This is a genomic window from Burkholderia humptydooensis (assembly GCF_001513745.1).
GTDB lineage: Bacteria > Pseudomonadota > Gammaproteobacteria > Burkholderiales > Burkholderiaceae > Burkholderia > Burkholderia humptydooensis.
On the sequence record NZ_CP013382.1, the window covers coordinates 402,431 to 459,249 of the forward strand.

The 56,819-nt window shown below is 69.8% G+C and carries 47 protein-coding genes and 6 pseudogenes (1 of these 53 cut by a window edge); 32 read left to right on the forward strand and 21 right to left on the reverse strand.

The genetic code is table 11. The annotated features are described in order from the left end of the window. Positions 1-73: 73 nt before the first annotated feature. The gene (gene ceoR / locus AQ610_RS21095) at positions 74-1,078 is read right to left on the reverse strand and encodes a putative multidrug efflux transcriptional regulator CeoR (RefSeq protein ID WP_006029017.1); all 1,005 of its coding nucleotides are present in this window, start codon (positions 1,076-1,078) and stop codon (positions 74-76) included. A gap of 188 nt (positions 1,079-1,266) precedes the next feature. On the opposite strand from ceoR, the gene AQ610_RS21100 reads away from it, so the two are divergent. From AQ610_RS21100 to AQ610_RS21115, 4 genes are all read left to right on the forward strand, one after another. Then, complete coding sequence (locus tag AQ610_RS21100) at positions 1,267-2,121, forward strand: alpha/beta hydrolase (RefSeq protein ID WP_006029016.1); 855 nt, start codon at positions 1,267-1,269, stop codon at positions 2,119-2,121. 50 nt (positions 2,122-2,171) lie between these two features. Beyond that, complete coding sequence (locus tag AQ610_RS21105; protein WP_009914257.1) at positions 2,172-3,401, forward strand: efflux RND transporter periplasmic adaptor subunit; 1,230 nt, start codon at positions 2,172-2,174, stop codon at positions 3,399-3,401. 61 nt (positions 3,402-3,462) lie between these two features. Continuing rightward, positions 3,463-6,648: a multidrug efflux RND transporter permease subunit CeoB gene (gene ceoB / locus AQ610_RS21110; protein WP_006029014.1), complete on the forward strand. Its 3,186-nt coding sequence runs from the start codon at positions 3,463-3,465 to the stop codon at positions 6,646-6,648. A gap of 10 nt (positions 6,649-6,658) precedes the next feature. Continuing rightward, a complete protein-coding gene (locus tag AQ610_RS21115; RefSeq protein WP_006029013.1) occupies positions 6,659-8,191 on the forward strand; it encodes an efflux transporter outer membrane subunit in 1,533 nt (510 codons plus the stop codon). 619 nt (positions 8,192-8,810) lie between these two features. Here the strand turns inward: AQ610_RS21115 and AQ610_RS21120 are convergent. Beyond that, on the reverse strand, positions 8,811-10,052 hold the full coding sequence (locus AQ610_RS21120) for a dicarboxylate/amino acid:cation symporter (RefSeq protein WP_006029012.1): 1,242 nt from the start codon (positions 10,050-10,052) through the stop codon (positions 8,811-8,813). Continuing rightward, the gene (locus tag AQ610_RS21125; RefSeq protein WP_006029011.1) at positions 10,036-10,695 is read right to left on the reverse strand and encodes a GntR family transcriptional regulator; all 660 of its coding nucleotides are present in this window, start codon (positions 10,693-10,695) and stop codon (positions 10,036-10,038) included. The genes AQ610_RS21120 and AQ610_RS21125 overlap by 17 nt, the downstream gene beginning before the upstream one ends. 155 nt (positions 10,696-10,850) lie before the next feature. Between AQ610_RS21125 and AQ610_RS21130 the strand changes: the two genes are divergently transcribed. Beyond that, positions 10,851-11,321, forward strand: a complete 471-nt coding sequence (locus AQ610_RS21130) for a GNAT family N-acetyltransferase (RefSeq protein WP_009914260.1) — start codon at positions 10,851-10,853, stop codon at positions 11,319-11,321. A gap of 168 nt (positions 11,322-11,489) precedes the next feature. Here AQ610_RS21130 and AQ610_RS21135 read toward each other — a convergent pair. The 5 genes and pseudogenes from AQ610_RS21135 to AQ610_RS37540 all read right to left on the reverse strand — a co-directional run. Beyond that, positions 11,490-12,301: pseudogene (locus AQ610_RS21135) on the reverse strand (AEC family transporter). A 298-nt stretch (positions 12,302-12,599) separates the two neighbouring features. Further along, a pseudogene (locus AQ610_RS21140) lies at positions 12,600-12,932 on the reverse strand (fatty acyl-AMP ligase); the annotation flags it as partial. Further along, a pseudogene (locus AQ610_RS21145) lies at positions 12,920-13,192 on the reverse strand (acyl carrier protein); the annotation flags it as partial. The pseudogenes AQ610_RS21145 and AQ610_RS21140, both read right to left, overlap by 13 nt. A gap of 30 nt (positions 13,193-13,222) precedes the next feature. Then, positions 13,223-14,293 (reverse strand): FkbH domain protein, encoded by a 1,071-nt coding sequence (locus AQ610_RS21150; protein WP_006029006.1) that lies wholly within the window; start codon positions 14,291-14,293, stop codon positions 13,223-13,225. Then, a pseudogene (locus tag AQ610_RS37540) lies at positions 14,290-14,609 on the reverse strand (NAD(P)-binding domain-containing protein); the annotation flags it as partial. The gene AQ610_RS21150 and the pseudogene AQ610_RS37540, both read right to left, overlap by 4 nt. On the opposite strand from AQ610_RS37540, the pseudogene malR reads away from it, so the two are divergent. The 6 genes and pseudogenes from malR to AQ610_RS21180 all read left to right on the forward strand — a co-directional run. After that, positions 14,538-14,963: pseudogene (malR, locus tag AQ610_RS21155) on the forward strand (LuxR family transcriptional regulator MalR); the annotation flags it as partial. The pseudogenes AQ610_RS37540 and malR sit on opposite strands and share 72 nt — an antisense overlap. 253 nt (positions 14,964-15,216) lie before the next feature. After that, entirely contained in the window at positions 15,217-16,047 is an 831-nt protein-coding gene (locus tag AQ610_RS21160) for a MetQ/NlpA family ABC transporter substrate-binding protein (protein ID WP_006029004.1), read from the forward strand. 17 nt (positions 16,048-16,064) lie between these two features. After that, a complete protein-coding gene (locus AQ610_RS21165) occupies positions 16,065-17,459 on the forward strand; it encodes an LLM class flavin-dependent oxidoreductase (protein WP_009914269.1) in 1,395 nt (464 codons plus the stop codon). Between the two features lie 20 nt (positions 17,460-17,479). After that, complete coding sequence (locus tag AQ610_RS21170; protein ID WP_009914270.1) at positions 17,480-18,664, forward strand: methionine ABC transporter ATP-binding protein; 1,185 nt, start codon at positions 17,480-17,482, stop codon at positions 18,662-18,664. Then, the gene (locus AQ610_RS21175) at positions 18,657-19,313 is read left to right on the forward strand and encodes a methionine ABC transporter permease (protein ID WP_006029001.1); all 657 of its coding nucleotides are present in this window, start codon (positions 18,657-18,659) and stop codon (positions 19,311-19,313) included. The genes AQ610_RS21170 and AQ610_RS21175 overlap by 8 nt, the downstream gene beginning before the upstream one ends. A gap of 321 nt (positions 19,314-19,634) precedes the next feature. Continuing rightward, a complete protein-coding gene (locus tag AQ610_RS21180; RefSeq protein ID WP_006029000.1) occupies positions 19,635-20,810 on the forward strand; it encodes an acyl-CoA dehydrogenase family protein in 1,176 nt (391 codons plus the stop codon). Positions 20,811-20,889: 79 nt separating this feature from the next. Here AQ610_RS21180 and AQ610_RS21185 read toward each other — a convergent pair whose 3' ends face one another. The 3 genes from AQ610_RS21185 to AQ610_RS21195 form a co-directional block, all read right to left on the reverse strand. Further along, on the reverse strand, positions 20,890-21,717 hold the full coding sequence (locus tag AQ610_RS21185; protein ID WP_043283198.1) for a hypothetical protein: 828 nt from the start codon (positions 21,715-21,717) through the stop codon (positions 20,890-20,892). Positions 21,718-21,897: 180 nt separating this feature from the next. Further along, positions 21,898-22,467: a hypothetical protein gene (locus AQ610_RS21190; protein WP_006028998.1), complete on the reverse strand. Its 570-nt coding sequence runs from the start codon at positions 22,465-22,467 to the stop codon at positions 21,898-21,900. A 64-nt stretch (positions 22,468-22,531) separates the two neighbouring features. Beyond that, positions 22,532-23,251, reverse strand: a complete 720-nt coding sequence (locus tag AQ610_RS21195) for a FadR/GntR family transcriptional regulator (protein ID WP_009914283.1) — start codon at positions 23,249-23,251, stop codon at positions 22,532-22,534. A gap of 393 nt (positions 23,252-23,644) precedes the next feature. Between AQ610_RS21195 and AQ610_RS21200 the strand changes: the two genes are divergently transcribed. From AQ610_RS21200 to AQ610_RS21220, 5 genes are all read left to right on the forward strand, one after another. Next, the gene (locus AQ610_RS21200) at positions 23,645-24,451 is read left to right on the forward strand and encodes a (Fe-S)-binding protein (protein WP_006028996.1); all 807 of its coding nucleotides are present in this window, start codon (positions 23,645-23,647) and stop codon (positions 24,449-24,451) included. A gap of 11 nt (positions 24,452-24,462) precedes the next feature. Continuing rightward, entirely contained in the window at positions 24,463-25,899 is a 1,437-nt protein-coding gene (locus AQ610_RS21205; protein WP_006028995.1) for a LutB/LldF family L-lactate oxidation iron-sulfur protein, read from the forward strand. Further along, positions 25,896-26,636 (forward strand): LutC/YkgG family protein, encoded by a 741-nt coding sequence (locus AQ610_RS21210; RefSeq protein ID WP_043283217.1) that lies wholly within the window; start codon positions 25,896-25,898, stop codon positions 26,634-26,636. Before AQ610_RS21205 ends, AQ610_RS21210 begins: the two co-directional genes overlap by 4 nt. Before the next feature lie 313 nt (positions 26,637-26,949). Continuing rightward, positions 26,950-28,668, forward strand: coding sequence for a lactate permease LctP family transporter (locus AQ610_RS21215; RefSeq protein ID WP_006028993.1), 1,719 nt, complete (start codon positions 26,950-26,952; stop codon positions 28,666-28,668). A 264-nt stretch (positions 28,669-28,932) separates the two neighbouring features. Continuing rightward, entirely contained in the window at positions 28,933-29,370 is a 438-nt protein-coding gene (locus AQ610_RS21220) for a DoxX family protein (RefSeq protein WP_006028991.1), read from the forward strand. A gap of 79 nt (positions 29,371-29,449) precedes the next feature. On the opposite strand, the gene AQ610_RS21225 is transcribed toward AQ610_RS21220, so the two are convergent. The 7 genes and pseudogenes from AQ610_RS21225 to AQ610_RS34410 all read right to left on the reverse strand — a co-directional run bounded on the left by AQ610_RS21225 (position 29,450) and on the right by AQ610_RS34410 (position 38,303). Beyond that, positions 29,450-30,871 (reverse strand): MFS transporter, encoded by a 1,422-nt coding sequence (locus AQ610_RS21225; protein WP_006028990.1) that lies wholly within the window; start codon positions 30,869-30,871, stop codon positions 29,450-29,452. Between the two features lie 104 nt (positions 30,872-30,975). Next, entirely contained in the window at positions 30,976-32,268 is a 1,293-nt protein-coding gene (locus AQ610_RS21230; protein ID WP_006028989.1) for an MFS transporter, read from the reverse strand. 330 nt (positions 32,269-32,598) lie between these two features. Beyond that, positions 32,599-33,633, reverse strand: coding sequence for an Ldh family oxidoreductase (locus tag AQ610_RS21235; RefSeq protein ID WP_006028988.1), 1,035 nt, complete (start codon positions 33,631-33,633; stop codon positions 32,599-32,601). Continuing rightward, entirely contained in the window at positions 33,626-35,218 is a 1,593-nt protein-coding gene (locus AQ610_RS21240; RefSeq protein WP_009914293.1) for an aldehyde dehydrogenase (NADP(+)), read from the reverse strand. The genes AQ610_RS21235 and AQ610_RS21240 overlap by 8 nt, the downstream gene beginning before the upstream one ends. 75 nt (positions 35,219-35,293) lie before the next feature. After that, a complete protein-coding gene (locus AQ610_RS21245) occupies positions 35,294-36,919 on the reverse strand; it encodes an APC family permease (protein ID WP_009914294.1) in 1,626 nt (541 codons plus the stop codon). Between the two features lie 268 nt (positions 36,920-37,187). After that, entirely contained in the window at positions 37,188-38,108 is a 921-nt protein-coding gene (locus AQ610_RS21250) for a dihydrodipicolinate synthase family protein (RefSeq protein WP_006028985.1), read from the reverse strand. 10 nt (positions 38,109-38,118) lie between these two features. After that, positions 38,119-38,303: pseudogene (locus AQ610_RS34410) on the reverse strand (hypothetical protein). A gap of 57 nt (positions 38,304-38,360) precedes the next feature. Between AQ610_RS34410 and AQ610_RS21255 the strand changes: the two are divergent. From AQ610_RS21255 to AQ610_RS21275, 5 genes are read left to right on the forward strand one after another with little or no spacing between them, the layout of a single operon-like run. Continuing rightward, complete coding sequence (locus AQ610_RS21255; RefSeq protein WP_006028984.1) at positions 38,361-39,293, forward strand: 4-hydroxyproline epimerase; 933 nt, start codon at positions 38,361-38,363, stop codon at positions 39,291-39,293. Next, the gene (locus AQ610_RS21260) at positions 39,290-40,423 is read left to right on the forward strand and encodes an NAD(P)/FAD-dependent oxidoreductase (protein WP_006028983.1); all 1,134 of its coding nucleotides are present in this window, start codon (positions 39,290-39,292) and stop codon (positions 40,421-40,423) included. The genes AQ610_RS21255 and AQ610_RS21260 overlap by 4 nt, the downstream gene beginning before the upstream one ends. Then, the gene (locus AQ610_RS21265) at positions 40,420-40,653 is read left to right on the forward strand and encodes a 2Fe-2S iron-sulfur cluster-binding protein (protein WP_006028982.1); all 234 of its coding nucleotides are present in this window, start codon (positions 40,420-40,422) and stop codon (positions 40,651-40,653) included. The genes AQ610_RS21260 and AQ610_RS21265 overlap by 4 nt, the downstream gene beginning before the upstream one ends. After that, on the forward strand, positions 40,650-41,942 hold the full coding sequence (locus AQ610_RS21270) for an FAD-dependent oxidoreductase (protein WP_043283195.1): 1,293 nt from the start codon (positions 40,650-40,652) through the stop codon (positions 41,940-41,942). Before AQ610_RS21265 ends, AQ610_RS21270 begins: the two co-directional genes overlap by 4 nt. A gap of 35 nt (positions 41,943-41,977) precedes the next feature. Beyond that, positions 41,978-42,856 carry an AraC family transcriptional regulator gene (locus tag AQ610_RS21275; RefSeq protein ID WP_006028980.1) on the forward strand — a complete coding sequence of 293 codons (879 nt, stop codon included), beginning with the start codon at positions 41,978-41,980 and terminating at the stop codon, positions 42,854-42,856. Positions 42,857-42,898: 42 nt separating this feature from the next. On the opposite strand, the gene AQ610_RS21280 is transcribed toward AQ610_RS21275, so the two are convergent. Further along, positions 42,899-43,105: a hypothetical protein gene (locus AQ610_RS21280; protein ID WP_009914306.1), complete on the reverse strand. Its 207-nt coding sequence runs from the start codon at positions 43,103-43,105 to the stop codon at positions 42,899-42,901. On the opposite strand from AQ610_RS21280, the gene AQ610_RS38420 reads away from it, so the two are divergent. The 3 genes from AQ610_RS38420 to AQ610_RS21290 all read left to right on the forward strand — a co-directional run bounded on the left by AQ610_RS38420 (position 43,104) and on the right by AQ610_RS21290 (position 45,325). Continuing rightward, on the forward strand, positions 43,104-43,220 hold the full coding sequence (locus AQ610_RS38420) for a hypothetical protein (protein ID WP_009914307.1): 117 nt from the start codon (positions 43,104-43,106) through the stop codon (positions 43,218-43,220). The genes AQ610_RS21280 and AQ610_RS38420 overlap by 2 nt on opposite strands. A gap of 230 nt (positions 43,221-43,450) precedes the next feature. Then, complete coding sequence (locus AQ610_RS21285; protein ID WP_006028978.1) at positions 43,451-43,606, forward strand: hypothetical protein; 156 nt, start codon at positions 43,451-43,453, stop codon at positions 43,604-43,606. Between the two features lie 69 nt (positions 43,607-43,675). Continuing rightward, positions 43,676-45,325, forward strand: a complete 1,650-nt coding sequence (locus AQ610_RS21290) for an L-lactate permease (RefSeq protein ID WP_006028977.1) — start codon at positions 43,676-43,678, stop codon at positions 45,323-45,325. Between the two features lie 20 nt (positions 45,326-45,345). Here the strand turns inward: AQ610_RS21290 and AQ610_RS21295 are convergent, their stop codons facing one another. Beyond that, the gene (locus tag AQ610_RS21295) at positions 45,346-47,352 is read right to left on the reverse strand and encodes a bifunctional sugar phosphate isomerase/epimerase/4-hydroxyphenylpyruvate dioxygenase family protein (protein ID WP_043283194.1); all 2,007 of its coding nucleotides are present in this window, start codon (positions 47,350-47,352) and stop codon (positions 45,346-45,348) included. 263 nt (positions 47,353-47,615) lie between these two features. On the opposite strand from AQ610_RS21295, the gene aroQ reads away from it, so the two are divergent. Genes aroQ through AQ610_RS21315 form a run of 3 tightly spaced genes read left to right on the forward strand, consistent with a single transcriptional unit; the run spans position 47,616 to position 50,318 of the window. Beyond that, positions 47,616-48,071, forward strand: coding sequence for a type II 3-dehydroquinate dehydratase (aroQ, locus tag AQ610_RS21305; RefSeq protein ID WP_009914313.1), 456 nt, complete (start codon positions 47,616-47,618; stop codon positions 48,069-48,071). After that, positions 48,068-48,922 carry a shikimate dehydrogenase gene (locus AQ610_RS21310; protein WP_006028974.1) on the forward strand — a complete coding sequence of 285 codons (855 nt, stop codon included), beginning with the start codon at positions 48,068-48,070 and terminating at the stop codon, positions 48,920-48,922. The genes aroQ and AQ610_RS21310 overlap by 4 nt, the downstream gene beginning before the upstream one ends. 49 nt (positions 48,923-48,971) lie before the next feature. Then, positions 48,972-50,318, forward strand: a complete 1,347-nt coding sequence (locus tag AQ610_RS21315; RefSeq protein ID WP_006028973.1) for an MFS transporter — start codon at positions 48,972-48,974, stop codon at positions 50,316-50,318. A 92-nt stretch (positions 50,319-50,410) separates the two neighbouring features. Here AQ610_RS21315 and AQ610_RS21320 read toward each other — a convergent pair whose 3' ends face one another. After that, positions 50,411-51,520: a 2-aminoethylphosphonate--pyruvate transaminase gene (locus AQ610_RS21320; protein WP_006028972.1), complete on the reverse strand. Its 1,110-nt coding sequence runs from the start codon at positions 51,518-51,520 to the stop codon at positions 50,411-50,413. 240 nt (positions 51,521-51,760) lie between these two features. Between AQ610_RS21320 and phnS the strand changes: the two genes are divergently transcribed. The 5 genes in view from phnS to phnA are tightly spaced (at most 56 nt apart) and all read left to right on the forward strand, a layout consistent with a single transcriptional unit that may run on beyond the window. After that, complete coding sequence (gene phnS / locus AQ610_RS21325) at positions 51,761-52,843, forward strand: 2-aminoethylphosphonate ABC transporter substrate-binding protein (RefSeq protein ID WP_006028971.1); 1,083 nt, start codon at positions 51,761-51,763, stop codon at positions 52,841-52,843. Positions 52,844-52,899: 56 nt separating this feature from the next. Beyond that, on the forward strand, positions 52,900-53,997 hold the full coding sequence (gene phnT / locus AQ610_RS21330; RefSeq protein ID WP_006028970.1) for a 2-aminoethylphosphonate ABC transport system ATP-binding subunit PhnT: 1,098 nt from the start codon (positions 52,900-52,902) through the stop codon (positions 53,995-53,997). Next, the gene (phnU, locus tag AQ610_RS21335) at positions 53,975-54,922 is read left to right on the forward strand and encodes a 2-aminoethylphosphonate ABC transporter permease subunit (protein WP_006028969.1); all 948 of its coding nucleotides are present in this window, start codon (positions 53,975-53,977) and stop codon (positions 54,920-54,922) included. The genes phnT and phnU overlap by 23 nt, the downstream gene beginning before the upstream one ends. Continuing rightward, a complete protein-coding gene (phnV, locus tag AQ610_RS21340) occupies positions 54,912-55,766 on the forward strand; it encodes a 2-aminoethylphosphonate ABC transport system, membrane component PhnV (RefSeq protein ID WP_006028968.1) in 855 nt (284 codons plus the stop codon). Before phnU ends, phnV begins: the two co-directional genes overlap by 11 nt. A gap of 31 nt (positions 55,767-55,797) precedes the next feature. Continuing rightward, on the forward strand, positions 55,798-56,819 hold the 5' portion of the coding sequence (gene phnA, locus AQ610_RS21345; RefSeq protein WP_009914324.1) for a phosphonoacetate hydrolase. Its footprint extends 250 nt past the window's final position; 1,022 of the gene's 1,272 nt are visible here — the first part of the coding sequence; its start codon is at positions 55,798-55,800; the stop codon falls past the right edge of the window.

The window sequence follows — 56,819 nt, forward strand, 5'->3', positions numbered from 1 at the left end:
GCCACGCAAACATATGATGAATTGACGAGCGCGCGCGGTGCCGGCGCGCGCATTCGCCCACGCGACTCGCCGCTCAAGCCACCCACTCGTTCAACACCGGCGTGTCGAGCGACGGCGCGCGCTCGGCTTCCTCGAACGTGCGCTTGCTGCACGCCGCATCGAGCCCCTTGCGGCCGCTCAGCAGCGGGCAGCGCTCGAAGATCTCGGCGACCCAGTCGACGAACACGCGCACCTTCGGCGACAGATGCCGGCTGTGCGGATAGACGACCGAAATCGGCATCGGCAGCGGCTTGTGGCCCGGCAGCACCTCTTTCAGCGTGCCGTTGCGCAGGTGCGGCAGCACCATGAAGAGCGGCGGCTGGATCAGCCCGAAGCCTTCGATCCCGCAAGTCACGTATGCATCCGCGTCGTTGACCGATACGAGGCCGTTCATCTTCACCTCGACTTCCTTGCCGTCGATCAGGAACGCCCAGTCGATCGTGCGCCCGGTGCGGCTCGAGAAGTAGTTGACGGCCTTGTGCTGCGCGAGCGCCTCGATCGTCTGCGGCTCGCCGTACTTCTCGAGATACGCGGGCGACGCGACCGTCGTGCCCTCGAACAGCCCGACCCGGCGCGCGACGAGCGACGAATCCTGCAGCGCGCCGACGCGGATCACGCAGTCGACGCCTTCCTGCAGCAGATCGACCGGCCGGTCCGTCAGGCCGATCTGCAGGTCGATATCCGGGTAGCGCGAATGGAATTCGCACAGAGAAGGGATCACGATCAGGCGTCCGATCGAGCCCGGCATGTCGACCCGCAGCTTGCCGTGCGGCTTTCGGTTGTTGACCTGGAAGCTCGCCTCGGTTTCCTCGACGTCCGCGAGAATCCGCACGCAGCGCTCGTAGTACGCGGCGCCGTCGGGCGTGAGCGACAGCCGGCGCGTCGTCCGGTGCATCAGCCGCACGCCGAGGAAAGCCTCTAGATTCTGGATGATCGTCGTCACCGACGCGCGCGGCAGCCCGAGCGTCTCGGCCGCTTTGGTAAAGCTGTTCGTATCGACGACGCGCGTAAACACCTGCATGGCCTGCAGCCGGTCCATTACTCTACCTCCGCGATATTTGCACCCCGAACAGATGCAGGCCGCGACACCGATGAAGGCGACGCAGCCGATGATTGTTCAGAGGACGTGAATTGTGTTGCCGGATTATAGGCATTTATCCCGATGTCTGCCGGACCCAGAATGCGATCCATCTCGCAATGGACGCGCGACGCTGCGCAATACACGTCATGGATGCATTCGATTTCCGCCGCCAAATCACGGGCACGAGCGCCGAAAGCGCACGCGTGCGGCCGGCGCTCGCGGTGTCGGACGTCGTGATCGGCGGCTACGCGCAGGACATCGCGCTGCGTCTGTATCGGCGCCCCGACAAGTCCTCGCTGCCGGTCGTGCTTTATTTCCACGGCGGCGGCTTCGTGCGCGGCGCGCTCGACGACGCCGATCGCGCCGCGCGCCATCTCGCCGAGCACGTGCCGGCGCTCGTCGTGTCGGTCGATTATTCGCTCGCGCCGCGGCATCCGTTTCCGGCCGCGCCGGAAGACGCGTATTGCGCGGCGCGCTGGGCCGAGGCGCGCGCGCGCGCGTTCGGCGGCAATCCGCGCAAGATCGGCGTGGCGGGGCACGACGCAGGCGGCCAGCTCGCGAACTGCCTCGCGTTCATCGCGCGCGACCGCGGCGAGATCCGCATTGCCGCGCAGGCGCTGATCGGCCCGATGCTCGACCCGAGCCTCACGCGGCTCGCCGACGCGGCGCGTCTCGTGTCGTCCGACACGACCGCGCAGGAGTGCGCCGCGTGCTACCGCGCATACCTGCCGCAGCCGTCGCAGCGGATGCATCCGTACGCGGCGCCGCTCGAATCGGTGCGCCTCGCGGGGCTGCCGCCGACGCTCGTCGCCACCGCGCAGAACGACGTGCTGCATGTCGAGGCCGAGAAATACGCGAGCTGCCTGATCGACGCGGGCGTGCCGACGCAGGTGGTCCGCTACCGGGACGTGTCGCACGCGGCGCTCGCCGACCACGCGAGCGCGCTCGAAGAGGTGGCGCGATTCTTCCAGTTCCGCTTCAGCGCGGGTTTGCCGGGCTGAAGCCGTTTTCATCCGAATCCAGAACAACCGACAACTTGGGGGTTTTTTTCATGGCTATCTTGCGTACTTCCCGTTCGCGGATCGCGGCCGCGGCGCTCGCGGTCGTCGTCATCGCGGGCCTCGGCACGTTCGGCGCGATCCGCGTGAACGCGAGCGCGCCGGAGAAATCGGCGGCGCCGCTGCCGGAGGTCGACGTCGCGACTGTGCTGTCGAAGACGATCACCGACTGGCAGTCCTACTCGGGACGCCTCGAGGCGGTCGAGAAGGTCGACGTGCGTCCGCTCGTGTCCGGCACGATCGTGTCGGTGAACTTCAAGGACGGCGCGCTCGTGAAGAAGGGCGACGTGCTGTTCGTGATCGATCCGCGTCCGTATCAGGCCGAAGTCGATCGCGCGGCCGCGCAGCTCGCCGCCGCGCAGGCCCGCAACGGCTACGCGCAGAGCGACTGGCAGCGCGCGCAGCGCCTGATCGGCGACAACGCGATCGCCAAGCGCGACTACGACGAGAAGCAGAACGCCGCGCGCGAGGCGTCGGCGAACCTGAAGGCGGCCGACGCCGCGCTCGAGACCGCGCGGATCAACCTCGGCTACACGCGGATCACGGCCCCCGTGTCGGGCCGCGTGTCGCGCGCGGAGATCACGCTCGGCAACGTCGTGTCGGCGGGCGCGTCGGCCGCGCCGCTCACGACGCTCGTGTCGGTGTCGCCGATCTACGCGTCGTTCGACGCGGACGAGCAGACCTACCTGCAATACATCGGCGGCGCGAAGGACGGCCGCAAGGTGCCTGTCGAGCTCGGCCTCGCGAACGAGAGCGGCTATTCGCGGCAGGGCGTGATCGATTCGGTCGACAACCGGCTCGACACGTCGTCCGGCACGATCCGCGTGCGCGCGCGCTTCGACAATCAGGACGGCGCGCTCGTCCCCGGCCTCTACGCGCGCGTGAAGGTGGGCGGCAGCGCGCCGCATCCGGCGCTCCTCATCGACGACGCGGCGATCAACACCGACCAGGACAAGAAGTTCGTGTTCGTCGTCGACCAGCAGGGCCGCGTGTCGTATCGCGAAGTGCAGCTCGGCGCGCAGCACGGCAACCAGCGCGTGATCGCGGGCGGCCTGGCGGCGGGCGACCGGATCGTCGTGAACGGCACGCAGCGCGTGCGGCCGGGCGAGCAGGTGAAGCCGCATCTCGTGCCGATGACGGGCGGCGACGACGCTGCCGCCGCGACGCCTGTCGCGGGCGGCGTGCAGCGTGCGCAGGCCGCTCAAGGCAACGCGCGCGCGTGACGCCCGGACGCTTCCTCGGAGCGCCCGCCGCGCCAGCGCGCCCAATCAGATAGAGCCTTCCATGAACATATCGAAATTCTTCATCGATCGACCGATCTTCGCAGGGGTGCTGTCGGTCGTCATCCTGCTCGCCGGGATGATCGCGATGTTCCTGCTGCCGATTTCCGAGTATCCGGAAGTCGTGCCGCCGTCCGTGATCGTCAAGGCGCAGTACCCTGGCGCGAACCCGAAGGTGATCGCCGAGACGGTCGCGTCGCCGCTCGAGGAGCAGATCAACGGCGTCGAGGACATGCTGTACATGCAGTCGCAGGCGAACAGCGACGGCAACATGACGATCACCGTCACGTTCAAGCTCGGCACCGATCCGGACAAGGCCACGCAACTCGTGCAGAACCGCGTGAACCAGGCGCTGCCGCGCCTGCCGGAAGACGTGCAGCGGCTCGGGATCACGACGGTCAAGAGCTCGCCGACGCTGACGATGGTCGTGCACCTGATCTCGCCGAACGACAGCTACGACATGACGTATCTGCGCAACTACGCGCTCATCAACGTGAAGGATCGCCTGTCGCGCATCCAGGGCGTCGGCCAGGTGCAGCTCTGGGGCGCGGGCGACTACGCGATGCGCGTGTGGCTCGATCCGCAGAAGGTCGCGCAGCGCAACCTGACGGCCGACGACGTCGTGCGCGCGATCCGCGAGCAGAACGTGCAGGTCGCTGCCGGCGTGATCGGCGCGTCGCCGACGCTGCCGGGCACGCCGCTGCAGCTCTCGGTGAATGCGCGCGGGCGCTTGCAGAACGAAGAGGAGTTCGGCGACATCGTCGTGAAGACCGCGCCGGACGGCGGCGTCACGCACCTGCGCGACATCGCGCGGATCGAGCTCGACGCGTCCGAGTACGGGCTGCGCTCGCTGCTCGACAACAAGCCGGCCGTCGCGATGGCGATCAACCAGTCGCCGGGCGCGAACTCGCTCGCGATCTCCGACGAAGTGCGCAAGACGATGGCCGAGCTCAAGCAGGACTTCCCGGCGGGCGTCGACTACAAGATCGTCTATGACCCGACGCAGTTCGTGCGCTCGTCGATCAAGGCAGTCGTGCACACGCTGCTCGAGGCGATCGCGCTCGTCGTGATCGTCGTGATCGTGTTCCTGCAGACGTGGCGCGCATCGATCATTCCGCTGATCGCGGTGCCGGTGTCGATCGTCGGCACGTTCTCGCTGCTGCTGCTGTTCGGCTATTCGATCAATGCGCTGTCGCTGTTCGGGATGGTGCTTGCGATCGGGATCGTCGTCGACGATGCGATCGTCGTCGTCGAGAACGTCGAGCGGAACATCGAGAACGGACTCACCGCGCAGGCCGCCACCTACAAGGCGATGCAGGAAGTGAGCGGGCCGATCATCGCGATCGCGCTCACGCTCGTCGCCGTGTTCGTGCCGCTCGCGTTCATGTCGGGCTTGACGGGCCAGTTCTACAAGCAGTTCGCGATGACGATCGCGATCTCGACGGTGATCTCGGCGTTCAACTCGCTGACGCTGTCGCCCGCGCTGTCCGCGATCCTGCTCAAGGGCCACGGCGACAAGGAGGATTGGCTCACGCGCGCGATGAATCGCGTGCTCGGCGGATTCTTCCGCGGCTTCAACAAGGTGTTCCACCGCGGCGCGGAGAACTATGGGCGCGGCGTGCGCGGCGTGCTGTCGAGAAAGGCGGTGATGCTCGGCGTGTATCTCGTGCTCGTCGGCGCGACCGTGATGGTGTCGCGGATCGTGCCGGGCGGCTTCGTGCCCGCGCAGGACAAGGAGTATCTGATCGCGTTCGCGCAACTGCCGAACGGCGCGTCGCTCGACCGCACCGAGAAGGTGATCCGCGACATGGGCGCGATCGCGCTGAAGCAGCCGGGCGTCGAGAGCGCGGTCGCGTTCCCGGGGCTGTCGGTGAACGGCTTCACGAACAGCTCGAGCGCGGGCATCGTGTTCGTCACGTTGAAGCCGTTCGATCAGCGTCACGGCAAGGCATTGTCGGCGGGCGCGATCGCGGGCGCGCTGAACCAGCAGTACGCGGCGATCAAGGATTCGTTCGTCGCGGTGTTCCCGCCGCCGCCCGTGCTGGGCCTCGGCACGCTGGGCGGCTTCAAGATGCAGATCGAGGATCGCGGCGCGGTTGGCTACGCGCGGCTCGCGGACGCGACGAACGACTTCATCAAGCGCGCGCAGCAGGCGCCCGAGCTCGGGCCGCTGTTCACGAGCTACCAGATCAACGTGCCTCAGTTGAACGTCGATCTCGACCGCGTGAAGGCGAAGCAGCTCGGCGTGAACGTGACCGACGTGTTCGACACGATGCAGATCTATCTCGGCTCGCTGTACGTGAACGACTTCAACCGCTTCGGCCGCGTGTACCAGGTGCGCGTGCAGGCGGATGCGCCGTTCCGCCAGCGCGCGGACGACATCCTGCAGTTGAAGACGCGCAACGCGGCGGGCGAGATGGTGCCGTTGTCGTCGCTCGTCACGGTGTCGCCGACGTTCGGCCCCGAGATGGTCGTGCGCTACAACGCGTACACGGCGGCCGACGTGAACGGCGGGCCCGCGCCCGGCTTCTCGTCGGGCCAGGCGCAGGCGGCCGTCGAGCGGATCGCGGCGCAGACGCTGCCGCGCGGCGTGAAGTTCGAATGGACCGACCTGACGTATCAGCAGATCCTCGCGGGCGATTCGGCGTTCTGGGTGTTCCCGATCAGCGTGCTGCTCGTGTTCCTCGTGCTCGCCGCGCTGTACGAGAGCCTCACGCTGCCGCTCGCGGTGATCCTGATCGTGCCGATGAGCATTCTGTCGGCGCTCACGGGCGTGTGGCTCACGCAGGGCGACAACAACATCTTCACGCAGATCGGCCTGATGGTGCTGGTGGGGCTGTCCGCGAAGAACGCGATCCTGATCGTCGAGTTCGCGCGCGAGCTCGAGCATGACGGCAAGACGCCGTTCGAGGCGGCCGTCGAGGCGAGCCGGCTGCGGCTGCGCCCGATCCTGATGACGTCGATCGCGTTCATCATGGGCGTCGTGCCGCTCGTGCTGTCGACCGGCGCGGGCGCGGAGATGCGGCATGCGATGGGCGTCGCGGTGTTCTTCGGGATGCTGGGCGTGACGCTGTTCGGCCTGATGCTGACGCCGGTGTTCTATGTGGTGCTGCGCACGCTCGCGGGCGGCAAGATTCACGTCGCGCAGAAGGATTCGGCGGGCTACGGCGTGCCGGCTCCGGACGCTTGAGGATAGAAAGATGAACGAGACCAACATCAACGAACGCATCGCGCGCGTCGCGAAGATCGCGGCGGCGAGCGGGCTGCTCGTCGCGCTGCTCGCCGCGTGCGCGGTCGGGCCCGACTACAAGCGGCCGGACGTCGCGACGCCCGCCGCGTTCAAGGAAGCGCCGGCGCTCTCGCCGGGCGAGCAGGCCGGCACCTGGAAGGCGGCCGAGCCCGCCGACGAAGCGCATCGCGGCGAATGGTGGCGGGTATTCGGCGACCCCGCGCTCGACGCGCTCGAGGAACAGGCGCTCGCCGCGAACCAGAACCTGAAGGCCGCGGCGGCGCGCGTCGAGCAGGCGCGCGCGGCGACCCGCGCCGCGCGCTCGCAGTGGTTCCCGCAAGTGGGCGCGGGCTTCGGGCCGACGCGCGAGGGCCTGTCGTCCGCGTCGCAGTTTCAGCCCCAGGGCAGCGGCCCGACCACGGCGACGCTCTGGCGCGCGCAGGGCACCGTGTCGTACGAGGCGGACCTGTTCGGGCGCGTCGGCCGCAACGTCGAAGCGTCGCGCGCGGACGAAGCGCAGAGCCAGGCGCTGTTCCGCTCGGTGCAGCTCGCCTTGCAGGCGGACGTCGCGCAGAACTATTTCGAGCTGCGCCGGCTCGATTCGGACCAGGATCTGTACCGCCGCACCGTCGAGTTGCGCGGGGAAGCGCTGAAGCTCGTGCAGCGCCGCTTCAGCGAAGGCGACATCAGCGAGCTCGACGTGTCGCGCGCGAAGAACGAACTCGCGACCGCGCAGGCGGATGCGGTCGGCGTCGCGCGGCGGCGCGCCGCGTCCGAGCATGCGCTAGCGATCCTGCTTGGCAAGGCGCCCGCGGATTTCGCGTTCAAGGAGACGCCGATCGTGCCGGTCGCGGTGCGCGTGCCGGCGGGGCTGCCGTCGGCATTGCTCGAACGGCGGCCGGACATCGCGGCGGCCGAGCGCGCGATGATGGCCGCGAACGCGCGCGTCGGCCTGGCGAAGTCCGCGTACTTCCCGAAGCTCGACATCACGGGTTCGTTCGGCTATGAAGCAGCGACGCTCGGCAATCTGTTCCTGTGGTCGAGCCGCACGTTCCTGCTCGGGCCGTTCGCGGGCACGGCGCTCACGCTGCCGATCTTCGACGGCGGGCGCCGCAGCGCGGGCGTCGCGCAGGCGCGCGCGAAGTATGACGAGGAAGTCGCGAACTATCGGCAGCAGGTGCTCGTCGCGTTCCGCGAAGTCGAGGACAACCTCGCCGATCTGCGTCTGCTCGACGATCAGATCCGTGCGCAGAGCGACGCGGTCAACGCGTCGCGGCGCGCGGCGACGCTGTCGCGCACGCAGTATCAGGAAGGCGCGGTCAGCTATCTCGACGTGATCGACAGCGAGCGCTCGGTGCTCGAATCGCAATTGCAATCGAACCAGTTGACGGGCACGCAGGCGGTGTCGACGGTCAACCTGATTCGGGCGCTCGGCGGCGGCTGGGGGAGCGACGTGGCGCTCGGCTCGCGCGATTCGCGCAAGCAGGACGTCGCGGCGCGTTGAGCATGCGGCGTGCCTTCGGGCATGCCGACGGCGTACGCGAGCGAGCCCCGGGTGTCGGCGGAATCGCGTGCGCTAGCGCGAGGACGTTCGAGAGCCGGCGAGCCGGGGAATGAGAGAATCGGAGCCTGAGAGCCTGAGAGCCTGAGAGCCTGAGAGCCGCGCGGACGCGACGGGCGCACGCATGCAGCGCCCGTCGCGTGACGGGCGGCATTCGCGATGGATGCGCGGGGCACGCGGCCGCCGCTTCGCATCGGCGACGCGCAGGCGGCATGCGTGCCGGAATCGGCCTGGAGTACATGCTATCGCGCGATTTTTGTTTCGTGCGCAGCGGCCTCGACTTACACTTGGCAGCGGCGCATGAGATGGCGCACCACCGTCTCGTTGCGCCGCTGGTCGACAATAAAAAGCGCAGTCCCAGCGTAGGGCGACAGGGACTGCGTAACCGCCTGCATCCGAGGGCCAGAAATACTCGCAGACGGAACTACAATCGCGCGAGCGGTGTCATGCGAGGCGGCACGCCGTGCGTGCTTCTGCACGCACGGCGTGCCGCACCTCCCGAACCGCCGAGCGTCACGCTCGCAAAAAAATCTTCCTGCAAAAAACTGTTGTCAAACGCACGTCAAACGCGCGACGCGTGCGCCGTCACGGCATCCGCGACTTCGGGCGCGACGCCGGACACGCGGCTCGCGAGCGTCGTCGCGACAGTGCTCGCGTAGACGTTCAGCGCGGTGCGGCCCATGTCGAAGAACGCGTCGACGCCGAGAATCAGCAGCACCGCATCGGCAGGCAGCCCGATCGCGGCGAGGATCACCGTGATCGCGACGACCGCGCCCGACGGCACGTTCGCGGCGCCGTCGATCGTGATGATCGTCAGGACTGCGATCGTGATCATCAGCGGCCAGCTCCACGCGAGCTGATAGGCGTCGGCGAGATAGCAGACCGCGAGCACCGTATAGAGCACCGCGCCTTCGCGATTGAAGATGTACGACAGCGGCAGCACGGTCGACGCAACCGACGACGGCACGCCCATCTCCGTGAGCTTCTTCAGATGCACGGGGAACGTGATTTCGGACGAGCGCGTCGTGAAGCCGAGGATCAGCGGCTCGCTCACCTTGCGCACGACCGCGCGCGGCGATTGGCCGGCGAGCTTGACGATCAGCGTGAGCCACGCGGCGAGGACCGCCATGCCGAGATACGCAATGCCGAGCAGCTTCGCGAGCGGCGTCATTGCGGCAAGCCCCTTCGACGACAGCAATACTGCAATCGCAGCAAAGATCGCAATGGGAGACAGCGACACGACCCACTCGGTCATCTTGAAGAACGCGGCGAGCATCGATTCGCAGACGGCGACGAACGGCGCCGCGCGGTTTTCGACCGCGGCGAGCGCGCAGCCGAGCAGCACGCCGAACACGAGCACCGGCAGCGAATTGCCGGCCGCGAGCGCGCCGACGATGTTCGACGGGATCATGTCGGTCAGGAACTTCATCCAGTCGATGCCGCTTGCGAGATTCGCCGGCATCGCGGCCGTTTGCGCGTGGCTCGCGCCGATGCCGGGCCTGAACAGCCAGTTGAGCGCGAGGCCGAGCGACGCGGCGATCACCGTCATCAGCACGAAGAACACGAGGCTGAACGCGGCCGTCTTGCCGAGCCGGCCGCGCTGCGTGCCCGCGCGGAATGCGCCGAGCGTAACCGACAGCAGGATCAGCGGCAGCACGACCATCTTGATCGCGTGGCCGAACAGCGTCGAAATGAAGGCCAGGTCGCGGCTCGCGGCGGGCGCGAGCAGGCCGAAAACCACGCCGAGCGCGAGGCCGAGGATCATCTGTAGCGGCAACGGGATTTTTTTATTGGCCAGTGTCATATTGAGCTCGAATTAATCGGATTCTGTCCGGAGTACCGTCGATCACGTGATTCCACATCCGGCGTCGCGCCGTTTCCGCGTCCCGTGCGTCGATGGCCGCGTAAATCTCCAAATGTTCGAGCGTGCCGCGCCTGACCGTCGCGAAATCGCTGCGCGGCAGTTCATTCAGCGCGTGCGTTTGCGCGCGCAGCAGCTTGTATGTCGTAAATAGCCGGTCGTTGCGCGCCGCCTTGAATATTTCGTCATGAAAGACCCAGCCGATTTTCTGCTCGGTCATGATGTCGGCGATGTTTTCGTCGACGAGCCTGCGCATCTGCGTGTGCGAGCGCGACAGGCGCTCCGTTGCGCCGCCGCGCGCCGCGAGATACGCGGCGGTGCTTTCGAGCGCGAGCCGCAACTCGTAGATTTCGCGCAGATCGTCGCGCGTCGGCTCGTTGACGAAGGTGCCGCTCTTGTCGACGATGTTGACGAGCCCTTCCGACGCGAGCAATTGCAGCGCGCTGCGCACCGGCATCTGCCCGACGCCCAGTTCGTGCGCGAGGCCCCGGTGAGAGATTTTCTGCCCGGGCGACAACCGGCCGTCGAAGATCCGCGAGCGGATCTCGTCATAGGCGCTTCCCGTATCGGACGAGATTTTCTCCATTATCTGTGATCGCAGATTGCTTGCTTGAATTTAATGACGCGAGCAGCATTTATTTAGATTAACCGTATTGGCGGGGGCGAACAACAAATATTTTTTCGCGATCGAAATCTTTCACGGATTTAGAATGAGTCAATCAATTTTTTCGTAAACAGCCGATGTGCGTCGATCAACAGTCGTATTCCATCGTGACCGTCCCGGTTGCGTCCGTGTTGCCGCTCAGGGCCCGAATCCTGCTGGATGGGGACGAGAATGCAAGCCGCTTTCCGTGCGACGACCACGACGCGACGCTTCATCTCGCGGCCCGGACGTTGGACGGGATCGTCGCTGTCGCGACGATCTGCCGGCAGCCGTTCCGCGATTTTCCGGCGGACGGCGCATGGCGGCTGCGCGGCGTGGCCGTCGAGCCGTTCATGCAAGGGCAGGGCGTCGGCACGCGGCTGATGCATGCGTGCATCGAGCACGCGCAGCGGCAGAACGGAAAGGTCGTCTGGTGCACCGCGCGCGATTCGGCGCGCGGCTTCTACGAATCGCTCGGCTTCGCCACGTTCGGCGTGCCGCTGGCGATCGCGGCGCGCGCCGACATGGTGTTCTATGAAATGCATCGCCTGTTGCCCGACAACGCATGACGGTTGCGCGAGCGCCGGCGCGCCGCGCATTTGGATGTTCGTATTTGGGCGTTCGATCGACGGGGCGATGCATCCTTCGCTCCGGTTGCGGCGCGTAGAAATAGTTCGTGTTGCGAAACAAATAAAACGGCCGTTTCGTGCCGTCCTTCAATAAGGCAGCACGCCGCGCTATAGCCACGCGGCGGCGATCGACGCCGGCACGCCCAGCGTCATCAGCGCGCCCGCGAGCGGCGGATCGAGTTTCTTGTCGATCGCGATGAGCCCCGCGATGATCATCGGCGGCATCGTCGCCTGCACGAGCGCGACGGTGAGCGGCACGCCCCGCTGCGAGAACACGTAGAGCCCGCACGCGAGCACGATTGCCGGCACGACGAGCAGCTTGAAGCCGATGCCGACCAGAAAATTGCGCGCGCGGCGTCGCGCGCGTGGCGCACGCAGAAGCTCGCGCCCACCGAGATCATCGCGATCGGCGTGAGGGTTGCGCCGAGCGCGGCCAGCACATCCTCGACGACGGTCGGAAATGGCACCGGCCGCAGCAGCAGCGCAAGCGCCATCGCCTGAATCGGCCGGTAGCCGGCAAGCTGCCGCGCGACGCCGCGCCAGCTCGTCGCGCTGCCCGCATACACGTCGGCGGCGACGAGGCCCGCCGTGCACATCACGATGAAGTTCGCCTGGTCGACGACGAGCGCGTGGCCGACCGCGGCGCTCCCGATCAGCGCCTGCACGACCGGCACGCCGACGATCGACGTGTTGCTCGTGCCGCAGACGAGCGTGAGGCAGCCGACCGTCGCCTTGTCGAGACGCAGCAGCACGTCCGCGCCGAACGCAATCTTGTGCAGGTGCTGCAGCACGAGCGCGGGCAATGAAATCTGGATCACGAAGTAATTGAGGCTGGCCGGGAAGTTGTCCGGCAGGCGCTTGCTCCGCGCGAGCGCGGCGCCCGTGACGAGGCAGGCGAGAACGAGAATCAACGAAGCCATCGATCGGTGTTTGAACGCATCGGATGCAGAGCGGCCCGGCGGGCCGCCCGTGCGGATTGATGTCGAAAATCGGCGCGGGACCGGGACGGATGCGACGCACCGTGCGCGCACAGCGTGCGTTCGCGTGGCGTGCGCCCCGCCGGACTATAAACCGGCAGGGCGCGCGATGCGAGGAGGCGGGTGAGGCTCGGCTGCGATTGGCGGTGCGGTGTGCGGCATAAAGTGCGGCATGATTTGCCGTGCCGACGTCCGTGCGTCGTTCGCCCGACGGCGCGTCGCACCAAGCCACCCCGCACGCTCAGGCAACCGCCCGAGTGTCTCCCGACGGCTCGCGGCAGGCTCTCTCGCACCGTTCGACCACCGGCGCGAGCCACGCTTGCGCGGCGTCGTGCAGAGACGCGTCCTCGATCGTGAACGCGCCGTCCGCGAGCATCTTCGCGCAGGTCGCGCGCTGGATCTTGCCGCTCGATATCGTATGAATCTCGCCTTTCTTCACGCGGATCACGCCGCTCAGCGTCAACTGGCACGCGTCCCACGCTTCGCGGCCGATTTCCGGCGCGAGCGCCGCGAGATCGAACCGGCCGATCGCCTCGAGCACGACGCCGCCGCCCGCCTGCTCGCCGCGCTCGACGTTGCGGATGCGGCCGGCGCGCCGCCGCCCGGCCAGCGCTGCCGCTCGATGTACTGCAGCAGCCGCTCGAAGCTGTCGAGCCGATAGGCTTCTTCGATGTCGATGTCGACGCCGAGTCCGGCGGCGACCCTGCCGAGCAACTGGACATGCGCGAGCGACGACCATTCGGCGAGATTCTGCATCGACACGCCGGGGCCGAACGGCGCGCTCGTAAAGATCCGGCTGCCGAGAGCGCTCAATTGTCGTGAAAGCGAGGACACGCTGGGGGCTCCTTGTCGTTGAGGTTGGGATCAGTGCGGCGCGGCGCCGAACAGCGCGAGCTCGCGGAACTGCCCACGCAGGCAGTGGTTCGAGCTCATCGACGACGCATAGCCGCCCGCGTTCAGCAGCGCGACGAAGTCGCCGGGCTCGACGGGCGGCAGGCTCACGTCCTTGCTCCACAGATCGAGCGCCTGCGCGGCCGCCGCGAGCGCTTGCGGCGCTTTCGCACATGCGAGCACGGCCTCGGCGAGCGCTTGCGGCGCGATGCGCAGCCGCGCGCGCGGGCCGCTTCGGTCGATGGCGACGCCTGCCTGCGCGGCGATCGCGTCGACGAAGTCGACGGCCGGCTGGTTGACGTCGTTGCGTGCGTAGTCGAGCGCGACGGCCGGCAACGCGGCGCGTTGCGCCGCCTGAGCGAGCGCGAGCAGCACGCCGTGCTCGACCTGCTTGCCGAGCACCGTGCAGCTCAGCACGAAATCGGCGAGGATGGGCAGCCCGGCATCGACGCGCACGAGCGCGAAGCCGCTGCAGCCGTATTGGCCGAAGCGGTCGGCGACGGTCAGCGCGAGCCCCGCCGCGTCGTGCGAAGTCGCGTCGAGCAGATCGGCTTCGAGAAGCGGGCGACCGCTCAGATGGAACGTCGCGGCCGTGTGGCTCAGGCGTGCGCTTTTCGCGAGGGCGGTTTTGTCGTCGAACGGGATGCTTGCGATGCGCAGTTGCAGGCGCTCGAAGAAGCGGGCGAGCGCCGCGCCGCGCGCGTCGAGCGCGGGCGACGGCAGCACGACGACGCGCGGCGGCGTCGAGCGGCCGGCGGCGAACGACGCGAGCGCGTCGAGCCACGCCTGCGCGCGTTGCGCAAGCAGCGCGGCGAGCGCGTCTAGCGATTGCGTGCGGTCGCTTGCTTCGTGCCGCACGAAATCGGCGAGCCGCACGAGCAGCAGCGCTGCGTCGTCCACGTGCTGCGGATCGGGCGCGAGCAGCGCTTGCAGCAACTGGTTGTAGCGCGTGAACGCGACGTCGCCGAAGCCCCGCGCGCGCAGCAGCGGGTCGAGCGGCGATGCGGTGAACGTCGCGCCGACGTAGAGACGCCCGGCGCTCATCGCGCGGCCTCCGGCTCGGCGTCGGCGGCTGCGGGCGGCGCCTCGTAGAGCCCGCCCGCGGCCTCGGTTGGGAACCGGAACGCCGCGCGCACGTGCGCATGCGCGACGTTGTGCGGGCGCTTCAGCGCCGCGCGGCGCGCTTCGTCGAGCGATGCGTAGCGTTCGCCGCATGCGCCTTCAGATACGCGGAGAAGTCGCCGCTGTCGATCTGATCGAGCACGCGCGCGGCGAGCTCGCGCATGGCCGCGCGAAGCTCATGCGCGACGAAGCGAAGTCGTACGGCCTCGTCTACGGGCTCAGTTGCCCCGTTCATGATCGCAGCGGCGCGATCAGCATGCTCAGCATGGCAACCGACGATCCCTTCGAGCACGACGCGAGCGACATACTGCGGCTGCTGAGCCTGTCGCAACTGCTCGCGGGCTTCGTGCACGCGGCGATGCAGGAACTGCTCGACTGCCGGCTGAGACGGCAGGGCTCGTGCGACCTGACCGCGCGCGAGCGCGAATCGCTGCAATGGGCGGGGCGCGGCAAGACGGCCTGGGAAATCTCGAAGATTCTCGGCATTTCGGAGCGCACGATCGTGTTCCATCTGTCGAACGCCGCGCGCAAGATCGGCGCGAACAACCGGGCGCAGGCGGTCGTCATGGCATCGGCGCGCGGCTTGATCTGAGCGCGCGCCCGCTGAGCGCATGCGCGCGGCATCGCGCTGTTGCGCCATCCAGTCGCTGCGCAGCGCGCTCCGCGCTATATCGCCCCGCGCGATTTACTTTGCGAAATCGCTTCGTAGACCACCCCTGCCGGCCAGCCCTATCATCGATCGCAGTTCATTTCGAAACGAAGCAGCCGCGCCGTCGCGCAAGCGCAGGCGGCTTCGCCCGCCCGCCGGCCGTGTTCGTTCCGGCATCCTGAAGAGAGTTTCTCCTATGTCGTCTCGCCTTTTTCTCGCGCGTGTCGTCAGGCACGCTTCGCGCGTTGCGGCCGCCGCATTCGCGAGCGCCGCGCTCGCCGCGCCGCTCGCGCATGCCGATTCCGGGCCGCTGAAGGTCGGCATCGCGACGAGCCCGCAGATCGACGCGCTGAAGGTGGCCGCGAAGGAGGCGAAGGCGCAGGGCCTCGACGTGAAGATCATCGAGTTCACCGACTGGAACACGCCGAACGCGGCCCTCGCGAACAAGGACATCGACGTCAATTATTTTCAGCACATCCCGTTCCTCGAGAACGCGAAGAAGCAGGGACACTATGATTTCGTCGCGATCGCGCCGGGCACGATCATGAAGATCGGCCTCTATTCGAAGAAGGTCAAAAGCTTCGATCAACTGAAGGACGGCGCGACGGTCGCGATCGCGAACGATCCCGTCAACGGCGGGCGCGGTCTGTTGCTGCTGCAGCGCGCGGGCTTGATCAAGCTGAAGCCGGGCGCCGATTACCGCGCGACGACGCGCGACATCGTGTCGAATCCAAAGCATCTGAAGATCCTGCCGCTCGAGGCATCGCAACTCGCGCGCTCGCTCGACGACGTCGATCTCGCGCAAGGCTATCCGAGCTTCATCAAGCTCGCCGGCACGGCCGACCCGAACGGCGCGCTGCTGTTCGACGGGCTCGAGAACAAGCTGTTCGCACTGCAATGGGTCGTGAGGCCGGAGCGCGTGAACGATCCGCGCATCCGCCGGTTCATTGCGATCTATCAGCATTCGCCGGCGGTCAGGAAAGCGCTCGACAACGCGTTCGGCTCGCTGTACGCGGTCGCCTGGTGAGGCAGGAGGCGCGCGCGATGGCGAAGAAAAAGATCCTGCTGAACGCGTTCAACATGAATTGCGTCGGCCATATCAATCATGGCTTGTGGACGCATCCGCGCGACCGCTCCGCGCAGTACACCGATCTCGACTACTGGGCCGATCTCGCGCGCACGCTCGAGCGCGGCAAGTTCGACGGGATCTTTCTCGCCGACATCGTCGGCGTCTACGACGTGTACGGCGGCGGCCCCGATGTCGCGCTGCGCGAATCGGTGCAGGTGCCCGTCAACGATCCGCTGCTGCTTGTGCCGGCGATGGCGCAGGTGACGCGGCATCTCGGCTTCGGCGTGACCGCGAACCTCACGTACGAGCCGCCGTATCTGTTCGCGCGACGGATGTCGACGCTCGATCACCTGACGAAAGGCCGCGTCGGCTGGAACATCGTGACCGGCTACCTCGACAGCGCCGCGCGCGGCATGGGCCTCGCGAAGCAGATCGAGCACGACGACCGCTACGCGCGCGCGGACGACTACATGGACGTCGTCTACAAGCTGTGGGAACGGAGCTGGGACGACGACGCGGTGATCCGCGACCGCGATGCGCGCGTGTTCGCGCGGCCCGACAAGGTGCGCCGCGTGCGCCACGACGGCCCGTATTACTCGATCGACGCGATTCATCTGAGCGAGCCTTCGCCGCAGCGCACGCCGGTGCTGTATCAGGCCGGATCGTCGGCGCGCGGCGTCGAGTTCGCCGCGAAGCACGCCGAATGCGTGTTCGTGAATGGCCAGAGCAAGGCCGCCGCGCGCCTGGCGGTGGCCGACGTTCGCGCGGCCGCCGCGCGGATCGGCCGCGATCCGGCGTCGATCAGGATCTTCGCGGGCATCACGGTCGTCACGGACGAGAACGAGCGGGCGGCGCGCGAGAAGTTCGACGAATACCGGCGCCATGCGAACCCGGAAGCGGGGCTCGCGCACTTCGCGAGCTCGACCGGCATCGATTTCTCGCGCTTCGGCCTCGACGAGCCGATCGCGCACGTGAAGACCGATTCGATCCAGTCGGCCGTCGACGCGATCTCGAAGAAGAGCACGTCGGGCGCGTGGACCGTGCGGCGCGTTCTCGACCAGATGTCGATCGGCGGCCGCTATCACCCGGTCGTCGGCTCGCCGTCGCAAGTCGCGGACGAGCTCGCCGCGTGGGTCGACGAAACGGGCGTCGACGGCTTCAACGTGACGCGCACGGTGATGCCCGAATCGTTCGTCGATTTCGTCGACCGGATCGTGCCGGAGTTGCAGAACCGCGGCCTCTACAAGGAGGACTACGATTGCGCGCCGACGCTGCGCGCGAAGCTGTTCGGCGCAGACGGGCGGCTGCCCGGCTGGCATGCGGGCGCTCGGCACCGGTTCGACGGTGCGAGCGAAACCGGGAAAGTGTGACGAAGCGACGAGGCGACGCGATGGCGCAGCTACTCGATTCCCCCAGTTTCATCGAACGCTCGGCCACCGCGCCGCGCGAGACCGCGCCCGCTGCGCGCGACGCGGCGGCCGCCGCTTCGGCGATGGGCGCGGCGGTGTCGTTCGAGCTGGCGAGCAAGGTGTTCGACGGTCCGCGCGGCCCGTCGGCCGCGCTGCGCGAAGTGACGCTCGACATCGCGCGCGGCGGCGTGTTCGGCGTGATCGGCCGCAGCGGCGCGGGCAAGTCGACGCTGTTGCGGCTCGTCAACGGGCTCGAGCGGCCGACGTCGGGCGCGGTGCGCGTGAACGGCGTCGACGTCGGCGCGCTCGACGAGCGCGGGCTCGTCGCGCTGCGGCGCCGGATCGGCATGGTGTTCCAGCATTTCAACCTGCTGTCCGCGAAGACCGTCGCCGACAACATCGCGCTGCCGCTGAAGATCGCCGGCGTGCCGAAGGCCGAGCGTGCGCGCAAGGTCGACGCGCTGCTCGATCTCGTCGGCCTGGCCGCGAAACGCGACGCGTATCCGGCGAGCCTGTCGGGCGGGCAGAAGCAGCGCGTCGGCATCGCGCGCGCGCTCGTCCACGATCCGGATCTGCTGTTGTGCGACGAAGCGACATCCGCGCTCGATCCGCAGACGTCGCAGTCGATCCTCGCGTTGCTCGCCGACATCAATCGGCGGCTCGGGCTCACGATCGTGCTGATCACGCACGAGATGGAAGTGATCCGCGCGGTGTGCGATACGGTGGCCGTCGTCGAGCATGGCGAGGTGGTCGAGACGGGGCCGGTATGGCGCGTGTTCGGCGATCCGAGGCATGGCGCGACGCGCGCGCTGTTGCGCACGCTCGTCCATGATCTGCCGGTCGATCTCGCGACGCGCGTGCGGCCGCTCGACGGCGCCGCCCCGCTGCCGTGCGGCGCGCGACTGCTGCTCGCCGTCCGCTACACGGGCGCGGACGGCGGCGAGCCGGATCTCGGCGCACTGACGAGCGCGCTTGCGCGCAACGTCGGCGATGCGGTGCATTTCGTGCACGGCGGGCTCGACAGGATCCAGGGGCGCGTGCAGGGGCGGCTCGTGATTGCCGCGTCGCTCGCCGCGCGCGGCGCGGCCGGCCCGGACAGGATCGCGGCTGCGCTCGCCGCCGCTCGCCGGCATGCGAATCATGTGGAGGTGCTCGGCTATGTCTGAACTGTGGTTTCCCGAACTCGCGGACGCGATCCGCGACACGCTGTGGATGGTCGGCGCGTCGGCGCTCGTTGCCGCGCTCGTCGGCGTGCCGCTCGCGCTCGTGCTCGTCACGACCGCGCCGGGCGGCATCTACGAGCGGCGCGGCGTGAACGCGGCGCTCGGCGCGATCGTCAATGCGTTCCGCTCGACGCCGTTCATCATCCTGCTTGTTGCGCTGCTGCCGTTCACGCGCTTCGTGATCGGCACGACGATCGGCGTGTGGGCCGCGATCGTGCCGCTGTCGATCGCGGCGATTCCGTTCTTCGCGCGCATTGCCGAGGTGAGCCTGCGCGAGGTCGACAAGGGGCTCGTCGAGGCCGCGCAGGCGATGGGCGCCAAGCGGCGTCACATCGTCCGCCACGTGCTGTTGCCGGAGGCGCTGCCGGGGATCGTCGGCGGCTTCACGATCACGGTCGTCGCGCTGATCGGCTCGACAGCGATGGCGGGCGCGGTCGGCGCGGGCGGGCTCGGCGATCTCGCGATACGCTACGGCTACCAGCGTTTCGATTCGACGGTGATGGCGACGGTGATCGTGATCCTGATCGCGCTCGTCACCGTCGTGCAGTTCACCGGCGACCGCGTCGTGCGGCGGCTCGCGAAGCGCGCGTGAGCGCGGCCTGCGCATGCGCCGCATGCGCCGAGACGCCGCCACCGCGTCGACATGCAGGTATCCGAACGAACCGCCTTTCGTAAGAAATGCGGGAAATCCTTGCCGACGGCCGCCGCGACACTGTCCGGACACATATCTGTACATTGATTACAGGTGCCCGGCGCTAGTATTCGACGCACACCACACCGCTAATCGGGCGATCGACCACAAACGGCGGTGCGGCGCGTGCGCACGCGTGACATCGCGGGCCGCCGACGCATCGACCGACATGCCCGCCACCTGGGAAGCTTCCGTATGAACGATCCACGAGTCCTGGTTGAAATGACGGTCGAAGCCGACCGGACGCCGCGCACGCTCGCCGAGCTGATCGCGGCGCTGCGCGCGAGCGCGGCGGAACGCGATCGCGCGGGCGGCCATGCGTCGCGCGAGAAGCGGTGGATCGCCGACGCCGGCTTGCTGACGCTCGCGGTGCCGCGCGAATTCGGCGGCCAGGAAGCGGGCTGGCCCGTGATCTACCACACGATCCGCGCGCTCGCGCGCGTCGACAGCGCGCTCGCGCATCTGCTCGGCTTTCAGTGCCTGCAGATCGTCAGCGTCGACGTGTGGGGCAGCGCCGCGCAGCGCGAGCGCTATCTGCGCGGCACGGTCGAGCATGACTGGTGGTGGGGCAACGCGGTGAATCCGCTCGACGCGCGGCTCGTCGCGCGCGCGACGGGCGACGGCGGCTACCGGCTCGACGGCGTCAAGGGTTTCTGCTCGGGCACGCGCGGCTCGCAGCGGATGACGGTGTCCGCGCACGATCCGGACACGGGCAAGCCGGTGTTCGCCGTCGTGCCGACGCAGCGCGAAGGGATCACGGTGCGCGACGACTGGGACCCGATCGGCCAGCGGCAGACCGACAGCGGCAGCGTGGCGTTCGACGGCGTGCGCGTCGAGCCCGACGAGGTGCTGCATCGGTCGGAAGCGCCGCCGACGCCGCGCGCGACGCTGCGCACGCTCGTGTCGCAGCTCGTGTTGACGAATCTGTTCGTCGGCATCGCGGAGGGCGCGCTCGCCGAGGCGCGCGACTACGTGCAGCGCGCGGGGCGGCCGTGGGTGCACTCGGGCGTGGAGCGCGCGGCGGACGATCCGTACACGCTGCAGCGCTTCGGCGACATGCGCGTGCAGACGGTGAGCGCCGAGGCGCTCGCGGATCTCGCGGCGCGGGCGTTGCAGCGCGCATGGGCGGAGCAGGACGCGTTGACGGCCGATGCGCGCGCGGAAGTCGCGCTCGCGATCTCGGAGGCGAAGATCGTCGCGCAGCGCGCGGCGCTCGACGTCAGCGAGGCGCTGTTCGACGCGTGCGGCGCGCGCGCGACGGCCGCGCCGCTCGCGCTCGACCGCTTCTGGCGCAACGCGCGCACGCACACGCTGCACGATCCGCTCGACTACCGGCTGCGCGACGTCGGCCGCTATGCGCTGACGGGCACGCTGCCCGACGCGTCGCTCTATACGTGACGCGGCCGCGCGCGTCGCCGGTTCGCGGCGCGCGCGGCCGTCCGCTTCGTTTTCGTTTTCGATGCCGTCTTTCGCGCCGTCATTCGATCGGCCGCCGCGCGAAGCGCGCGGCGAACGCCTCGAACGCGGCGATGTCGGCGCGCGGCGTGCCGATCGCCGCATCGCTCGGGCCGATGTCGTCCATCAGCACCGGCTGGCAGTCGATCAGGTGCCGCGCGTTCGGAAACTTGGACATCCTCGGCAGCCGGTAGCGCAGCCGGAACAGGCGCGGCAGCACGCCGCGCGGCTTGCGCAGATCGTCGACCTGCTGCACCGACGCGTCGAACCAGAAGCGCGACCACGCGGCCTGCTTGCGCTCGCCGCGCGGCGCGGCGATGAATTCCGTCAGCACGAGCAGGATGTACGGGATGTCGCGTTGCGCGAGCGTCGGCCACGCCCACAGCTTCAGCACGTCCGCGAGCTCGATCGCGCGCATGAAGCGCGCGATCCCGAACGCGGCCGCCGTCTGCCGGATCGTGTGCAGGTGCCGCTGCCAGTGCTGGAAGAAGGTTGCGCGGGCTCGCCGGCCGTGCTCGTCGAGCGGCGGGCCGAGGTGCACGGCGAGCGGGTTCGGCAGCGCGTCGTTGACGAGCGGGCAGCGCGCGAACTCGCCCGCGAGATGGACGAAGCGGCGCGCGTGCGAGCGGTCGCGCAACTGCACGACGTACAGCGCTTCCAGACAGAGCGGACAGCGCGCCCACCCGCGCGGGACGGGGTCCGCGCGACAGAGTTCGTCGACGTGGACCAGTCGATCCTCGACCGGGTGCAGCGCATATTCGAGCATCGGCCGTGCTTTCATGTCGGTGCCGGTCCGGCCCGGACGGCGCGGCGCTCGCGCGCCGGCGCCGCATGCGGGCCGTGAGATCAACGAAGAACGAAGTCAACCAGAAATCAGTATCCCGAATCAGACACGCGATATGTGACACGCCGATGTGCGGTTCGTGGCGATTGGCGGTTTTCGTGCCGACGGGCGGTGCGGCGGCGCGACCGGATGCCGGCGCGAACGGCCGGCGGCCGGCCGAGCGACTAACGCACGACTAACGCATGCCTAACGCGCGACGCCCAGCGATAGGCGCAGCCCGTCCATGATCCGTTGATAGCGCGCCCTCACTTCGTCGCGCGACGCGACGTTCGCGTTCGTGAAGCGCCCGGACCACGCGGGATTCCATCGATACGTGCCGTGGCCGATGCGGTCGCCGTCGGGGCCCGCGATCGTCGACTTGATCCGCGCGTCCCGGCCCGCGCCGGAATGCGTGTCGAACAGCGCGTCGAGATACGACTGGTATGCGCGGTACACGTCGTCGTCGAACAGGTGGCGGTAGACGTGGATCGTCTGGTCGAGCTCGCGCTTCGCGCGGATCACGTCGTCGGGCGAGATGTCCTTCCACGGGCCGACCCACGTGTAGAAGCACAGCAGGCGGTTGAGGAGCGGCGCGATCGTGTCGTAGAGCGCGAGCCGCTTTTCGATCAGCTTCTGGTTCGTCCACTGGACGAGCTCGAGCTGCTTGAGCCGATGGCTGACGAGCCAGCCGAACGCGGCGACGGAAACCGGCGTGAGCACGTCGGCGGCGAGCTTGACGATCTCCAGCGAATTCCAGGGATGCTCCGGCGTCGGCATGCGGGCTCCTTGTCGAAAAGCCCCAATTTAGCATCGCCCGCGGCCGCCGCGGCGCGCCCGCGTGTCATGCCGCCTGCTCGTACAGCGCGCGCACGTAGCGCAGGTGCCGCTCCGCCGCCGCGCGCGCGCGCTCGGGGTCCTTCGCGGCGATCGCCTCGTAGATCTCGGTGTGCTGCTCGAGGAGCGCGCGCTCCATCGCGTCCGCGTGGTTCACGAGCCGGTGCGACTTGTGCATCGATTCCTGCAGCAGCCCGTGGATGCCATGCATCACGTGGATTAGCGCGACGTTGTGCGTCGCATCGGCGATCGCGAGGTGGAAGTTCGCGTCGACTTCGGCGAGCCGGCCCGGCTCGTGCTTCAGCGAATGGCCCGCGAGCGTATCGAACGCGTCCTTGATCTTCGCGAGATCGCCAGGCGTCGCGCGCTCGGCCGCATACGCGGTCGAGATCGTTTCGAGGCCGTGGCGCAGCTCGAGCACGTCGTGGCTCGCCGCGGGGTCCTGCAACAGCAGATCGGCGAGCGGATTGGACACGACGGGCGCCGTGATGTCCGCGACGACGAAGCCGCCCCGCCCGACCGAGCCGATGAAGCCGTCCGCCTCGAGCCGCACGAGCGCCTCGCGCAGCGACGGGCGCGACACGCTCAGTTGCGCGGCGAGCTCGCGCTCGGTCGGCAGCTTCTGGCCGGGCAGCAGCTTGCCCGCCGAGATGAGCGACTTGATCTGGTCGGACACCACGTCGGACAGGCGCACGCGGGTATAGGACTCGACTGGCTGAAACGTCATGCACGGGCCTTCTGGACGGTTGGGTGGCGCGGACGCCGGCTTGCGCGGCCGGCCGTTCGTGCGCGTCGGCCGACCCGCGCCGGGGCGTGCCGGGCGTGTGACAGGCCGCGCGGAATTATACCCGGCGGGGCGCCGGCGACCTTCCGGGCCCATGCCGGCGCGGGTTTCGGCGCAATCGGCGGGTTGCTGATCGGCGTTTTCCCTGATCGCCCCGGCATTGACAGCCGGCCGTCATCTCACTATCTTGGCCAGCATGGTCAGACCAACTTGACCAAAGTATAGGGCATCGAAAGCGGTTCCGCGCGTTTGCGCGCGGGTTCTCTTCGACGCCCGTTCGTCGATGTCATCCGTTCAAGCCAAGCAGCGGCCGCGGCGAGCGGCCGGACCAAACACATGGACTCATCCCCGCAGACCGCCGGCGCTTCCGGCGGCACCCGCGAGACGCCGCGCGTCGGCCTGTTCGTCACGTGCCTCGCGAATCTCTTCCGGCCGAGCGCCGCGCTCGCGGCCGTGCAATTGCTCGAATCAGCCGGCTGCACGGTCGACGCGCCGCGCGCGCAGACCTGCTGCGGCCAGCCGGCGCTGAACAGCGGCGATTTCGGCGACGCGCGCGGCATCGCGCGCCGCACGATCGAAGTATTCGAGCGCTACGACTACGTCGTCGCGCCGTCCGGCTCGTGCATCCGCACGCTGCGCCACGACTATCCGGACCTGTTCGCGAACGATCCCGCATGGAAGCCGCGCGCCGAGCGGCTCGCCGCGCGCGCGCACGAGCTGACGAGCTTTCTCGTCGACGTGCTCGGCTGGGCGGGCCCCGAGCGCGCCGCGGTGCCGGATTGCACGCTCGCCTATCACGACACCTGCTCGGGCCTGCGCGGCCTCGGCATCCAGGCGCAGCCGCGCGCGCTGCTCGCGCGCGTCGAGGGCGTCGCGCTGAAGGAAATGAAGGACGCCGAAGTCTGCTGCGGCTTCGGCGGCACGTTCTGCGTGAAGTATCCGGAGATCTCGACGAAGATCGTGTCCGACAAGACCGCGAATGTCGCCGCGAGCGGCGCGACCGTGCTCGCGGGCGGCGATCTCGGCTGCCTGATGAACATCGGCGGGCGGCTCAAGCGCGAGGGGAGCCCGGTGCGCGTCTATCACGTCGCCGAAGTGCTGGCCGGCATGAACGTCGAGCCGATCTGCGGGGAGGGCGAATGAGCGCGCAACCCTTGGCCGCGCCGGCGACGTTCAAGGCGCGCGCGAGCGCCGCGCTGCACGACGCGCAGCTTCAGGAGGCGCTCGGCATGCTCGGCGAGGGCTGGATCGAGAAGCGGCGGCGCGTCGTGTCGCTTTTGCCCGAATTCGAGATGCTGCGCGAGCGCGCGAAGGCCGTGAAGGACCACGTGCTCGCGAATCTCGATACGTATCTCGAACGCTACGAGGCGGCCGTCACGCGCGCGGGCGGCGTCGTTCACTGGGCGAGCGACGCGGCGCAGGCGCGCGAGATCGTGCTGAAGATCTGCCGCGACGCGAACGCGAAGACGGTCACGCGCGGCAAGTCGATGGTCGGCGAGGAGATCGGCCTGCCCGCCGCGCTCGAGGGCGCGGGGATGGAAGTCGTCGAGACCGATCTCGGCGAATACATCGTGCAGCTCGCGCACGAAGGGCCGAGCCACATCGTGTTCCCGGCGCTGCACAAGACGATCGGTCAGGTTACCGAACTGTTCGCCGGGCACCATTCGCCCGCGCAGTACGACGGGCCGCGCGAGAGCGTCGCGGACGTTGTCGGCGAGGCGCGCCAGGTGTTGCGCGAGAAGTTCTTCGTCGCGGACGTCGGCATCACCGGCGCGAACTTTCTCGTCGCCGAGACGGGCTCGAACGTGATCTGCACGAACGAGGGCAACGGCGATCTGACGTCGACGCTCGCGCGCGTGCACATCGTGACGGCGGGCATCGAGCGCGTCGTGCCGACGCTCGACGACGTCGCGCTGTTCGTGCGCCTGCTCGGGCGCAGCGCGACGGGGCAGGAGATCACGTCGTACACGACGTTCAGCACGGGCCCGAAGCGCGGCGACGATCTCGACGGGCCGCAGGAATACCACGTCGTGCTCGTCGACAACGGCCGCACGCGGATGCTCGCGGGCGAATTTCGCGACATGCTGCGCTGCATCCGCTGCGGCGCGTGCATGAACCATTGCCCGGTGTACGGCGCGGTCGGCGGGCATGCGTATGGCTGGGTCTATCCGGGGCCGATGGGCGCCGTCCTCACACCGCTCTTGCAAGGCATCGAGCACGACACCGATCTGCCGAACGCGTGCACGCTGAACGGGCGTTGCGCGGAGGTCTGCCCGGTGAAGATTCCGCTGCCGACGCTGCTGAAGAAACTGCGCGGGATGCAGTTCGACGCGCGGCTCACCGCGCCCGGCACGCGTTTTCTGCTGCGCGCGTTCGGCGCGGTCGCGCGGCGGCCGGCGCTCTATCACTGGCTCACGCGCGCCGGCGCGCGCGTGCTGCGCGCACTCGGCGGCAAGCGCGGCAGCATCGCGCGCGTGCCGTTCGCATCCGGCTGGACCGATTCGCGCGAATTGCCGAAACCGCCGCCGCGCACGTTCTTCGAGACGTGGGACGCGACGCGCGCGAATCCGCGTCGGGAGGGCGGCCGATGAGCGCGCGCGACGACATTCTCGGCCGTATCCGCGCGGCGCTCGGCAACGAGCGCGCGCAACGCGCCGCGCAGTTTCCCGCGCCGGCGCCGGCGCGAACGGCGGGGGCGGGCGCGTCCGATGCGTCACGCGCGTCGGACGCGCGTGGGGCGCTCGATTCGAACGCGGCGTCTTTTTCCGCATCGGCCGCCGCGCGCGATCCGGCGATCTCGCCCGGCGGCGTTGATCTCGTCGCGCGCTTCGCGGCGAAGGCGCAGCAGGTGTCCGCGGCATGCGCGCACATCGCGACGGCCGCCGATGCGCCGGCCGCCGTCGATGCGTATCTGCGCGACGCGGGGCTCGCCGATGCGCCGCTCGTCGTGGCCGCGGCGCTCGACGCATTGCCGTGGCGCGCGCATTGCGCGCTGCCCGGCGTCGATCTGCGCCGCGATGGGCTCGTCAGCGTCACGCCGTCGTTCGCGGCGATCGCGGAGACGGGCAGCGTCGTGTGCCTGTCGTCGAGCGCGACGCCGACGTCGCTGAACTTCGTCGCCGCGACGCACGTCGTGCTCGTGAATCGCAGCGCGATCGTCGCGACGATGGAGGATGCGTGGGCGCGCGTGCGCGCGACGGTCGCGACGCTGCCGCGCGCGGTCAACGTGATCACGGGGCCGTCGCGCACCGCCGACGTCGAGCAGACCGTGCAGGTCGGCGTGCATGGCCCGAAGCGCGTGCTCGTGCTGATTTGCGACGACGCGTAATGATCTGCGCCGGTCCGCGCCGGATGTGCGCGGCGCGCGGCCGGGTTCGACGCAGCGGTGTGTCGATCGCCGCGCGGCGCAGGCCGAGCGCGGCGAGCCGATTAATGGGCGAAGCCGTGCGTCGTGGGCCCGGCAATTCGCCGGCATCGCCCCTCCCGGCACGGACACGGAACCGCAGTCAGCAGCATGCGGTGCGCGACGACGAACGACGCGCGCCGCACCGAAACCAAAGCGCCGGCACCGACCGGCGCGCCGATACGAACGGCCCGCGAGGCCGTCGCCCATTCAGGTTCATTCACGGAAGGAGACACACGTGCAGGTTTGGAACCAGGTCTATCTGCCGCTCGGCGGCGTCGGCTGGTCGGCGCTCGCCGCCGGCGCGCCGATCATTCTGTTCTTCGTGTCGCTCGCGGTGCTGCGGCTCAAGGGACACGTCGCGGGCGCGCTCACGCTTGCGCTCTCGCTCGTCGTCGCGATCGCCGTCTACGGGATGCCCGCCGAGCGCGCGCTCGCGTCGGCGGCCTACGGCTTCGCGTATGGTCTGTGGCCGATCGCGTGGATCATCGTTACCGCGGTGTTCCTCTACAAGATCGTGGTGAAGAGCGGCCAGTTCGACATCATCCGCAGCTCGATCGTGTCGCTGACCGACGATCAGCGGTTGCAGATGCTGTTGATCGGCTTCTCATTCGGCGCGTTTCTCGAAGGCGCGGCGGGCTTCGGCGCGCCGGTCGCGATCACGTCCGCGCTGCTCGTCGGCCTCGGCTTCAATCCGCTCTACGCGGCGGGCCTGTGCCTGATCGCGGATACCGCGCCCGTCGCGTTCGGCGCGCTCGGGATTCCGGTGATCGTCGCGGGCCAGGTGTCGGGCCTCGATCCGATGGCGGTCGGCGCGATGGCGGGACGCCAGTTGCCGCTCCTGTCGTTCTTCCTGCCGTTCTGGCTCGTGTTCGTGATGGACGGCGTGAAGGGCGTGCGCGAGACGTGGCCCGCCGCGCTCGTCGCGGGCGGCAGCTTCGCGTTTGTGCAATTCTTCACGTCGAACTACATCGGGCCCGAGCTGCCCGACGTGACGTCGGCGCTCGCGAGCCTCGTCGCGCTCGCGTCGTTCCTGAAGGTGTGGCGGCCGTTGCGCGCGCGCGAGGCCGCGCGCGCGGCGGCGGTCGTGCCGGCGGGCGGCGGCGCGCTCGCGCTAGGCGGCATGCCGGGCGGCCTGGGCGGCGCGCGCGCGACGGGCGGCCGGCAGCCTTCGCCGTATTCGTTCGCGCAGATCGCGCGCGCGTGGTCGCCGTTCGTCGTGCTGACCGTGATGGTGACGATCTGGAGCATGAAGCCGTTCAAGGCGCTGTTCGCGAAGGGCGGCGCGCTCGCGTTCACGACGCTGTCATTCCACGTTCCGCATCTCGACAAGCTCACGCAGAAGATGGCGCCCGTCGTCGCGCATCCGACGCCCGTGCCTGCGGTATTCAACTGGGATCTGCTCGCGGCGACGGGCACCGCGATCCTGCTGTCGGCGATCGTATCGATGGCAATCCTGAACGTTCCGGCGCGCACCGGCGTGCGCACGTTCTTCGAGGTGCTGAAGGAGCTGAAGCGCCCGGTGCTGTCGATCGGCCTCGTGCTCGCGTTCGCGTTCGTCGAGAACTATTCGGGAATGTCGACGACGCTTGCGCTGCTGCTCGCGGGCACGGGCGCGGCGTTTCCGTTCTTCTCGCCGCTGCTCGGCTGGATCGGCGTGTTCCTGACGGGCTCGGACACGTCGTCGAACGCGCTGTTCTGCTCGCTGCAGGCGACCACCGCGCAGCAGATCGGCGTGCCGGGCACGCTGCTCGTCGCGGCGAACACGACGGGCGGCGTCGCGGGCAAGATGATCTCGCCGCAGTCGATCGCGGTCGCGTGCGCGGCCGTCGGCCTCGTCGGCCACGAGGCGGACCTGTTCCGCTTCACGCTGCGGCACAGCCTGTTCTTCGCGCTAATCGTCGGCGTGATGACCTGCGTGCAGGCGTACTGGCTGACGGGGATGATCGCGCACTGAATGCGCGGGCGGCGAACGCATCCGCGCGTTCGCCGTCGATCGTGACAGTGAGCGCTGTTTCGTTCACGCCGGCGCATGCGGGCGGCGAGCGGGGCGCGTGCATGCGCCGCGTCTGTTCGCTTGCGCCGTTTCGTACGGACTGCCGTGTAAAGATTTGCTACAACCTTTTGCTTGGAACGACGGACGAGACCTCCTATTCTGGCGGATTTACGAGATACGCCGCGCCCGGCGCGGCGTTCGTCGATTGATCACAGGAGGTCACGCATGACGCGTTCCGTCGATTCCGGCGTCATTTTTCTCGCACGGCTCCTGCTCGCCGTGCTGTTCCTCTGGGACGGCGCGATGAAGCTGATGGGCTACGGCGAGTTCGTCGGCTATCTGAAGGGGCTCGGCGTGCCGTTCGCGCAGGTCGCGGCGCCCGCGGTCGTCGCGCTCGAAACGCTCGGCGGCGTGCTGCTCGTCGTCGGCTACAAGGTGAGGCCGCTCGCGCTCGTGCTGGCGATCTACACGCTCGCGGCCGCGCTGTTCGGACACAATTTCTGGGACGCGACCAATTCGGCCTTGCAGCGCGACATGGCCGTGCATTTCTGGAAGAACGTCGCGATCGCGGGCGGCTTCCTGCTGTTGTACGTGACGGGCGCGGGCGGCGCCAGCATCGACGGCGCGCGGCGGCCGTCGTCGTCTTACGGGTCGCTGCGCTGAGCGATCAGCGGGGCTCGCGCATGGCGGCTTCGCTCGATGCGCCGCCATGCGTCGGCCGCATTCGGCGAGCGCGCGTCGCTCAGCGCGCGTTCGCGTTCGCCGGCTTGCCCGACGCCGCCGGATGCGGCGTGCCGCGCACGGCGGCCGCCATCGCCGCGGCGATCACGAAGAGCGCGGCCGACACGTGCGCCGACGCATGCAATCCCGACACGATTTCCGCCGGCAGCGCGCCGCTCGCGAGCGCGCCGAACGCGGCGACGCCGATCGCGCCGCCCGCCTGCCGCGCGGCGTTGAGCACGGCGGACGCGGTGGCGGCGCGCGCGCGCTCGACCGATGCGAGCACCGCCGTCGTCATCGCGGGCACCGCGAGTCCCATGCCGCCCGGAATCAGCAGGAACGGCACGACGAGCGCCGCGACCGGCGTGTCCGCGCGCACGGCGCTCAGCAGCGCGAACCCGGTCGCGCCGATCAGCGCGCCGACGATCATCGGCCCGCGCGGGCCGTAATGCGCGGTCGCCCAGCCGCTCGCGACGTTCGACAGCAGGAAGCCGCCCGTGAGCGGCAGGAACGCGAGCCCCGCCTCGAGCGGCGTGTCGTGGCGCACACGCTGCAAATACAGGCTCAGCACGAAGATGATTCCGTAGTACGACAGATTCATGCAGACGCCGAACAGCACGGCGACGCTGAACGTGCGCCGCCTGAACAGCGCGAGCGGCATCATCGGATGCGCGCTGCGCGATTCGACGAACACGAACGCGGCGGCGGCCGCGAGCGCGATGGCGACGAGCGCCGGACGCCAGTCGATGACCGCGCCGGTGAAGAGCGTCAGCGCGGCGACGGCGAGGCACTGGCCAGGCAGATCGATGCCGCGCGCGCCGCCATGACCGGATGCGGCCGCTGCGCGCCGTTCGTCCTTGCCGATCCACAGGAACGTCGCGACGAGGCCCGCCGCGCACAGCGGCAGATTGACGAAGAAGATGCTGCGCCAGCCGAACTGCGCGATCAGCGCGCCGCCGAGCACCGGGCCCGCCGCGATCGAGATCGCGCCCGACGCGGTCCACCAGCCGACCGCGCGCGCCCGTAGCCGCGGATCGTGCGCGCACGCGTGGTTGAGCAGCGCGAGCGAATTCGGCAGCATCGCGGCCGCCGCGAATCCTTGCAGCGCGCGCGCCGCGACGAGCGTCGTCGCGTTCGCGGCGACGCCGCAGACGAACGACGCGAGCGCGAACAGCGCGAGCCCGGCCGCGAACAGGCGTCGCGCGCCGAAGCGGTCGCCGAGCGCGCCGGCCGACAGCATCAGGCCGGCGACCGCAAGCGTGTATGCGTCGACGATCCATTGCAGGCCCGCGACGCTCGCATTCAGATCGATGCCGACCCGCGCGAGCGCGACGTTGACGATCGTCGCGTCGAGTTGCGTGATCACGAAGCCCGCGCTCACGGTCGATACGATCCGCACGAGCGCGGCGCGGGAAAGGGCGGGGTGGGGAATGTGCGTGTCCATGCGCGCATCGTAGTGCGGTGCGGGACAGCGACGTTGCGGAGTCTTCTGAAATGTCGAATGCGGGTGCGGGTGCGGGCGGCGTTGCGCCGCCCGCGCGGCCGACGCTATTCGGCGTCCTTCGAAAACAGCATCGCGACCGCGCCGAGCACGCAGATCGCGGCGACATAGTGCGCCGGCGCGAGCGAATTCGATTTCATCAGCAGCGACACGATCACCGGCGTGAGCCCGCCGAATACCGCGTACGCGATGTTGTACGAGAACGAGATGCCCGAGAAGCGCACGACGGCCGGAAAGCTCTTCACCAGCACGGACGGCACCGCGCCGATCGTGCCGACGGCGAAGCCCGCGAGCCCGTAGAGCGGCACGAGGCGCGCCGTGTCGACGGCGATCTGCGTGTACATCGCGTAATAGCACGCGGCGAGCGTGACGCCGCCGATCGACAGCACCGCTTTCCCGCCGAAGCGGTCCGCGAGCGAGCCGGCGGTGATGCAGCCGGCCGTCAGGCAGAGCGTCGCGACGCTGTTCGCGAACAGCGCGGTCGCGGGTGCGATATGGAACTGCTTTTGCAGCAGCGTCGGCGTCATCAGGATCACGACGACGATCGCCGCCGACAGCATCCACGTGATCAGCATCGACACGATCACCGTGCGGCCGTGGTCGCGGATCACCGCTTTCAGCGGGATCTCGGCCGCGAGCGCCTTGCGCGCCTTCATCTCGGCGAACACGGGCGTCTCGTGCAGCCAGCGGCGCAGGTAGACGGAGACGAGGCCGAACCCGCCGCCGAGCAGGAACGGGATGCGCCATCCGAACGCGGCGACCTCGGCCGTCGAGAAACGGCTGTTGACGGCCGTCGCGACGAGCGAGCCGAGCAGGATGCCGATCGTGAGGCCCGCCGTCAGCGTGCCGCACGCATAGCCGATGCGCTGCGGCGGCACGTGCTCGGACACGAACACCCACGCGCCCGGCACTTCGCCGCCCACCGCCGCGCCTTGCAGCACGCGGAACAGCAGCAGCATGACGGGCGCGAGGATGCCGACGCTGTCGTAGGTGGGCAGCAGGCCCATCAGGAGCGTCGGCACCGACATCAGCAGCACGCTCAGCGTGAACATCCGCTTGCGGCCGACGAGGTCGCCGAAGTGCGCCATCACGATGCCGCCGAGCGGCCGCGCGAGATAGCCGGCCGCGAAGATGCCGAACGTCTGCAACTGGCGCAGCCAGTCGGGGATGTCGTGCGGAAAGAACAACTGGCCGAGCGCGGGCGCGAAGAACACGAAGATGATGAAGTCGTAGAACTCCAGCGCGCCGCCCAACGCGGCGAGGCCCAGGGTCTTGTAGTCGCGGCCCGTCAGGGCGCGAGGCGCGGCGTTCGAGGCGGCGCTCAGTTCGGAAGCAGGCATGGTCAGGGCGATCTTGGTTCGAATGGTTGTGTACCGCGCGGAAAACGGAGCCGGGCGGCGGGCCTCGTCGTCGAACAGACGGTGCAACGCGCGGGATGGCGCACGGGACACGGCCCGTGCGGCGGCCGGATGGGAGCCGCGCGGAAGACGAACGTGACGCGATGCCGGCGATTCTACAGGACTGACGAATCGCCGACGGCCGCGCCGGCATCGTGGAAATCGGCAATTGCCGGCGGGCGGAAAACCATGTGCGGGGGGCGCCGCCCGCTTGCGCGGCGACGCGGGCGGCTGCGGGCGGCGCGAGCCGCTACGGGCGACGCGGCCGGCGCGTCAGTCGAGCAGCGCGACGATCTCGTCGTAGAGCCGGGCCGGGATTCGCACGCCGTTCGCAACGCTGCGCGCGCGGGCGTCGAAGCGCCGCTGCGACGGCAGCCGCGCGCCCTGCGCGACGATCGCGCCGAGCATCCGCTCGCCGCGCGCGAGGCCGGCGTCGAGCGCGTCGCCGAGAAACACCTTCGGATCGAGCGCGATCACGAGCTCGCCGTGGCACGGCGTCGCGCCGGCGCCTTCGTCGAACGCGAGCGATTCGGCGCTCGTCAGGTCGCCGATCAGCGCGCCGGCGAGGAGCTCGATCATCGCCGCGAGCGCCGAGCCCTTGTGAGCGCCGAACGTGCGCATCGCGCCTTGCAGCGCGGCCTTCGGATCGGTGGTCGGCGCGCCGTTCGCGTCGATCGCCCAGTGCGGCGGAATCGGCCTGCCCTCTTTCGCGTGCAGCTCGATGTCGCCGCGCGCGATCGCGCTCGTCGCGAAATCGAACACGAACGGCGTGCCGCCCGGGCGCGGCCACGCGAACGCGAGCGGGTTCGTGCCGAACACCGGCTGCGTGCCGCCTTCCGGCGCGACCCAGCTATGGCTCGGATTCATCGCGAGGCCGGCGAGGCCGTGCGCGGCGATCGCCTCGACCTCCGGCCACAGCGCGGAGAAGTGATAGCAGCGGTTGATCGCCATCGCGGCGATGCCGTGCTGCCGAGCCATCTCGATGAGCACCGGCAGCCCGGTCTCGAACGCGAGCAGCGAGAAGCCGCGATGCGCATCGACCGCGACGATCGACGACGACAGCCGGCGCAGCGTCGGCGCCGCGTGCGGATCGACCTTGCCGAGGCGCAGCGAGCGCGCGCAGACGAGCAGCCGGTAGACGCCGTGCGAATGGCATTCGTCGCGCTGGCCCTGCGTGATCACGTTCGCGATCGCGTGCGCGTGCGCGTCGGACAGCCCGTGGCGCGCGAGCACGCGCAGCGCGAGCGAGCGCACGTCGTCGAGCGACAGGACGACGTCCGGGCGCGCGAGCGCTTGCGGATCAGTCATCGCGGGCCTCCCGCGGCGCGAGCGCGCCGTCGATGCGTTGCGGCACGCGCAGCGGGTTGCCGTCGCGAAGCGCGTCGGGCAGCAGCGCATCGGGCACGTCCTGATACGACACGGGCCGCAGGAAGCGCTCGATCGCGCGCGCGCCGACCGACGTCGTGCGCGTGTCCGAGGTCGCCGGGAACGGCCCGCCGTGCACCATCGCGTGGCCGACCTCAACGCCCGTGCCGAAGCCGTTCACGAGGATGCGGCCGGCGCGGCGCTCGAGCGTCGGGCGCAGCGCGGCGAACAGCGGCGCGTCGCTGTCGCCGAGATGCGCGGCGATCGTCAGTTGGCCTTCGAGCGACTTCAGCACGCGGTGCAGCGCGTCGGCATCCGCGCAGCGCACGACGAGCGACGCCGGGCCGAACACTTCGTCGCGCAGTTCGTCGCGCGACACGAACGCATCGGCCGTCGTCGCGAACAGCGCGGCGCGCGCCTGGTGGCGCCCGCCCGAGGGGCCTTCGCCGAGCCGCTCGACCGCGCCGTGCGACGCGAGCCGCGCGACGCCTTCGCAGTAGCTCGCGTGGATGGGCGGCGTGAGCATCGTCTGCGCGGCGGCGGCGCCGATCGCGGCCGCCGCGGCCTTCTCGAACGCGCGCAGCGCCGGGCCGTCGATGGCGAGAATCAGCCCCGGATTCGTGCAGAACTGGCCCGCGCCGAGCGTGAGCGACGCGACGAACTGCTGCGCGATCGCGTCATGCCGCGCGGCGAGCGCGCCGGGCATGAGCAGCACCGGGTTGATCGAACTCATCTCCGCGTAGACGGGAATCGGCTCGGGCCGCGCAGCCGCGATGTGCATCAGCGCGACGCCGCCGCGCCGCGAGCCCGTGAAGCCGACCGCCTTGATCCGCGGATCGGCGACGAGCGCCTGGCCGATCTCGCGCGACGCGTCGAACAACAGCGAGAACACGCCGGCCGGCAGCCCGCACTCGCGCACGGCCGCCTGGATCGCACGGCCGACGAGCTCGGACGTGCCGGGATGCGCGGAATGCGCCTTGACGATCACCGGGCACCCGGCCGCGAGCGCGGACGCGGTGTCGCCGCCCGCGACCGAGAACGCGAGCGGAAAATTCGACGCGCCGAACACGGCGACGGGTCCGATCGCGACGTTGCGCAGCCGCAGGTCGACGCGCGGAAGCGGCTTGCGGTCCGCGCGCGCGGGGTCGATGCGCGCGTCGATGAACCCGCCGTCGCGCACGATGGCCGCGAACAGCCCGAGCTGCGCGACGGTGCGCGCGCGCTCGCCTTCGATCCGCGCGCGCGGCAGCCCCGATTCGGCCGCGCAGCGCTCGATCAGCGCGTCGCCGAGCGCGACGATGTGCCGGCCGATCGCATCGAGAAACGCGGCGCGCGCGCCGGGCGCCGTTTCCCGATACGCGTCGAACGCATCGTCGGCGAGCGCGCACGCGGTTTCCAGATCGCGCGGGCTCGCGCCGCCGAACGGGGGTTCGAGCGGCGCGCCGGTCGCGGCCTCGATCGCGCGAAACGAGCCGTTCTGCCCTGGCACCGCGGATTGACCGATCAAAAGCTGGCCTGTGAGTCGCATGATTCTCCTCGAAAAAGTGCGGGCCGGGCGTTGCCGGCCCGGCCGATGAAAAAAGGGAGGCGCCCGGCCCGCGCGTCAGTTCTCGTCGTCGTCGAGCTGCAGCTTCGCGGGCGGCACGCCGGTATGCGCGCCCCAGTAGTAGATGACGAGCGCGATGGCCGCGACGACGAGCGTGTCGTACGGATGCGCGAGCTGCCCGGTGCCGCCGAAGCCGCCGAAATACGACGCGACGATCATCAGCGCGTAGAACGCGATCAGCCACGCGGACGAGCGCACCTGCTCGGCGAGGCTCAGATGCGCGGTGGGCACCCAGCGGCGGCACGCGAGATAGACGGCGAACATCGCGATCTGCAGCCCGAGCAGCCACGACACGGTGCTCCAGCCGGACCAGTAGACGATCAGCGCGGCGATCACGAACGAAGCGGGGCCGGTGATCGCGAACGCGCTCGCGCGAAACGGCCGCGGCAGGCTGGGCGCGGTACGGCGCAGCGCGGCCACCGACACGGGCGCGACCGCGTAGCTCAGCACGAGCGCGGCCGATACGGTATTGATGAGCGCCTCCCACGACGGAAACGGCAGCGTCCAGAAGATCGCGAGCGCGAACGTGAGCCACAGCCCCGCGCGCGGGATGCCGGACGCCTCGTCGACGCGCGTGAACACCTTGAAGAACGTGCCCGTCTTCGCCCAGCCGTAGACGACGCGCGGCGTCGCGTTCATGTAGATGTTGCCGCAGCCGGAGGGCGAGATCATCGCGTCGGCGACGACCATGTACGCGAGCCAGCCGACGCCGAGCGCGAGCGCGATGTCGCGGTACGGCAGCGAGAAGGCCTTGCTGATGTCGTGCCAGCCGCCCGCGAGCATCGCGCCCGGAATGCTGCCGAGGAACGCGAGCTGCAGCAGCACGTAGATCAGCGTGGACAGCACGATCGACAGGATCAGCGCGATCGGGATCGTGCGCTGCGGATCGCGCACCTCGCTCGCGACCGACACGATCGGCGTGAGGCCGAGATACGCGAAGATGATGCCGCCCGCCGACACGGCCATCTCGACGCCGGGCATGCCGAACGGCGCGAAGCCGTGCATCGTCAGGTTCGCGGGCTTGAAGAACGCGAACAGCACGACGATCACCGACAGCGGCACGACGAACTTGAACACGCTGATCACGTTGTTCGCCTTCGCGAACGTCTTCACGCTCGAATAGTTCAGGTAGAAGAAGAAACAGAGGAGGGCCGCCTGCACGAGCCAGCCGAGCGTCGTCGGATTGCCCGAGCCCGCGGCGCTCAGGCCCGGAAACCACGCGGCCGCATACTGGCGCGCGGCGACGACCTCGATCGCGATCAGGCTCGAGAACGCGATCAGCGTGATCGCGCCCATCAGATAGCCGAGCAGCGGGCCGTGCGAGAACACCGGATAGCGGACGACGCCGCCCGCGCGCGGCAGCGCCGCGCCGAGCTCGCAGTAGACGATGCCGAGCAGCAGCACCGCGAAGCCGCCGAGCAGCCACGAGAAGATGCCGGCCGGGCCCGCGATCGTCGACACGTGGCTCGCGGCGAACAGCCACCCCGAGCCGAAGATCGCGCCGAGGCCGATGAAGGTCAGGTCGGTGAGCGACAGTTGTTTCTTGAACTTGCCGGGTCCGGCGTCGGTGGGCGCGGGCCGCGCGAGCGGCACGGATCGCTGGGCATTGCCTTGGGCGGGCATGGGTTTTGTCTCCGTGATTGGTGGATTTGTTCGATCGGCTGCAGGGCGAGGCGCGGCGGCTCGCGCGGTTGAAGCCCGTGCCGGTCAGGTCGGCTTCGAGGGCTTGGCTGCGGCATGCGGGATCGCGCAGGACCGTGCGGGCGTGGCGTCGTCACGGTTTCGCGCGCGGCGCGGCCGCCGCGCATCGGACGGGGAGCAGGCGGCGCGCGCGTGGTTCGCGACTGCGGCCGCATACCCGGGGCGACGCGCGCCGCCGCGGCCGCGTCGCTCAGAGGCCGACGTCCGGCAGCGCCGGGCGCGTTTCGAGCGCCTTCGCGACGATCGCCTTCACCTGCGCCAGCGTGTCGCCTTGCAGCGCGAGGCGCGGCGGGCGCGTGAGCGCGCTGCCGCGGCCGACGAGCTCTTCGCACAGCTTGATGCACTGGACGAGGTCCGGGCGCGCGTCGAGGTGCAAGAGCGGCATGAACCAGCGATACAGCGCGAGCGCTTCGTCGAAGCGCTTCTGCTTCGCGAGGCGGAACAGCGTCTCGCCTTCCTTCGGGAACGCGTTCGACATCCCCGACACCCAGCCCTGCGCGCCGACCGCGATGCTCTCGACGACGACGTCGTCGAGGCCCGCGAACAGCACGAAGCGATCGCCGACCGCGTTGCGCAGGTCGATGAAGCGGCGCGTGTCGCCCGACGAATCCTTGAAGCAGACGATGTTCTCGCAGTCCTGCAGCGCGATCAGCACGTCGGGCGTCACGTCGTTCTTGTAGATCGGCGGATTGTTGTAGACCATCACCGGCAGATCGGTGCCCGTCGCGACCGCGCGAAAGTGCGCGGCCGTCTCGTGCGGCTTCGCCGAGTAGACGAGCGCGGGCATCACCATCACGCCGTCCACGCCCGCGCGCTGCGCCTCGCGCACCGTGTTGCGCGCGAACCCGGTCGTGAACTCGGCGATGCCGGCGATCACCGGCACCTTGCCGCCCGCCGCGTCGCGCGCGGCCTCGATCACCTGGAGCTTTTCCGACGTGGACAGCGACGTGTTCTCGCCGACCGTGCCGCAGACGACGAGGCCCGACACGCCGTCGTTCACCAGGTTCTTCACGACGCGGTGCGTCGCGTCGACATCGAGGGAGAAGTCCGGCTTGAACTGGGTGCTGACGGCGGGGAAGACCCCGCTCCATTGAATGGCGTTACGGCTCACTGAGTATCTCCTACGTTCGAATGAGGTGGCCGACGGGGGGCGTCGGTGCGTGATTCAGTATCGCCGTCGGAAAGCCGCGAGGCTTGAGCCTTTTCCAACCGTGAAAAGATGAAATCGGCACAATCGGGGCGCGATCCGCCGCCGCGCGCGCCGGGCTGTGCCGATTTCGTCGCGCGCATCATCGAAAACCCACAAGCGGCGCGCTGCGCGACAAGGGAAGCTATGCGCATTTCCACCTTGGACTGATGCGACATGAAGCACATCCACATCATCGATTCGCACACGGGCGGCGAACCCACGCGCGTCGTCGTGTCCGGCTTCCCGCCGCTCGGCGGCGGGCCGATGGCCGAGCGCCTCGCCGCGCTCGCGCGCGACCACGATCGCTATCGCACGGCATGCATCCTCGAGCCGCGCGGCAGCGACGTGCTCGTCGGCGCGCTGTTGTGCGAGCCGGTTTCGGCCGGCGCGGCGGCGGGCGTGATCTTCTTCAACAACGCGGGCTATCTCGGCATGTGCGGGCACGGCACGATCGGGCTCGTGCGCACGCTGCACCACATGGGCCGCATCGCGCCCGGCGTGCACCGGATCGAGACGCCGGTGGGCGATGTCGAGGCGACGCTGCACGACGATCTGTCGGTGAGCGTGCGCAACGTGCTCGCGTACCGGCACGCGAAGGACGTCGTCGTCGACGTGCCGGGGCACGGCGCGGTGACGGGCGACGTCGCGTGGGGCGGCAACTGGTTCTTCCTCGTGAGCGACCACGGCCAGCGCGTCGCGGGCGAGAACGTGGCGGCGCTGACCGCGTACGCGTCGGCCGTGCGCGCGGGGCTCGAGCGCGCGGGCGTGACGGGCCGCGACGGCGCTCGGATCGACCACATCGAGCTCTTCGCCGACGATCCCGAGCACGACAGCCGCAGCTTCGTGCTGTGCCCGGGCCACGCATACGACCGCTCGCCGTGCGGCACCGGCACGAGCGCGAAGCTCGCGTGCCTCGCGGCCGACGGCAAGCTCGCGGCGGGCGCCGTGTGGCGGCAGGCGAGCGTGATCGGCAGCGCGTTCACGGCGAGCTACGCACCGGCCGAAGGCGGCATCGTGCCGACGATCCGCGGCAGCGCGCATCTGAGCGCCGAGGCGACGCTCCTGATCGAGGACGACGATCCGTTCGGCTGGGGCATCGCGTCGTGATCGATGCGAAGACCGACGTCATCGTGATCGGCGCGGGCATCGTCGGCGCCGCGTGCGCGCACGAGTTCGCGCAGCGCGGGCTGCGCGTCGTCGTCGTCGACGACGGCAGCGGCGGCGCGACGGGCGCGGGCATGGGCCACCTGGTCGCGATGGACGACAACGCGGCCGAGCTCGCGCTCACGCATTACTCGATCGGGCTGTGGGGCGCGCTGCGCGACGCGATGCCGGAAGGCTGCGCGTATCGCAACTGCGGCACGCTGTGGCTCGCGGCCGACGCGCACGAGATGGACCTCGCGCGCGCGAAGCAGGCGGCGCTCGCCGAGCGCGGCGTCGCGGGCGCGCTGATCGACCGCGCGGCGCTCGCCGCGCTCGAGCCGATGCTGCGCGCGGATCTCGGCGGCGCGCTGAAGATACCGGGCGACGGCATCCTGTACGCGCCCGTCGCCGCGCGCTGGCTGCTGGAGCGGCTGCCGGGCGTCGCGCTGCGGCGCGCGAGGGCGGTGGCGGTCGACGGCGCGAGCGTCGCGCTCGAAAGCGGCGGCGTGCTGCGCGCGGACGCCGTCGTCGTCGCGAACGGCGTCGCCGCGCGCGCGCTCGTGCCCGGGCTGCCGCTGCGGCCGAAGAAGGGCCATCTGCTGATCACCGACCGCTATCCGGCGCGGGTGTCGCACCAGCTCGTCGAGCTCGGCTACGCGGCGAGCGCGCATGCGAGCGACGGCACGTCGGTCGCGTTCAACGTGCAGCCGCGGCCAACCGGGCAACTGCTGATCGGCTCGTCGCGGCAGTTCGACACCGAGGACCCGCGCGTCGAGGCGCCCGTGCTCGCGCGGATGCTGCGGCGCGCGCTCGGCTATCTGCCCGCGCTCGCCGGCCTGAACGGCATTCGCGCGTGGACGGGCTTTCGCGCGGCGAGCCCCGACGGCCTGCCGCTGCTGGGCGAGCATCCGTCGCGGCGCGGCCTGTGGCTCGCGGTCGGGCACGAGGGGCTCGGCGTGACGACCGCGCCCGGCAGCGCACGCGTGCTCGCCGCGCTGATGTTCGGCGAGCGCGCGGCGATCGACGCCGGGCCGTATCTGCCGGGGCGTTTCCTGTCGACATCGAAATCGGCCGTGGCCGGAGAGCTTCAATGATCATTTATCTGGATCGCCGCCCGCTCGACGTGGCCGACGGGATGACTGTCGCGGCCGCGCTCGCGCTCACCGGCGACGACACGACGCGCGCGTCGTGCACCGGCGCCGCGCGCGCGCCGTTTTGCGGGATGGGCATTTGCCACGAGTGCCGGGTGACGGTCGACGGGCGGCGCAGGCTCGCGTGCCAGACGCTCTGCCGCGAAGGCATGCAGGTGGAGCGCACGCGATGACAAACGAGGTTTTGACGGTCGACGTCGCGATCGTCGGCGCGGGGCCGGCAGGGCTCGCCGCCGCGCGCGCGGCGGCGGAGAGCGGCCGCACGGTCGCGATCGTCGACGACAACCCGCGCGCGGGCGGGCAAATCTGGCGGCAGGGGCCGAACGCCGCGCCGGGCGCGGCCGCGCGCGCGAGCTTCGACGTGCTGCGGCAGCCGAACGTGCGCCATCTGGCGGCGACGCGTGTCGTCGCCGCGCCGCGGCCCGGCATGCTGCTCGTCGAGGACGAACAGCGCGCGCTCGCGCTCGGCTACCGGAAGCTGATTCTGTGCTGCGGCGCGCGCGAGCTGCTGCTGCCGTTTCCCGGCTGGACGCTGCCCGGCGTGACAGGGGCGGGCGGGCTGCAGGCGCTCGTGAAGGGCGGCGCGCCGGTGCGCGGCGAGCGCGTCGTGATCGCGGGCAGCGGGCCGCTCCTGATCGCGTCGCTCGCCACCGCGCGCGCGGCGGGCGCGCGCGTCGTCGCGGTCGTCGAGCAGGCGCCGCTCGCGGCGCTCGCGCGCTTCGCGCTGTCGCTCGCGGCAACGCCGTCGAAGCTCGCGCAGGTGGCGCGGCTCACGCGCGGCTTCGTCGGCACGCGCTACCTGACGGGCGCGGTCGTGCGCGAAGCGCACGGCGACGCGCGCGTGCGCGCGGTCACGATCGAGCGGGACGGCGCGCGCGAGACGCTCGATTGCGAACGTCTCGCGTGCGGCTTCGGCCTCGTGCCGAACCTGACGCTCGCGCTGGCGCTCGGCTGCACGGTGCGCGACCGCGCGATCGCGATCGACGACGCGCAGCGCACCTCGGTCGAGCACGTGCATGCGGCGGGCGAATGCACGGGCGTCGGCGGCGTCGAACTCGCGCGCATCGAAGGCGAGCTCGCCGGGCTCGCGGCGCTCGGCGCGGATGCCGCGCAGCACGGCCGCGCGCGCGTGGCCGCGCTGCTGCGGCGCCGTGCGGCGTGGCGGCGCTTCGCGGCGCGCGCGGCCGGTACGTTCGCGCTGCGCGACGCGGCCCGCGCGCTGCCGCCCGACGATACGCTGCTGTGCCGCTGCGAGGACGTGACGATCGGCGCGGTGCGCGCGCACGCGTCGGCGCGCGACGCGAAGCTGCTCACGCGCTGCGGGATGGGCGCGTGCCAGGGGCGCGTCTGCGGCGCGGCCGCGCACGCGTATTTCGGCTGGGACGACGCGCCGCCGCGCCCGCCGTTCTCGCCCGCGCGAATCGACACGCTGCTCGCCGCACCCGACGACGCGCTCCTATAATCGACGCCAACCGTGTTACGACGCGCGAGATCCGTATGATGACTTTGCTTGCCGTGCCGCCCGAGAAGTTGTCCGCCGCATCGGCCGTCTCCACGGCGGCGCCCGTGGATGGCGCATCGGCTTCGCCGTCCGCGCCGGCTTGCACTGCGGCGCAACTCGCCGCGCAGAACGGCGGCGACGACGACGGCTTCGCCGCGATGCTCGCGCACTTCGCGCAGTTGGAGCCGGTGTTCGACGCGCTGCCCGACGTCGCGTTCTTCGTGAAGGACGCGCACGCGCGCTACGCGCTCGTGAACCGCGCGCTCGCGCAGCGCTGCGGCTACAAGGACAAGCGCGACCTGTACGGCAAGGCCGCGGATGAAGTCTTTCCGCGCCGCTTCGGCCGCAGCTACGTCGAGCAGGATCTGGCGATCATCGCGGGCGGCCGGCAACTGACCGATCAGTTGGAGCTGCACCTGTATTCGGGGCGCCAGCCAGGCTGGTGCCTGACGTGCAAGGAACCGCTGCGCAACGCGCAGGGGAGGATCGTCGGGATCGCCGGGTTGTCGCGCGACCTGCGCGCGCACGAGAGTTCGCACCCGGCGTACAGCCGCATCGCGGACGTCGTCCGCTACATCCACGCGCACTACGTGCAGCCGCTGAACCTGAAGCATCTCGCCGGGATGGCGGGGATGTCGGTGGCGCAGCTCGAACGCTACTTTCACAAGGTGTTTCACCTGACGCCGCGGCAGATGCTGCTGAAGGCGCGGCTCGACGCGGCGACCGCGCTGCTCGTCACGCACGACAAGGTGACGGACGTCGCCGCGCTGTGCGGCTATACCGATCACAGCGCGTTCACGCGGCAGTTCAAGGCGACCGTCGGCGTGACGCCGACCGAGTACCGGATGATGCTGCAGGAGGGGCGGGGGGCTTGACGCGGAAGCGGCCGCGCTGCCGCGGACGATCGATTCCTGACGTTACCGATAGCCGAGGCCCTTGAGCACGGCGTTGCCGTCTTCCGTCAGACGAAAGGACGGCGCCGCGTCCATGTCGGAGCGGATCATCTCGACGAGACCGGCTTCCTGCAACGCGGGCAACTCCGGCTTCGCGTTCGCGCCGATCGGCGCGTGCAGCAGGATCAGCAGCGTCGCGATCTCGTGATGGCTGAGCAGGCGACGCAGCATGGTTTTCGGCTTGGTCGGGGGGGCGGCCGGGCGAACCGCGGCAGACGTGTCGACGGCGCTCATCGCAAACCTCCTGAAACGGTACTGGCAACGGATGGTGCCGAGCGAGTCTTAAACGATTCTTAAAGCGGCGGGCGGCGGGCTCGACGAAAGGTTTACGGCATGTAACGGCCTCGTCGGGCAAGGGCGACATCGGGGTCCGACGACATTGGGCCGATGCGCGCGACATTGCACGGCAATGTCGCGACGCCACACGTGCGGACCGCCCGCGAGAGCCATGAAAACGCGCGTTTCGGCTCGGCTGCCGGACGACTAAGCTCTATGAAACCCTGACCGACGAGTCCGATGGCGCCCGATCCGGCGAATTCGCATGCTTTTGGCGCGGCGCGCGCGCTCGTGCTGGAAGGCGCGGCGCAGCCGAGCGGCTATACCGAGCCGCTGCTGCACCGATACCGGCTCGCGTTCAAGCAGCGCCTGAACGCGGGCGACGCCGCGCTCTGACGCCGGCGCGCGATGCAAGCCGGACACAAGATCGACACGACAATCGTTCCGAGGGGAAAAGGAGACAACATGAACCCTTCATTCGCACTGCCGGCGGGAACGGCGTTCGCCCAGCCGCTCACCCCCGTCGGCCATTCGCTCGCACTGTCGTTCGCCGTCGCCGTGCTGCCGATCGCCGTCGCGCTCGCGATGCTCGGGCTGCTGCGGCGCCCCGCGTGGCAGGCGTCGCTCGGGGGCCTGCTGACGGGCGGCGTCGTCGCGGTCGCCGTCTGGGGGATGCCCGCCGGTCTCGCGCTGAATGCGGTCGGCGCCGGCATGGCGCTCGCGCTGATCCCCGTCATGTGGATCGTGTTCAACGCGCTGCTTCTCTACAACGTCGCGGTGAAATCGGGCCGCTTCGATCAGTTTCGCCAATGGATGCTCGATCATCTGCCCGACGATCGCCGCCTCGTGCTGCTCGTCGTCGCATTCTCGTTCGGCTGCCTGCTCGAAGGCATCTCCGGATTCGGCACGCCGGTCGCGATCACGAGCGCGCTTCTGATCGCGCTCGGCTTCCCGGCGCTCGAGGCGCTCACGTTCACGCTGATCTTCAACACCGCGCCCGTCGCGTTCGGCGCGCTCGGCGTGCCGATCACCGTGCTCGGCGCGGTGACGTCGCTGCATCCGGACACGCTCGGCGCGATGGTCGGCCGCCAGTTGCCGTTCTTCGCGCTGCTGCTGCCGTTCTACGTCGTCGGCATCTACGGCGGCCCGCGCTCGATCGGCCGGCTGTGGCCGGCGCTCTTCGTGTCGGGCGGCAGCTTCGCGCTCGCGCAGTTCGTCACGTCGAACTTCATCAGCTATCAACTGACCGACGTGCTGTCATCGCTCACGTCGCTGATCGTCACGATCGGCTTCCTGAAGATCTGGAAGCCGCAGCCCGATCCGCAGTTCGCGATCCCGCGCGGCGCGTCGGCCGCCGGCGCCGCCGCCGCGCACGGGCGCGTCGGCTACGGCGGCTGGCTGCCGTGGCTCGTCGTGTCGGTGATCGTGATCTTCTGGGTGCACGCGGGCGTCGCCGCGATCGGCGACGTGAAGATCAAGTGGCCCGGCCTGCACGACGCGGTCTACGTGACGCTCTATCACAAGTCGTACTCGGCGATCTGGGATTTCCAGCCGCTCGGCACCGGCACCGCGATCCTGCTGTCGGCGGTCGTCACGGCCGTCTGGACGCGCACCGATTTCGCGAGCTTCTCGGGCTGCGTCGCGCAGACATGGCGGCAGACGCGCATCGCGATCGTCACGGTGATGATGATCGTCGGGCTCGCGTACCTGCTCAACTACTCGGGGATGAGCTACACGCTCGGGATGGGCGTCGCGTCGACGGGCGCGCTGTTCCCGCTCGTGTCGGCGACGCTCGGCTGGATCGCGGTGTTCCTGTCCGGCAGCGACACGTCGGGCAATGCGCTCTTCGGCAACCTGCAGGTCGTCGCCGCGCGGCAGCTCGGCTTCGATCCGGTGCTGATGGCCGCGACGAACTCGTCGGGCGGCGTGATGGGCAAGATGATCTCGCCGCAGAACATCGCCACGGGCGTGTCGACGACGGACCTGAAAGGGCAGGAAGGCGTCGTGTTCGCGCGGACGTTCTGGCACAGCGTGTTCCTGACGCTGCTGCTCGGCGTGCTCGTGTTCCTGCAGCAGCACGTGCTGAGCTGGATGATTCCGGCGCTGCCGCATTGACGTGCCGGCGGGCGGCCCGCTCATGTCCCGCGCTGCGCCTGCGCCGCGAGCCGCACGGCCGCGTTCGCCGCGCCGTATCCGTCGTAGCCGCCGCGCCGCTCGACGATCTCGAACGAGAAGCGGCCGTCGACGAGCTCGGTGTACGCGTGCAGGAACTCGCCGCCCGCATCGTCGCGGTCGTACAGCAGGTGATGGCGGCTCAGCGTGTCGATCGTCTCGTCGGGCAGCGCGTAGCGCGCGGCGAGATCGTCGTAGTAATTGCGTGGAATCCGCAGGAACGGCACGCCGTCGGCGGCGAATTCGGCGATCGCCGCGCCGATGTCGTTCGTGCGGAACGCAACGTGATTGAGCCCCGTGCCGCGATAGCGCTCGAGCGACCGGACGACGGCCGTATGCCGGTCCACCGACGCATTGAGCGCGATGCGCACCGAGCCGTCCGGGCTGCGCACCGCGCGGCTGCGCACGAGCCCGTACGGATCGGGCACGAGCCAGTTGCGCTCGGCCTCGAAGCCGAATGCGGTCTTGAAGAACAGCACCCACGTATCGAGCGCGTCGGCGGGCAGCGCGAGGCACACGTGATCGATGCCGACGAGCGGGCCGACTTCGCTCGGCCCGTCGATGTCGGTCAGCACGAAATCCGATTCGTACAGCGTCGGCGCGCCGGGCGTCTCGTCGACGAAGTAGTTCAGGCTGCCGTCGGGCGCGCGCACGCTTTGCAGCACGCGCTCGTTCGGGCCGACGCGGCCCGAGAACGGCGCGTAGCCGTAGCCCGCCGCGCGCTCGAACGCGAGGCGCGCGTCGTCGACGCGAAACGCCGACGCGCACAGCGACAGGCCGTGCGCCTGGAAGAACGCGTCGGCGAACGAGTCGCGCTCGGCGTTCAGCACGATCGACGCCGCGCCGTGCTGATACAGCGTCACGTCCTTCGAGCGATGGCGGCCCGCGCGCCTGAAGCGCAGCTTGCCGAGCCAGCCGGCGACGTTGTCGGCGGCGGCCGCGTCGACTGCGAATTCGATGAACTGAAAGCCGATGTGCGCGGGCGCGGGCGGCGGCGCGAAGAGCGGCTGCGAGGGCGGCTGTGAGGGCGTCGGCGCGATGTGCGCGCGCGGCGCGCTCGCGGCGCGCGCTTCGCTGGCCTCGCGTGCCTCGCGTGCCGCCGGCAGGTCGCGCGGTGTCCGCTGCGCTTGCCGCGCCTGCCGCACATCGCGCGCGAGCCGCTCGCGCGTCGTCTCCTCGAGATACAGCAGCGACCGATAGCCGTCCGCGGCCGTCAGCGCGGTCGGCGCGGCGCGAAAGCCGTCGTTGAAGATTTCGAGCGACAGCGGCCCTGCGTAGCCCGATTCGATCACGCGCGCGGTGAACCCCGCGAGGTCGAAGTCGCCCTGGCCCGGAAACGACCGGTAATGCCGGCTCCATTCGAGCACGTCCATCGCGAGCTTCGGCGCGTCGGCGATCTGCACGAACGCGATCCGGTGGCCGGGAATGCGCGCGATGCCGTCCGGCGAATCGTCGAGCGACAGCGTGTGGAAGCTGTCGAGCGCGAGCCCGAGATGAGGATGGTCGACCGCGTCGACGAGCTGCCACGCGTGCCCGTAGGTCTTCACGTTCCGACCCCACGCAAGCGCCTCGTACGCGACGACGACGCCCGCTTCCTGCGCGGCGCGCGCGAGCGCGCCCAACTGGTCGACGAGCAGCGCGTCGTCGCCGATCGCGTCCGGCGACACGTTGCTGCACACGAGAATGCGGTCCGCGCCGAGCTCGTGCATCAGCTCGAACTTGCGCCTCGCGCGCTCGAGATTGCGCGCGAGACGCTCGGGCGGCACGCCCTCGAAGTCGCGAAACGGCTGGAACAGCACGATGTCGAGGCCGAGATCGGCGGCGATTGCGCGCACGTCGGCGGGCGAGCCGTCGAAGTACAGCAAGTCGTTCTCGAAGATCTCGACGCCGTCGAAGCCGGCGGCGCGGATCGCGCTGAGCTTCTCGACGAGCGTGCCCGATAGCGACACGGTGGCGATCGAACGCTGCATGGTGGATGTCCTGCTGATGAAGGACGGCTCGCGGCCGGACGGACGCGGCGCGCCGTCGGAGGAGGCGCGCCGCATCGCCGGCCGCGCGCCGTCGAGGGTCGGAAAGGCGCGAGTCGCAGAGTATACGAACTAACTGGATGGTACAAATTATAGAAAACCCGGAAAGACATTGCGCGAGCGCAAGCGCACACTGGCGCCGAATCTTGACGACGCGGGCGCGTTCGTCTACGGATGCGTACCCGTTTTTCACCGGAGTGTCATACATGAGCAAGCCGAAGGTGCTGGTCCTGAACGGGCCGAACCTGAACCTGCTGGGCAAGCGCGAGCCGCACATCTACGGCTCGGAAACGCTGCAGGACGTCGAGCGCCGCTGCGCGGACGCCGCGCACGCGCTCGGCCTCGCGCTCGAGTTTCGCCAGTCGAACGCCGAGCATCAATTGATCGACTGGCTGCACGAAGCGCGCGAGCGCGTCGAGGGTGTCGTGATCAATCCGGCTGCGTACACGCACACGTCGGTCGCGATCGCCGATGCGCTCGCCGCGCTCGGCAAGCCGATCATCGAAGTGCACATCTCGAACGTCCACCGGCGCGAGGCGTTCCGTCACCATTCGTTCGTGTCGGCGGTCGCCGATGGCGTGATCTGCGGCTGCGGCACCGAAGGCTACGTGCTCGCGCTGCAACGGATCGCGACGCTGATCCGCGAGGAGGGTGCGCGATGAGCGGACGTTCGTTTCTGATCGGTCTGATCGGCGCCGGGATCGGCGGTTCGCTGTCGCCCGCGATGCACGAGGAGGAGGGGCGCCGCCAGGGCTTGAGCTACGTGTACCGGCGCATCGATCTCGACGCGCTGCGGCTCGCGGCCGACGCGCTGCCCGAGCTGCTCGCGGCCGCCGAGCGGATGGGCTTCGACGGCCTGAACATCACGCATCCGTGCAAGCAGCGCGTGATCGAGCATCTGGACGAGCTGTCGCCGGACGCGGCCGCGCTCGGCGCGGTCAACACGGTGCGCTTGCTCGACGGCCGGCGGATCGGACACAACACCGACTGGTCGGGCTTTGCGAAGGCGTTCGCGCGCGGGCTGCCGGGCGCGCCGCTCGAACGCGTCGTGCAACTGGGCGCGGGCGGCGCGGGCGCGGCCGTCGCGCATGCGGCGCTGACGATGGGCGCGGCGGAACTCGCGCTCTTCGACGTCGACCCGACGCGCGCGCTCGCGCTCGCCGACCAACTTCAGGCGCGCTTCCCGCACGCGCGGCTGAGCGCGGGCGGCCCGCTCGCCGACGCGCTCGCGAACGCGAACGGCCTCATTCACGCGACGCCGACCGGCATGCTCGGGCACCCGGGCCTGCCGCTGCCGGCGGAACTGCTGCGAAGCGATCTCTGGGTGGCCGACATCGTTTATTTCCCGCTCGAGAACGAGCTGATCCGCACCGCGCGCGCGCTCGGCTGCCGCACGCTGCCGGGCGGCGGCATGGCGGTGTACCAGGCGGCCGACGCGTTCGAGATCTTCACCGGCCGCCCGCCGGACGCCGAACGGATGTTCGGGCACTTCCAGGCGCTCGTCGCGCGCTGAATTCCCCGACACAGACAGAAAAGACAGACAGATACAACAGGAGACATCGATGCCCCAGCCGATCAACACCGACGCCGTGCCGAACGCGGCCGGCGCGCCTGCCCGCGCGGCGGGCGCCGCGCAGCCGCGCTCGAATGCGCGTTACCGGATTCTCGCGCTGCTCGCGATCGGGACGATGATCAATTATCTCGATCGCACGGTGCTCGGCGTCGCGGCGCCGGGGCTCACGAAAGAGCTCGGCATCGGCGCAGCGGCGATGGGCGTGATGTTCTCCGCGTTCTCGTGGACCTACGTGCTCGCGCAGGTGCCGGGCGGCCTGCTGCTCGACCGCTTCGGCAGCAGGATCACCTATTACTGGTCGATGACGCTGTGGTCGCTGTTCACGCTGCTGCAGGGCTTCGTGCACGGCGTCGCGCCGCTCCTCGCGTGCCGGCTCGGGCTCGGCCTTTCCGAGGCGCCGTGCTTTCCGACCAACAGCCGCGTCGTCGCGACGTGGTTTCCGCAGAAGGAGCGCGCGATGGCGACGGGCACCTATACCGTCGGCGAATACATCGGCCTCGCGTTCCTGAGCCCCGCGCTGTTCGCGCTGATGGGCGCGTTCGGCTGGCGCTCGCTCTTCTGGGTCGTGGGCGGCGTCGGCATTGTGTTCGGCTTCGTCTGGTGGAAGTTCTATCACGAGCCGAAGGACCATCCGCGCGCGAACGCGGCCGAGCTCGCGTACATCGAGGAAGGCGGCGGGCTCGTGCAGTCGGCGGCGGGCGGCGGCTCGCGCGCGACGTTCAACTGGGGCATCGCCGGCCGATTGCTGAAGAAGCGCCAGCTCGCGGGCATCTGCCTCGGCCAGTTCGCCGGCAACTCGACGCTCGTGTTCTTCCTCACGTGGTTCCCGACCTACCTCGCGACCGAGCGCCACATGGGCTGGCTCAAGATCGGCTTCTTCGCGGTGATGCCGTTCATCGCCGCGTCGGTCGGCGTGATGTTCGGCGGGCTCTTCTCCGACTGGCTGCTGCGCCGCGGGAAATCGGCGAACGTCGCGCGCAAGCTGCCGATCATCGCGGGCCTGTTGCTCGCGTCGACGATCGTGCTCGCGAACTACGTGCGGAGCAACGAGGCGGTGATCGCGATCATGTCGGTCGCGTTCTTCGCGCAGGGAATGGCCGCGCTCGGCTGGACGCTCGTGTCCGACATCGCGCCCGAGGGCCTCCTCGGCGCGACGGGCGGCATCTTCAACCTCGCCGCGAACCTCGCGGGCATCGTCACGCCGCTCGTCGTCGGTTTCATCGTCGCGGCGACCGGATCGTTCGTCGGCGCGCTCGCGTTCATCGGCGTCGTCGCGCTGATCGGCGCGCTGTCGTACATCTTCGTCGTCGGCGACATCAAGCGGATCGAGCTGTAGCGGCAAGCGCGCCGCAAGAGCGGCGCGCGCGGCGCGGCTTGGGGCCGCGCGCGCCGTTTTTTTTCGGCGTCGCGCACGGCGGCAGGAGCGCGTCACCGCATCGCGATCCCGAGCGATTTCAGCGCGCCGCCGATCGCCGCCACCGCGCCGCGCATCTCGGGCGCACCGAGCGCGCCGATGCAGCCGACGCGAAACGTGTCGGCCGTCGTCAGCTTGCCCGGATACAGCACGTAGCCCGCGTCGCGCACGGCCGCGTAGAGCGCGGCGAACGCATACGCGGGGTCGGCGGGCGCGTGGAACGTGACGATGACGGGCGCCTGCGCGCGCGCGTCGAGAAACGGCTCGAAGCCGAGCGCGCGCATGCCCTCGACGAGCGTCGTGCAGTTCTGCGCATAGCGCGCGCCGCGCGCCGGCTGGCCGCCTTCGTCGAAGAACTGGTCGAGCGCGGCGCGCAGCGCGGCGAGCACGTGCGTCGGCGGCGTGAAGCGCCATTGCGACGTGCGCTGCATGTACGCGTACTGGTCGTGCAGATCGAGCGCGACCGACGGCGAGCGCCCCTCAGCCGCCTCGAGCAGCGCGCGCCGCACGATCACGAAGCCCATGCCGGGCACCCCTTCCAGACACTTGCCGCTCGCCGAGACCAGCGCATCGATGCCGCTGCCCGCGAGCGCGATCGGCAGCGCGCCGAACGAACTCATCGCATCGACGAGCAGCGCCTTGCCGCGCGCGCGGCAGACGGCGGCGATGTCGTCGAGCGGGTTCAGCAGGCCGGCGCTCGTCTCCAGATGCACGAGCGCGACGTGCGTGATGCGCGCGTCGCGCGCGAGCGCCGCGTCGATCGCTTGCGCGCTCGCCGGCTCGTCTTCGGCGAACCGCAGCTCGACGTGCGCGATGCCGAGCCGGCGCAGAATCCTCGCGATCCGCGCGCAATACGCGCCGTTGTCCGGCACGAGCACGCAACCGTCGCGCGGCACGAGCGTGCCGAGCGCCGCCTCGACGGCGAACGTGCCGCTGCCTTGCAGCGGCACGCAGACGTATGCGTCGCCGCCGTCCGCGATCCGCACGAGATCCGCGCAGACGCTCTTCGTCAGCCGGTTGAAAGCGGCGTCCCACGAGCCCCAGTCGCGCAGCATCGCGTCGCGTGTGATGCGCGACGTCGTCAGCGGGCCGGGCGTCAGCAGGATGGGATCACGTTGTGGCATGGCTTCATCACTCCGGAAAAGGCCGAAATCGGGTCGTTGGCGGATGTGGAGGATAGTGGCGAAATGTGTCGTTTTTTGGAAATCAGATCGATCGTCACGGAGCTGTCATCGAACGCTGTGATGCTTCGGGTGCCGCGAAAGACCGGAGCGTCCGGCTGCGGCGGGCCGGCGGCGCGGCCCGTGCGGACGAGGTTTGCGCGCCGTTCGGCCGTTCGTGGTTCCACCCTACGGAGAAGCGACATGACGTATTCGAATTTCCCGCGCGGCGGCGCCTGGCGCCGCTTCGCGCTCGCCGCCGGCGCAGCCGCGCTGTTGCAAGGCGCGGCGACGCACGCGCAGGCGGCAGCCGTCGTGCTGTACACGGCGGACGGCCTCGAGAACCTGTACCGCGACGTGCTGCCCGCGTTCGAGAAGCAGGAAGGCGTGAAGGTGAACATCGTGACGGCGGGCAGCGGCGAAGTGGTGAACCGCGCGAACGTCGAGAAGGGCTCGCCCAAGGCCGACGTGATCGTCACGCTGCCGCCGTTCATCCAGCAGGCGGGCCAGTTGGGCCTCTTGCAGCCGTACCGCAGCGTCAACTACAAGAACGTGCCGGCGATCGCGAAGGCGGAAGACGGCTCGTGGGCGACGTTCGTCAACAACTACTTCTCGTTCGCGATCAACCCGTCGGTCGTGAAGAGCCAGCCGAAGACGTTCGCCGATCTGCTGCATCCCGACTACAGCGGCAAGCTCGCGTACTCGAACCCGGCGACGGCGGGCGACGGAATGGCCGTCATCATCCTGACGAGCGCGCTGATGGGCGAGGACAAGGCGTTCGACTATCTCGCGAAGCTCGAGCGCGGCGTGAAGTTCCACACGAAGGGCACGGGCTACCTGAACGTGCTGCTGTCGCGCAACGAGATCGCGGTCGCGAACGGCGACCTGCAGATGGATCTTGACGACGCCGAGCACGGCGGCCTGTCGATCAAGCCGATCTTCGTCGCCGCGAAGGAAGGCGAGCCGCCGACGACGTTCCAGTTGCCGTACGCGATCGGCCTCATCAAGGGCAGCCCGAACCAGGACGCGGGCAAGAAGCTGATCGACTACCTGATGTCGACCGACGTGCAGGCGAAGGTGCCCGACATGTTCGGCATTCCGGGCCGCACCGACGTGCCGCTCGCGGGCAGGAACGGCGAGGCGGTGAAGCGTGCGATCGCCGGCGTGAAGCTGATCCCGGTCGACTGGAACGCGGTGATGGCGAAGAAGCCCGTGTGGACCGAGCGCTGGAAGAAGGAGGTGATCGGCGATTCGGGCAAGCAGACCGAAGTCGTCAAGCCGAAATGAGCGGACGCCGCGGCCGCGGCAAGCCGACGCGATGACGTGTCGAAGGACGAAACCTGGTGGATACCGCAAGTCTCACCCATTCCGGCGCGTTCGATGCGGCGCGCCCGCACGCGGCGCCGCGCGCGGGCGCGCCTGGCGGCGTGCGCATCGAGCACCTGAGCGTGCGCTACGGCGCGCGCACGGTGCTCGACGATCTGTCGCTCGACATCGGCGCGGGCGAACTGCTCGCCGTGCTCGGCAAGAGCGGCTGCGGCAAGACGACGTTGCTGCGCTTCATCGCCGGCTTCGTGAAGGCGGACGGCCTGGCGGGCACGCTCGCCGTCGCCGGCCGCGACCTGACGCACGCGCCGCCGCACAAGCGCAATCTCGGATTGCTGTTCCAGAACTACGCGCTGTTCCCGCACCTGACCGTATTCGAGAACGTCGCGTTCGGGCTGCGCGCGCGGCGCATGTCGTCCGCGGACATCGCGCGTCGCGTCGCCGATGCGCTCAAGCTCGTGCAGCTCGGCGACGCCGGCCATCATCTGCCCGCGCAACTGTCGGGCGGGATGCAGCAGCGCGTCGCGCTCGCGCGCGCGCTCGTGATCGAGCCGGACGTGCTGCTGCTCGACGAGCCGCTGTCCGCGCTCGACGCGAACCTGCGCGCGTCGGTGCGCAGCGAGCTGAAGGCGCTGCACGAGCGGCTGCCGAACCTGACCGTCGTCTGCGTGACGCACGATCGCGACGACGCGCTCGTGCTCGCCGACCGCGCGCTCCTGATGCGCGACGGCCGCGTCGCGCAGCTCGGCACGCCGCAGCAGTTGTACGACGCGCCCGCCGACGGCTTCGTCGCGCGATACCTGGGCGCGGCGAACCTGCTGCCGCCGAACGTCGTGTTTGCGTTCGGCGATCCGCGCCACGACGTGCGCGACAAGGTCGCGTGCGTGCGGCCGGAACGGCTCGCCGTGCGGCCGCTCGGCGAAGGGCGGCTGCACGGCACGATCGCGTCGGTCGAATGGCACGGCGCGGCGCTGTCGCTGACCGTGATGCTCGATGCGGCGTGCGACGAGCCGGTGCTCGTCGCGATGCAGCGCGGCCGCGGCCCGGCGCCCGAGCGCGGCGCGCGCGTATCGCTCGATTGCGAGGCGGACGATGTCGTCCTTATCTCACCTTGAGCCGCGGGCGGCGCTCGCCGCCGATCCCGCGGCGCACGCCCGCATCCGCGCGTCGGCCGCCGCGCACGACGCCGCCGCGCGGCGCCGCGAGCGGCGCTCGACCGTGCGCATCGTCGCGCTCGCGGCCGTCGTGCTCGGCCCGCTCGTGCTGTATCCGCTCGCGCGGCTCGTGCTGCTGAGCGTGCTCGGCGATCACGGCCCGACGCTCGCCGCGTACCGAACCTTTTTCGCGAGCCACGACGTCCGCGATGTGCTCGGCACGACGCTGTGGGTGCTGTTCACGAGCGCGGGCACCGCGTCGGTCGTCGGCGTGCTGCTCGCCGCGCTGCTGTTCTTCCGGCCGTTTCCGGGCGCGTCGCTCGTCACGCGCTTCCTCGAGCTATATGTCGCGTTCCCGTCGTTTCTCGTCGCGTTCACGCTGATCTTCCTGTACGGCTCGCAAGGCTCGGTCAGCATCGCGCTGCAACGCGTCTTCGGCCTCGACGCGCCGCCGCTCGATTTCCTGTTCGGCACGGGCGGCGTGATCCTCGCGCAGACGGTGTTCTACACGCCGTTCGTCGTGCGGCCGACGCTCGCGTCGTTCGCGACGCTCGATCCGCGGCTCGTCGAAGCCGCTTCGAGCCTCGGCGCGAACGGCTGGATGCGCGCGCGGCGCGTCGTACTGCCGCTCGCGTGGCCGGGCATCGCGGCGGGCGTGATCCTGTGCTTCCTGCTGACGCTGAACGAATTCGGCATCCTGCTCGTGCTCGGCAGCGCGCGGCTCGTCACGCTGCCGGTGGCGATCTACAGCAGCGCGACCGTCGACATCGATCTGCCGGCCGCGGCCGCGGGCGCGGTCGTGATGCTCGCGATGTCGCTCACGCTCTATGCGCTGTACCGGCGGATGAGCCGGCGCGCGAGCGAAGGAGGGCGCGATGTCCGCTGATTTCCCGACGCGCGCCGCGGCGGTGCCGCGCCGCGAGCTGCGCTGGACCGATGCGGCGTCGCGCGTCGCGGCTCGCGCGCTCGTCGCGCTCGCGGCCGCCGCCTGCTGCTGGCTGTTCGTGCTGCCCGTCGTGGTCGTCGCGCTGTCGAGCGTCGCCGAGCACTGGTCGGGCACGATCCTGCCGGCCGGCTACAGCCTGCGCTGGTTCGAGCGCCTCGGTCGGCCCGAGTTCGACGCGCTCGCCGCGAGCCTCGAGATCGGGCTCGGCGTCGCCGCGCTCGGCACGGCGCTCGGCATCGCGCTGGCGCTCGCGCTCGAAGGCCGCGCGCGGCGCGGCGTCGGCGCGCTCGTCGATGCGCTCGTGATGCTGCCGAACGGCGTGCCGAGCGTCGTGCTCGGGCTTGCGGTGCTGATCGCGTATCACGCGAAGCCCGTCGACCTGTCGAGCTCGCCCGCGATCGTCGTGCTCGTGCAGCTCGCGCTCGTGCTGCCGTTCTGCTACCGGTGCGCGGCCGCCGCGCTGCGCCCCGAGCTGACCGTGCTGCGCGAGGCGGCGGCGAGCCTCGGCGCGCCGCCCGCGATGGTGCTGCGCCGCGTGCTGCTGCCGCAGCTCGTGCCGGCGATCCGCGCGAGCCTCGCGCTCGGCTTCGCGCTGTCGCTCGGCGAGCTCGGCGCGACGCTGACCGTCTATCCGCCGGGCTTCGCGACCGTGCCGATCGTCGTGATCGGCGACGTCGAGCGCGGCTACTACCTGCCCGCGTCGGCGCTGTCGCTGCTGCTGCTTGGCGCGTCGCTCGCCGCGCTCGTCGCGATCGCGGCGCGCGCGCCGCGGCCGGCACGATGAGCGGCGCGTCGGCGCGCCGTTCGCGCGTAACATGAACGAAAGGCCCGAGGGGCGAAACGCCATGAATCGACACATCGAAGTCAACGGCCGCGTCTACCGGATGCCGGCCGAGCCGACCGTCGCCGTCTGCGTCGACGGCTGCGAATGCGATTACCTCGAAGAGGCCGCGAACGCGGGCGTCGCGCCGTTCATCGCGCGGATGCTGCGAGAGGGCTCGGCGTTCGACGCCGACTGCGTGATCCCGTCGTTCACGAACCCGAACAACCTGTCGATCGTGTGCGGCGCGCCGCCTTCGGTGCACGGCATCTGCGGGAACTTCTTCTGGGATCCGGACGCGCAGGGCGGCGCGGGCGCCGCGGTGATGATGAACGATCCCGCGTACCTGCGCGCGGGCACGCTGCTTGCGGCCGCGGCGGACGCGGGCGCGAAGGTCGCCGTCGTGACGGCGAAGGACAAGCTGCGCCGGCTGCTCGGCTGGCGGATGCGCGGCGTGTGCTTCTCGGCGGAGAAGGCGAACCAGGCGAACCTCGGCGAGAACGGCATCGCCGACGTGCTCGACTTCGTCGGCCTGCCGTCGCCCGACGTCTACAGCGCGGCGCTGTCGGAATTCGTGCTCGCGGCGGGCGTGCGGCTCGCGCGGAACCGGCGCGCGGACCTGATGTACCTGTCGACGACCGATTACGTGCAGCACAAATGCGCGCCGGGCAGCGACGGCGCGAACGCGTTCTACGCGATGATGGACCGCTACCTCGCGGCGCTCGACGCGCTCGGCTGGGTGATCGGCCTGACCGCGGATCACGGGATGAACGCGAAGCACGATCCGCGCACGGGCGAGCCGAACGTCGTCTACCTGCAGGACGCGCTCGACGCGTGGCTCGGGCCGCGCCGCGCGCGCGTGATCCTGCCGATCACCGATCCTTACGTCGTCCATCACGGCGCGCTCGGCTCGTTCGCGACGATCTACGTCGCTCACGGCGTCGACGCGGGCGCGGTGATCGGCCGGCTGCGCGAGTTCGACGGCATCGAGCTCGCGCTCGACAACGCGACGGCGGC

Coding starts and splice junctions, on each gene's coding strand:
- ceoR (WP_006029017.1), bottom strand. CDS start 1,078: ATGGACCGGCTGCAGGCCATGCAGGTGTTTACGCGCGTCGTCGATACG.
- AQ610_RS21100 (WP_006029016.1), top strand. CDS start 1,267: ATGGATGCATTCGATTTCCGCCGCCAAATCACGGGCACGAGCGCCGAA.
- AQ610_RS21105 (WP_009914257.1), top strand. CDS start 2,172: ATGGCTATCTTGCGTACTTCCCGTTCGCGGATCGCGGCCGCGGCGCTC.
- ceoB (WP_006029014.1), top strand. CDS start 3,463: ATGAACATATCGAAATTCTTCATCGATCGACCGATCTTCGCAGGGGTG.
- AQ610_RS21115 (WP_006029013.1), top strand. CDS start 6,659: ATGAACGAGACCAACATCAACGAACGCATCGCGCGCGTCGCGAAGATC.
- AQ610_RS21120 (WP_006029012.1), bottom strand. CDS start 10,052: ATGACACTGGCCAATAAAAAAATCCCGTTGCCGCTACAGATGATCCTC.
- AQ610_RS21125 (WP_006029011.1), bottom strand. CDS start 10,695: ATGGAGAAAATCTCGTCCGATACGGGAAGCGCCTATGACGAGATCCGC.
- AQ610_RS21130 (WP_009914260.1), top strand. CDS start 10,851: ATGTGCGTCGATCAACAGTCGTATTCCATCGTGACCGTCCCGGTTGCG.
- AQ610_RS21150 (WP_006029006.1), bottom strand. CDS start 14,293: ATGAGCGCCGGGCGTCTCTACGTCGGCGCGACGTTCACCGCATCGCCG.
- AQ610_RS21160 (WP_006029004.1), top strand. CDS start 15,217: ATGTCGTCTCGCCTTTTTCTCGCGCGTGTCGTCAGGCACGCTTCGCGC.
- AQ610_RS21165 (WP_009914269.1), top strand. CDS start 16,065: ATGGCGAAGAAAAAGATCCTGCTGAACGCGTTCAACATGAATTGCGTC.
- AQ610_RS21170 (WP_009914270.1), top strand. CDS start 17,480: ATGGCGCAGCTACTCGATTCCCCCAGTTTCATCGAACGCTCGGCCACC.
- AQ610_RS21175 (WP_006029001.1), top strand. CDS start 18,657: ATGTCTGAACTGTGGTTTCCCGAACTCGCGGACGCGATCCGCGACACG.
- AQ610_RS21180 (WP_006029000.1), top strand. CDS start 19,635: ATGACGGTCGAAGCCGACCGGACGCCGCGCACGCTCGCCGAGCTGATC.
- AQ610_RS21190 (WP_006028998.1), bottom strand. CDS start 22,467: ATGCCGACGCCGGAGCATCCCTGGAATTCGCTGGAGATCGTCAAGCTC.
- AQ610_RS21195 (WP_009914283.1), bottom strand. CDS start 23,251: ATGACGTTTCAGCCAGTCGAGTCCTATACCCGCGTGCGCCTGTCCGAC.
- AQ610_RS21200 (WP_006028996.1), top strand. CDS start 23,645: ATGGACTCATCCCCGCAGACCGCCGGCGCTTCCGGCGGCACCCGCGAG.
- AQ610_RS21210 (WP_043283217.1), top strand. CDS start 25,896: ATGAGCGCGCGCGACGACATTCTCGGCCGTATCCGCGCGGCGCTCGGC.
- AQ610_RS21220 (WP_006028991.1), top strand. CDS start 28,933: ATGACGCGTTCCGTCGATTCCGGCGTCATTTTTCTCGCACGGCTCCTG.
- AQ610_RS21225 (WP_006028990.1), bottom strand. CDS start 30,871: ATGGACACGCACATTCCCCACCCCGCCCTTTCCCGCGCCGCGCTCGTG.
- AQ610_RS21230 (WP_006028989.1), bottom strand. CDS start 32,268: ATGCCTGCTTCCGAACTGAGCGCCGCCTCGAACGCCGCGCCTCGCGCC.
- AQ610_RS21235 (WP_006028988.1), bottom strand. CDS start 33,633: ATGACTGATCCGCAAGCGCTCGCGCGCCCGGACGTCGTCCTGTCGCTC.
- AQ610_RS21240 (WP_009914293.1), bottom strand. CDS start 35,218: ATGCGACTCACAGGCCAGCTTTTGATCGGTCAATCCGCGGTGCCAGGG.
- AQ610_RS21245 (WP_009914294.1), bottom strand. CDS start 36,919: ATGCCCGCCCAAGGCAATGCCCAGCGATCCGTGCCGCTCGCGCGGCCC.
- AQ610_RS21255 (WP_006028984.1), top strand. CDS start 38,361: ATGAAGCACATCCACATCATCGATTCGCACACGGGCGGCGAACCCACG.
- AQ610_RS21265 (WP_006028982.1), top strand. CDS start 40,420: ATGATCATTTATCTGGATCGCCGCCCGCTCGACGTGGCCGACGGGATG.
- AQ610_RS21270 (WP_043283195.1), top strand. CDS start 40,650: ATGACAAACGAGGTTTTGACGGTCGACGTCGCGATCGTCGGCGCGGGG.
- AQ610_RS21275 (WP_006028980.1), top strand. CDS start 41,978: ATGATGACTTTGCTTGCCGTGCCGCCCGAGAAGTTGTCCGCCGCATCG.
- AQ610_RS38420 (WP_009914307.1), top strand. CDS start 43,104: ATGGTTTTCGGCTTGGTCGGGGGGGCGGCCGGGCGAACCGCGGCAGAC.
- AQ610_RS21280 (WP_009914306.1), bottom strand. CDS start 43,105: ATGCTGCGTCGCCTGCTCAGCCATCACGAGATCGCGACGCTGCTGATC.
- AQ610_RS21285 (WP_006028978.1), top strand. CDS start 43,451: ATGGCGCCCGATCCGGCGAATTCGCATGCTTTTGGCGCGGCGCGCGCG.
- AQ610_RS21290 (WP_006028977.1), top strand. CDS start 43,676: ATGAACCCTTCATTCGCACTGCCGGCGGGAACGGCGTTCGCCCAGCCG.
- AQ610_RS21295 (WP_043283194.1), bottom strand. CDS start 47,352: ATGCAGCGTTCGATCGCCACCGTGTCGCTATCGGGCACGCTCGTCGAG.
- aroQ (WP_009914313.1), top strand. CDS start 47,616: ATGAGCAAGCCGAAGGTGCTGGTCCTGAACGGGCCGAACCTGAACCTG.
- AQ610_RS21310 (WP_006028974.1), top strand. CDS start 48,068: ATGAGCGGACGTTCGTTTCTGATCGGTCTGATCGGCGCCGGGATCGGC.
- AQ610_RS21315 (WP_006028973.1), top strand. CDS start 48,972: ATGCCCCAGCCGATCAACACCGACGCCGTGCCGAACGCGGCCGGCGCG.
- AQ610_RS21320 (WP_006028972.1), bottom strand. CDS start 51,520: ATGCCACAACGTGATCCCATCCTGCTGACGCCCGGCCCGCTGACGACG.
- phnS (WP_006028971.1), top strand. CDS start 51,761: ATGACGTATTCGAATTTCCCGCGCGGCGGCGCCTGGCGCCGCTTCGCG.
- phnU (WP_006028969.1), top strand. CDS start 53,975: ATGTCGTCCTTATCTCACCTTGAGCCGCGGGCGGCGCTCGCCGCCGAT.
- phnV (WP_006028968.1), top strand. CDS start 54,912: ATGTCCGCTGATTTCCCGACGCGCGCCGCGGCGGTGCCGCGCCGCGAG.